General features: G+C 62.1%; 52 protein-coding genes (2 of these 52 running past the window's edge). 25 read left to right on the top strand and 27 right to left on the bottom strand.

Annotated elements, in window-relative coordinates:
- Window positions 1-377, top strand: partial view of an MlaD family protein gene (locus ACR0JC_RS13850; RefSeq protein ID WP_170341338.1) — the 3' portion only. Its footprint begins 940 nt before the window's first position; only the last 377 of its 1317 coding nucleotides appear in the window; its start codon lies off the left edge, out of view; the stop codon is at window positions 375-377.
- Window positions 374-1030 (top strand): ABC-type transport auxiliary lipoprotein family protein, encoded by a 657-nt coding sequence (locus ACR0JC_RS13845; RefSeq protein ID WP_170341335.1) that lies wholly within the window; start codon window positions 374-376, stop codon window positions 1028-1030. Before ACR0JC_RS13850 ends, ACR0JC_RS13845 begins: the two co-directional genes overlap by 4 nt.
- Window positions 1031-1047: 17 nt before the next feature.
- Here the strand turns inward: ACR0JC_RS13845 and ACR0JC_RS13840 are convergent, their stop codons facing one another.
- Genes ACR0JC_RS13840 through ACR0JC_RS13825 form a run of 4 tightly spaced genes read right to left on the bottom strand, consistent with a single transcriptional unit; the run spans window position 1048 to window position 6927 of the window.
- On the bottom strand, window positions 1048-2979 hold the full coding sequence (locus tag ACR0JC_RS13840) for a vWA domain-containing protein (protein WP_170341333.1): 1932 nt from the start codon (window positions 2977-2979) through the stop codon (window positions 1048-1050).
- A complete protein-coding gene (locus ACR0JC_RS13835) occupies window positions 2976-3521 on the bottom strand; it encodes an RNA polymerase sigma factor (RefSeq protein WP_170341331.1) in 546 nt (181 codons plus the stop codon). Before ACR0JC_RS13835 ends, ACR0JC_RS13840 begins: the two co-directional genes overlap by 4 nt.
- A 55-nt stretch (window positions 3522-3576) precedes the next feature.
- Window positions 3577-5157, bottom strand: a complete 1581-nt coding sequence (locus ACR0JC_RS13830) for an FMN-binding glutamate synthase family protein (protein WP_170341330.1) — start codon at window positions 5155-5157, stop codon at window positions 3577-3579.
- Window positions 5158-5181: 24 nt separating this feature from the next.
- Window positions 5182-6927: a thiamine pyrophosphate-dependent enzyme gene (locus ACR0JC_RS13825; RefSeq protein ID WP_170341328.1), complete on the bottom strand. Its 1746-nt coding sequence runs from the start codon at window positions 6925-6927 to the stop codon at window positions 5182-5184.
- 224 nt (window positions 6928-7151) lie between these two features.
- Between ACR0JC_RS13825 and ACR0JC_RS13820 the strand changes: the two genes are divergently transcribed.
- Together ACR0JC_RS13820 and ACR0JC_RS13815 are read left to right on the top strand one after the other, a co-directional pair.
- Window positions 7152-7523: a fluoride efflux transporter FluC gene (locus ACR0JC_RS13820; RefSeq protein WP_254429010.1), complete on the top strand. Its 372-nt coding sequence runs from the start codon at window positions 7152-7154 to the stop codon at window positions 7521-7523.
- Window positions 7520-7882: a fluoride efflux transporter FluC gene (locus ACR0JC_RS13815; RefSeq protein WP_170341325.1), complete on the top strand. Its 363-nt coding sequence runs from the start codon at window positions 7520-7522 to the stop codon at window positions 7880-7882. The genes ACR0JC_RS13820 and ACR0JC_RS13815 overlap by 4 nt, the downstream gene beginning before the upstream one ends.
- Before the next feature lie 7 nt (window positions 7883-7889).
- On the opposite strand, the gene ACR0JC_RS13810 is transcribed toward ACR0JC_RS13815, so the two are convergent.
- Genes ACR0JC_RS13810 through ACR0JC_RS13795 form a run of 4 tightly spaced genes read right to left on the bottom strand, consistent with a single transcriptional unit; the run spans window position 7890 to window position 11887 of the window.
- Window positions 7890-8216, bottom strand: coding sequence for a cytochrome o ubiquinol oxidase subunit IV (locus ACR0JC_RS13810; protein WP_244952445.1), 327 nt, complete (start codon window positions 8214-8216; stop codon window positions 7890-7892).
- Window positions 8209-8841 carry a cytochrome c oxidase subunit 3 gene (locus tag ACR0JC_RS13805; protein WP_170341323.1) on the bottom strand — a complete coding sequence of 211 codons (633 nt, stop codon included), beginning with the start codon at window positions 8839-8841 and terminating at the stop codon, window positions 8209-8211. The genes ACR0JC_RS13810 and ACR0JC_RS13805 overlap by 8 nt, the downstream gene beginning before the upstream one ends.
- Window positions 8838-10928 (bottom strand): cbb3-type cytochrome c oxidase subunit I, encoded by a 2091-nt coding sequence (locus tag ACR0JC_RS13800; protein ID WP_170341321.1) that lies wholly within the window; start codon window positions 10926-10928, stop codon window positions 8838-8840. Before ACR0JC_RS13800 ends, ACR0JC_RS13805 begins: the two co-directional genes overlap by 4 nt.
- Window positions 10925-11887: a cytochrome ubiquinol oxidase subunit II gene (locus ACR0JC_RS13795; protein ID WP_367647294.1), complete on the bottom strand. Its 963-nt coding sequence runs from the start codon at window positions 11885-11887 to the stop codon at window positions 10925-10927. Before ACR0JC_RS13795 ends, ACR0JC_RS13800 begins: the two co-directional genes overlap by 4 nt.
- Window positions 11888-12026: 139 nt before the next feature.
- Here ACR0JC_RS13795 and ACR0JC_RS13790 point away from each other — a divergent pair, with 139 nt between their 5' ends.
- The 8 genes from ACR0JC_RS13790 to ACR0JC_RS13755 all read left to right on the top strand — a co-directional run bounded on the left by ACR0JC_RS13790 (window position 12027) and on the right by ACR0JC_RS13755 (window position 23003).
- The gene (locus ACR0JC_RS13790; protein WP_170341319.1) at window positions 12027-13262 is read left to right on the top strand and encodes a lytic murein transglycosylase; all 1236 of its coding nucleotides are present in this window, start codon (window positions 12027-12029) and stop codon (window positions 13260-13262) included.
- Window positions 13263-13680: 418 nt separating this feature from the next.
- On the top strand, window positions 13681-15309 hold the full coding sequence (locus ACR0JC_RS13785) for a peptide ABC transporter substrate-binding protein (RefSeq protein ID WP_170341317.1): 1629 nt from the start codon (window positions 13681-13683) through the stop codon (window positions 15307-15309).
- Between the two features lie 68 nt (window positions 15310-15377).
- Window positions 15378-16301 carry an oligopeptide ABC transporter permease OppB gene (oppB, locus tag ACR0JC_RS13780; protein WP_093963128.1) on the top strand — a complete coding sequence of 308 codons (924 nt, stop codon included), beginning with the start codon at window positions 15378-15380 and terminating at the stop codon, window positions 16299-16301.
- Window positions 16302-16313: 12 nt separating this feature from the next.
- Window positions 16314-17243, top strand: a complete 930-nt coding sequence (locus ACR0JC_RS13775) for an ABC transporter permease subunit (protein ID WP_170341315.1) — start codon at window positions 16314-16316, stop codon at window positions 17241-17243.
- Window position 17244: 1 nt separating this feature from the next.
- Entirely contained in the window at window positions 17245-19050 is a 1806-nt protein-coding gene (locus ACR0JC_RS13770) for an ABC transporter ATP-binding protein (protein ID WP_170341312.1), read from the top strand.
- Window positions 19051-19268: 218 nt separating this feature from the next.
- Window positions 19269-20162, top strand: coding sequence for a UTP--glucose-1-phosphate uridylyltransferase GalU (gene galU / locus ACR0JC_RS13765; protein ID WP_093963131.1), 894 nt, complete (start codon window positions 19269-19271; stop codon window positions 20160-20162).
- A 72-nt stretch (window positions 20163-20234) separates the two neighbouring features.
- Window positions 20235-21671 carry a mannose-1-phosphate guanylyltransferase/mannose-6-phosphate isomerase gene (locus ACR0JC_RS13760; RefSeq protein WP_170341310.1) on the top strand — a complete coding sequence of 479 codons (1437 nt, stop codon included), beginning with the start codon at window positions 20235-20237 and terminating at the stop codon, window positions 21669-21671.
- 255 nt (window positions 21672-21926) lie between these two features.
- Window positions 21927-23003, top strand: coding sequence for a DUF2793 domain-containing protein (locus tag ACR0JC_RS13755; protein WP_170341307.1), 1077 nt, complete (start codon window positions 21927-21929; stop codon window positions 23001-23003).
- A 33-nt stretch (window positions 23004-23036) separates the two neighbouring features.
- On the opposite strand, the gene fcl is transcribed toward ACR0JC_RS13755, so the two are convergent.
- Together fcl and gmd are read right to left on the bottom strand one after the other, a co-directional pair.
- A complete protein-coding gene (fcl, locus tag ACR0JC_RS13750; RefSeq protein WP_170341305.1) occupies window positions 23037-24014 on the bottom strand; it encodes a GDP-L-fucose synthase in 978 nt (325 codons plus the stop codon).
- 10 nt (window positions 24015-24024) lie between these two features.
- Window positions 24025-25149, bottom strand: coding sequence for a GDP-mannose 4,6-dehydratase (gene gmd / locus ACR0JC_RS13745; RefSeq protein ID WP_170341303.1), 1125 nt, complete (start codon window positions 25147-25149; stop codon window positions 24025-24027).
- Between the two features lie 161 nt (window positions 25150-25310).
- On the opposite strand from gmd, the gene ACR0JC_RS13740 reads away from it, so the two are divergent.
- A complete protein-coding gene (locus ACR0JC_RS13740) occupies window positions 25311-26615 on the top strand; it encodes a UDP-glucose dehydrogenase family protein (RefSeq protein ID WP_170341301.1) in 1305 nt (434 codons plus the stop codon).
- 37 nt (window positions 26616-26652) lie between these two features.
- Here ACR0JC_RS13740 and ACR0JC_RS13735 read toward each other — a convergent pair whose 3' ends face one another.
- On the bottom strand, window positions 26653-27531 hold the full coding sequence (locus tag ACR0JC_RS13735) for a phytanoyl-CoA dioxygenase family protein (RefSeq protein WP_170341299.1): 879 nt from the start codon (window positions 27529-27531) through the stop codon (window positions 26653-26655).
- Window positions 27532-27637: 106 nt separating this feature from the next.
- Here ACR0JC_RS13735 and ACR0JC_RS13730 point away from each other — a divergent pair, with 106 nt between their 5' ends.
- Window positions 27638-28528, top strand: a complete 891-nt coding sequence (locus tag ACR0JC_RS13730; protein ID WP_170341297.1) for a LysR family transcriptional regulator — start codon at window positions 27638-27640, stop codon at window positions 28526-28528.
- On the opposite strand, the gene ACR0JC_RS13725 is transcribed toward ACR0JC_RS13730, so the two are convergent.
- From ACR0JC_RS13725 to ACR0JC_RS13710, 4 genes are all read right to left on the bottom strand, one after another.
- Complete coding sequence (locus ACR0JC_RS13725; protein ID WP_170341295.1) at window positions 28501-29580, bottom strand: helix-turn-helix domain-containing protein; 1080 nt, start codon at window positions 29578-29580, stop codon at window positions 28501-28503. The genes ACR0JC_RS13730 and ACR0JC_RS13725 overlap by 28 nt on opposite strands.
- Window positions 29581-29636: 56 nt before the next feature.
- Complete coding sequence (locus ACR0JC_RS13720) at window positions 29637-30368, bottom strand: hypothetical protein (RefSeq protein WP_170341293.1); 732 nt, start codon at window positions 30366-30368, stop codon at window positions 29637-29639.
- Complete coding sequence (locus tag ACR0JC_RS13715; protein ID WP_170341291.1) at window positions 30365-30934, bottom strand: RNA polymerase sigma factor; 570 nt, start codon at window positions 30932-30934, stop codon at window positions 30365-30367. Before ACR0JC_RS13715 ends, ACR0JC_RS13720 begins: the two co-directional genes overlap by 4 nt.
- 66 nt (window positions 30935-31000) lie before the next feature.
- Window positions 31001-31690, bottom strand: a complete 690-nt coding sequence (locus ACR0JC_RS13710) for a GntR family transcriptional regulator (protein WP_170341289.1) — start codon at window positions 31688-31690, stop codon at window positions 31001-31003.
- A 132-nt stretch (window positions 31691-31822) separates the two neighbouring features.
- Between ACR0JC_RS13710 and ACR0JC_RS13705 the strand changes: the two genes are divergently transcribed.
- On the top strand, window positions 31823-32839 hold the full coding sequence (locus ACR0JC_RS13705) for an Ldh family oxidoreductase (protein ID WP_170341287.1): 1017 nt from the start codon (window positions 31823-31825) through the stop codon (window positions 32837-32839).
- Here ACR0JC_RS13705 and ACR0JC_RS13700 read toward each other — a convergent pair.
- From ACR0JC_RS13700 to ACR0JC_RS13675, 6 genes are all read right to left on the bottom strand, one after another.
- Window positions 32836-33861 carry a trans-3-hydroxy-L-proline dehydratase gene (locus ACR0JC_RS13700; protein WP_170341275.1) on the bottom strand — a complete coding sequence of 342 codons (1026 nt, stop codon included), beginning with the start codon at window positions 33859-33861 and terminating at the stop codon, window positions 32836-32838. The genes ACR0JC_RS13705 and ACR0JC_RS13700 overlap by 4 nt on opposite strands.
- A 7-nt stretch (window positions 33862-33868) precedes the next feature.
- Window positions 33869-35107 carry an NAD(P)/FAD-dependent oxidoreductase gene (locus ACR0JC_RS13695; RefSeq protein WP_170341273.1) on the bottom strand — a complete coding sequence of 413 codons (1239 nt, stop codon included), beginning with the start codon at window positions 35105-35107 and terminating at the stop codon, window positions 33869-33871.
- Window positions 35104-36039: a 4-hydroxyproline epimerase gene (locus tag ACR0JC_RS13690; RefSeq protein WP_170341271.1), complete on the bottom strand. Its 936-nt coding sequence runs from the start codon at window positions 36037-36039 to the stop codon at window positions 35104-35106. The genes ACR0JC_RS13695 and ACR0JC_RS13690 overlap by 4 nt, the downstream gene beginning before the upstream one ends.
- A complete protein-coding gene (locus ACR0JC_RS13685) occupies window positions 36030-36989 on the bottom strand; it encodes a dihydrodipicolinate synthase family protein (RefSeq protein ID WP_170341269.1) in 960 nt (319 codons plus the stop codon). Before ACR0JC_RS13685 ends, ACR0JC_RS13690 begins: the two co-directional genes overlap by 10 nt.
- Window positions 36990-37159: 170 nt before the next feature.
- Window positions 37160-38218: an ABC transporter ATP-binding protein gene (locus ACR0JC_RS13680; protein ID WP_170341267.1), complete on the bottom strand. Its 1059-nt coding sequence runs from the start codon at window positions 38216-38218 to the stop codon at window positions 37160-37162.
- Window positions 38215-39009, bottom strand: coding sequence for an IclR family transcriptional regulator (locus tag ACR0JC_RS13675; RefSeq protein ID WP_170341264.1), 795 nt, complete (start codon window positions 39007-39009; stop codon window positions 38215-38217). Before ACR0JC_RS13675 ends, ACR0JC_RS13680 begins: the two co-directional genes overlap by 4 nt.
- A gap of 142 nt (window positions 39010-39151) precedes the next feature.
- Here ACR0JC_RS13675 and ACR0JC_RS13670 point away from each other — a divergent pair, with 142 nt between their 5' ends.
- The 10 genes from ACR0JC_RS13670 (at window position 39152) to ACR0JC_RS13625 (ending at window position 50441) form a co-directional block, all read left to right on the top strand.
- Window positions 39152-40411 carry an ABC transporter substrate-binding protein gene (locus tag ACR0JC_RS13670; protein ID WP_170341262.1) on the top strand — a complete coding sequence of 420 codons (1260 nt, stop codon included), beginning with the start codon at window positions 39152-39154 and terminating at the stop codon, window positions 40409-40411.
- A 91-nt stretch (window positions 40412-40502) separates the two neighbouring features.
- A complete protein-coding gene (locus ACR0JC_RS13665) occupies window positions 40503-41426 on the top strand; it encodes a carbohydrate ABC transporter permease (protein WP_170341260.1) in 924 nt (307 codons plus the stop codon).
- 1 nt (window position 41427) lies between these two features.
- Window positions 41428-42276 carry a carbohydrate ABC transporter permease gene (locus ACR0JC_RS13660; protein ID WP_093963150.1) on the top strand — a complete coding sequence of 283 codons (849 nt, stop codon included), beginning with the start codon at window positions 41428-41430 and terminating at the stop codon, window positions 42274-42276.
- Window positions 42277-42298: 22 nt separating this feature from the next.
- Window positions 42299-43639, top strand: a complete 1341-nt coding sequence (gene melA / locus ACR0JC_RS13655; RefSeq protein ID WP_170341258.1) for an alpha-glucosidase/alpha-galactosidase — start codon at window positions 42299-42301, stop codon at window positions 43637-43639.
- Window positions 43640-43694: 55 nt separating this feature from the next.
- On the top strand, window positions 43695-45401 hold the full coding sequence (locus ACR0JC_RS13650) for an IlvD/Edd family dehydratase (protein WP_170341254.1): 1707 nt from the start codon (window positions 43695-43697) through the stop codon (window positions 45399-45401).
- The gene (locus tag ACR0JC_RS13645) at window positions 45401-46168 is read left to right on the top strand and encodes an SDR family NAD(P)-dependent oxidoreductase (RefSeq protein ID WP_170341250.1); all 768 of its coding nucleotides are present in this window, start codon (window positions 45401-45403) and stop codon (window positions 46166-46168) included. The genes ACR0JC_RS13650 and ACR0JC_RS13645 overlap by 1 nt, the downstream gene beginning before the upstream one ends.
- A gap of 4 nt (window positions 46169-46172) precedes the next feature.
- Window positions 46173-47066 carry a 2-dehydro-3-deoxygalactonokinase gene (locus tag ACR0JC_RS13640; protein ID WP_170341248.1) on the top strand — a complete coding sequence of 298 codons (894 nt, stop codon included), beginning with the start codon at window positions 46173-46175 and terminating at the stop codon, window positions 47064-47066.
- Complete coding sequence (locus tag ACR0JC_RS13635) at window positions 47063-47668, top strand: 2-dehydro-3-deoxy-6-phosphogalactonate aldolase (protein ID WP_170341245.1); 606 nt, start codon at window positions 47063-47065, stop codon at window positions 47666-47668. Before ACR0JC_RS13640 ends, ACR0JC_RS13635 begins: the two co-directional genes overlap by 4 nt.
- The gene (locus ACR0JC_RS13630; RefSeq protein ID WP_170341242.1) at window positions 47665-48525 is read left to right on the top strand and encodes an SMP-30/gluconolactonase/LRE family protein; all 861 of its coding nucleotides are present in this window, start codon (window positions 47665-47667) and stop codon (window positions 48523-48525) included. Before ACR0JC_RS13635 ends, ACR0JC_RS13630 begins: the two co-directional genes overlap by 4 nt.
- The gene (locus ACR0JC_RS13625; RefSeq protein WP_170341240.1) at window positions 48522-50441 is read left to right on the top strand and encodes a beta-galactosidase; all 1920 of its coding nucleotides are present in this window, start codon (window positions 48522-48524) and stop codon (window positions 50439-50441) included. Before ACR0JC_RS13630 ends, ACR0JC_RS13625 begins: the two co-directional genes overlap by 4 nt.
- Before the next feature lie 42 nt (window positions 50442-50483).
- Here the strand turns inward: ACR0JC_RS13625 and ACR0JC_RS13620 are convergent, their stop codons facing one another.
- From ACR0JC_RS13620 to ACR0JC_RS13595, 6 genes are all read right to left on the bottom strand, one after another.
- Window positions 50484-51740 (bottom strand): ABC transporter permease, encoded by a 1257-nt coding sequence (locus tag ACR0JC_RS13620; protein WP_170341237.1) that lies wholly within the window; start codon window positions 51738-51740, stop codon window positions 50484-50486.
- Window positions 51737-52657: an ABC transporter permease gene (locus ACR0JC_RS13615; RefSeq protein WP_170341236.1), complete on the bottom strand. Its 921-nt coding sequence runs from the start codon at window positions 52655-52657 to the stop codon at window positions 51737-51739. Before ACR0JC_RS13615 ends, ACR0JC_RS13620 begins: the two co-directional genes overlap by 4 nt.
- Window positions 52658-52669: 12 nt before the next feature.
- Window positions 52670-53782, bottom strand: a complete 1113-nt coding sequence (locus tag ACR0JC_RS13610; protein WP_170341232.1) for an ABC transporter ATP-binding protein — start codon at window positions 53780-53782, stop codon at window positions 52670-52672.
- A 124-nt stretch (window positions 53783-53906) separates the two neighbouring features.
- Complete coding sequence (locus ACR0JC_RS13605; protein ID WP_170341229.1) at window positions 53907-55031, bottom strand: extracellular solute-binding protein; 1125 nt, start codon at window positions 55029-55031, stop codon at window positions 53907-53909.
- A 351-nt stretch (window positions 55032-55382) separates the two neighbouring features.
- On the bottom strand, window positions 55383-56465 hold the full coding sequence (locus ACR0JC_RS13600) for an ABC transporter ATP-binding protein (protein ID WP_170341225.1): 1083 nt from the start codon (window positions 56463-56465) through the stop codon (window positions 55383-55385).
- A gap of 3 nt (window positions 56466-56468) precedes the next feature.
- Window positions 56469-57225 carry the 3' portion of an alpha-glucosidase gene (locus ACR0JC_RS13595; RefSeq protein WP_170341223.1) on the bottom strand. The gene runs 899 nt beyond the window's last position, so only the last 757 of its 1656 coding nucleotides appear in the window; its start codon lies off the right edge, out of view; the stop codon is at window positions 56469-56471.

The following is a 57225-nucleotide window of genomic DNA, read 5'->3' as shown; positions in this document are numbered from 1 at the left end:
CATCCGCAGAACGCGCGTTCGACTCGGCCAATCGCGTGATGGACGAAGACGTTGCACAGGTTGTTGCCGACATCCGAAATGCCGCCACCAAAGTGGCCGAAACGGTAACGAACGTGACCGACAAGATCGACCAGATTTCAGCGGACGTTCTGAGCGCGTCGCAATCGGCATCGGACCTGTTGGGAACGATCGACGGCATCGTTCAACAAAACCGCCGGCAGGTTTCGGACTTCCTGCGGGTCGGACTGCCACAATTCGTTCGTTTCGTGGAAGAATCCCAACGCCTTGTCATCAGTCTGGACCGTCTTGTCGACAAGGTCGAGCGCGACCCCGCGCGTTTCCTTCTGGGCACCCAAGCATCGGAGTTCCGTCAATGATCAGGCCCCTTCTTCTGACCCTTGCAATCACGACGCTGGGCGGATGTGCCGGACTGGGCACGTTGAAACAGGCCTCGAAACCGAACGACCTGTATCTGCTGACCCCCAAGAGCACGTTCTCGCAGTCTTTGCCCCGGGTGCAGAAACAGATCGTCATCCAGGAACCCACTGCAACCGCTGCGGTCAATACCGACCAGATTGCCGTGCAGCCAACGCCCCTGCAGGTCCAGTATCTGCCGCGTGCCCGGTGGGTGGACCGAGCACCTTTGATCGTTCAGGCGTTGATGGTCGAAAGCTTTGAAAACAGCGGTCGCGTCGCCGCCGTGGGCCGTTCGACGGTCGGCCTGCGCGCCGACTATGTCATCGTTCCGGACCTGCGCGAGTTCCAGGGGATTGTCGTCGGAGAAACCGAAAACTCGAAAACCGTAAAGATCGAAGTGCGAATGAACATCAAGATCATCGACGAGTTCGAAGACAAGATCATCGCTTCAAGCTCGTTTCAGGAAGCCGTTGTCTCGACCAGCGACGAAACGCCGGATCTTGTTGCCGCTTTTGACACCGCCTTGGGCAAAACCATGCGCGACGCGGTTGAGTGGAGCGTGCGGAAGATCCATTCGCACGCTGCCAACAATCCGCGCCCGTCGTTGAACTGACGCGGATTGCCCGCCCTTTATTTTGACAGGGATTGCGCCAGACGCATCAGGGTCACGGCTTCGGCCCGGTACCCGAAAGGATCGGTCCCACGGGCCGTGTTGCCCATCGCGATTGCATCATCATAGCTCCAGTCGGACAGGTAAGTGCCGCCGCGCAACAACTGGCCGAAACCTGCAATCGCGACCGAAAACCTCACGTCGTCCGTCTGCCGGCCCAGCCCGTCCAAGATCGGTTGCTCGATCAACTGGCTGCGCGTGTCGCCGGGTGTTTTGTACCGCAGCTTGAAATAGCCGATTTCATCACTGTCCGAAGCGGGGGCGGTGTTTCCATACCGCAGCGGTGCATTGCGAATTGCATTGGAGCCGACCGGCGTGACTTCGTAGATCGCGGTCACGCTGTGGCCTGCACCTATGTCGCCCGCATCAACAGTGTCATTCAAAAAGTCCTCGCGGCGCAAAGCGCGAGTTTCGTACCCGATCAGGCGGTACTCGGCGATTTGGGCAGGGTTGAATTCGACCTGAATCTTGACGTCGTTGGCAATCGGAAACAGCGCACCGGTCAGTTGGTCAACCAGCACTTTGCGGGCCTCGCTCAGCGCGTCGATGTAAGCCGCCTGTCCGTTTCCGTTCTGGGCCAGGGCCTGCATCGTCGCGTCATCAAGGTTACCGCGCCCGAAACCCAGAACGCTCAGATATGTTCCGCTGTCGCGCTTGTCAGAGATAAACTCCTTGAGAGCTTCGGGATCGGACAGGCCAACGTTGAAATCCCCGTCCGTGGCCAGAATGACTCGCGTCACCTCGCCCTCGGCGGCCATGTCTGCAGCAACCTGATAGGCTTGCTGAAGCCCGGCTTGTCCCGCTGTGGATCCGCCCGCGTCCAAGTGTTCGAGCGCCCGCAGGATCTTCGCCTGATCGGCTGCAGATGTCGGCTCCAGAACCTGGCCCGCACTGCCGGCATAGGTCACGATCGACACCTGATCCTCGGGTCGCAACTCGGGCAACATCAGGCGCAGGGACTGTTTCAACAAGGGCAACTTGTTGGCGTCCTGCATCGAGCCCGAGGTGTCGATGAGAAAGACAAGATTGAGCGCCGGACGCTCCTCGATCACCGGAAGCGTTCCCTGAATGCCAATATGGACCAGTCGAGTACCGGTATTCCAGGGGCTGGGCATGACCGTGATGCTTGGCTGAAACGGTACCGCGCCATCCGGCGCCGGATAGGAATAGGGAAAGTAGTTTACCATTTCTTCAATCCGCACCGCGTCACGCGGCGGCAAGTGACCAGCCAGAAGCGAGGACCTGACGATGGCGTAAGATGCGGTATCGACATCAATCGCAAACGTCGAAACCGGTTCTTCCGTGGTGACCTTGAGTGAGTTGGTTTCGGCGTTTGCAAATTCTTCGGACGACTGCTCGGGCCGCGCTGGCGGACGAAAAGCGTCGCTCGAAACCGAAGGGGCCACTGTGCTGTCGGCGAGGCGGCCTTGCGAGAGAAGGCTGCGTTTTGCCAGAGGTTCCAGCGCTTCTTCCACAACCATCGGCGCTTCGACAACGGGTTCCTCAAGAACCATCTCGGCCGTTTCAGCGTCTGATTGTCCGGATGGTCGAACCGCCTGCGGCTGGCCGGTCACCCGGGTCTCGGTACCGAGCCTGGGGGACAGCACACCGTCCCGCGTCTGCGGCACGATCATGATCAGTGCCACGGCAGCGATGGCAGTTGTGGCGGCCAGCGTGCCGCGGGTCGAAATTGCATTCAACATGGCTTTGGTTCCTTCTGTCACGCGGGCCAACGGGCCTCGCTTGACATTGGGACGCGTACCGGGTCGGGATCCTTGGAGATCAGCAAAGTTTTTTCTGGCCAGTTCCAAATTGACGGCCCGCCGCTTTTCATCCGGTGCAGGCGTTGCGGCATCCATCAGTGTTTTCAGATCATCGAGCTCATCACTCATTGGGCAAGCTCCTCTTGTTTGATCGCGCGCAGGCGCTTTCGGGCTTCGGACAGGCGCCATGAGACCGTGCCCTCGGACACGCCCAGCACGTCGGCGGCCTGTGCATGGGTCATTTCATCATCCAGCGTCAGCGCCAGTGTCTGGCGCAGATCTTCGGGCAAGCTCTGCATGGCCCGTTGCAGCCATGACAGGGCCTCGGCCGTCTCGACGGCTTCGGCGCGCCGCATCTTTTCCACATCGCCCCAGCCGATAGCTGCCCGGTTTCGGCTGACGGTTCGACGCCGCGCATCGTGTGCCGCGTTGCAGACGACACGATACAGCCATGTCGTGAACTTTGAACTCGCTCGAAAACCGACAATTTTTGCGGGCAAGGCTGCACATATGTCCTGCGTCAGATCTTCGGCGACCTCGGCGCTGCCGGTCAGCCGAAAGGCCAGCCGGAACACGCGGTCATAATGCCGTCCAAGCAGCGTCGCGAACGCTTCCGCGTCCCCGTTGGCGGCCCCATGGGCCAATTCTTCATCCGAGGTCAGTTTGCTCATTCTGACTATTCAGACGTAGGACAGGAGCGGATCCTTGGACCATTCGAGAAAAAAATCAGAAATGGCTGGCCGACGCCTTCTGCCAATCCGCTGCAAATTCCTGCGGCACTGTGTCTTTCAACAAGGCACCTGGCTCGATAAAGGTGTAAAGTTCCGCGTATGAGCACTCGCGCTCGTTGGCAATTCGGCGGTAGATATCGGATGGGCCAAGGTCAGATACGCGCTCTTTCCCCATGGCACCCAGTATTTCGCGAAAGCTTTCCAGAGTGGCGTCATGAAAGCGGTGAACCCGTTTGCGTTTCTGCGGCACGTTGACCGCGCGGCCACGAATGGGATCCTGTGTTGCCACACCCGACGGGCAGCGGTTCGTATTGCAATGCAGGGCCTGAATGCAGCCCACGGCGAACATCATCGCCCGCGCCGCATTGCACATGTCAGCCCCCAGCGCGAATTTCTCGATCATGTCATAGCCGGTTGCCACTTTGCCTGAACAGATCACCCGGATCTTGTCCCGCAAGCCTACTCCGCGCAGACAGTTGTTCACGAAGATCAGCCCTTCGTTCAACGGTACGCCCAGACGGTTGGTAAATTCCACAGGCGCCGCGCCGGTCCCGCCCTCGGCCCCGTCTACGGTGATGAAATCGGGCAGAATGCCGGTTTCCAGCATGGCCTTGCAGATCCCCATGAACTCGGACCGGTTGCCGATGCACAGCTTGAACCCGACGGGTTTGCCCCCGGACATTTCGCGCAGGTGCTGCACGAAATGCATCAGGCCCGTTGGCCCGTCAAAGGCCGAGTGAATGGGTGGCGAAATCACATCCTGATGCACGGGTACGCCGCGAATAAGCGCGATCTCTTCATCGACCTTGGCCGCCGGCAGAACACCGCCATGGGACGGTTTCGCGCCTTGGGACAGTTTGATCTCAATCGCCTTCACGACATCCTTCTGGGCATTCTGGGCGAACTTGTCCTTGTCAAAGCCGCCCTCTGCCGTCCGACAACCGAAGTATCCGGTGCCAATCTGCCAGATGATATCGCCGCCTTCGGCAAGATGGTGCGGCGACAGCCCGCCCTCGCCCGTGTTGTGTGCGAAACCGCCATCCTTGGCCCCGCCGTTCAGGGCGCGGATTGCGTTGGCGCTGAGTGCCCCGAAGCTCATCGCTGAAACGTTCAGCCGCGATGCAAGATAGGGCTTTTCACACTGAGGACCGCCAAGCATCACACGCTCTTCGCTTTCCGGAACGTCCTTGGGCGCAAGCGAGTGATTGGCCCGGTGATATCCGACTTCGGTGATATCGTACTGGGTGCCGAAGGCCTGAGTGTCGACCTGTCCCTTTGCTCGTGAATACACCAGCGCGCGAATGATCCTATTGAAGGGCCGCCCGCTTTCGTTGGTTTCCACGAAATACTGGCGGATTTCCGGGCTGACGAACTCCAGCATATACCGGAAATGGCCCAGAACCGGATAGTTGTTCAGTACGTTGTGTTTGGTGGTCAGCATGTCGTACAGCCCGACCAACGCGTAAGGGACCAGCAAAATCAGCAGCCAGAATGCCGGAGGCCAGTACAAACCCCAGACCACGGTCAAAGGCAGAACCACATAGGTCACGACATAATATATTCGACGTACGATCATCTTGCTCTCCCTTGGGCCAATCGGTCAGAGGTTGGCCTTGAGTTCCTTGACCCAGTTGTCCCACTGCGCATGTTCACCCTTGGCCAGCAGGATGCCTTCTTTCAGTTTCGACATGCCGAAACCCCAGGCCATCTTGGTATCGATATGCGGAGGCATGACCAACTCGCCGGGCGTGACCATGGCGTCGATGATGAATGGCTTTCGGCTCTCTTTGGCCCGCGCGACGGCCTCGGGGATGTCAGCCGCATGTTCCACACGGACCCCATCCCCACCGCAAACCCTCGCGTATTCCGCAAAGTCCGGGTTCACCAGATCGGTAGCAGCGGGGTTCAGCGGATAACCCGCCACCTCCATCTCCATCTTCACGAAGCCCAGCGTCTGGTTGTTAAAGACCAGCACCTTAATGGGCCACTCGTAGCGCACGGCAGTCACGAAATCCTGCATGGACATGCCGAAACCGCCATCACCGCAGAACGCCCAAACCTCGCGCTTCGGATCCAGCGCGGCGGCTCCCAACGCCGACGGCAACCCGGACCCCAGTGACGAATGGTTGAACGACCCCACCATGCGCCGTCCGCCTTTCATCCGGGTCTGACGCGCCACCCAGACCGTGCATTCGCCGATATCCATTGCAAATATCGCGTCATCGGCAGCCTGGTTGGAGACCTGCCGCGCGAATAGCTGCGGGTGGAGTGGCTCGGTGTCGCGCTCGAGACTGGAGTCGCGGTCTTGCTGCGCCAGCCATTTCGTACACAGCTTGACCTGACGATCGGCAAACGCCCTGTCGTCCTTTGCTGCCAGCTTTGGCAAGAGCAGATCCAGCGTCGCGCCCACATCCCCCAGCAATCCCGATGCGATGGGCGCGCGGCGTCCCAGATGTTCGACGTTGCGATCGATCTGGATGATTTTCGCTTTTTCCGGCAGGAACCACTCGTATGGGAAGTCCGTCCCCAGCATCACCAGCACATCGCAGTCGCGCACTGCATGATACCCGCCGGGATTGCCGATCAACCCGGTCATCCCGACCACGTTGGGATCATCATAGTCAAAAACGTCCTTGCCCTTGAGGGAATGCGTGATCGGCGCGTTCAGCCGTTGGGACAGAGCCAGAACCTTGTCTTTGGCTTCTCTGCATCCCACGCCGGCGAAAAGAGCGACTTTCCTGCCCGCGTTGATGATCTCAGCCGCACGGTCGATTTCGGATTCGGGCGGGATCAGCGTTGATGGCGTTTTCAGGATCGGGTGCAGTTGGTGCAAGCTGGGCACCTGCTGTTCGGATATGTCGATGGGCAGTTCGATCCGCACGACCTCGCGGTTGATCAAGGCGCGTTGCACGGCGATCTGAGCCAGTCGCGGCATCTGGTCCGGCGAATTGATCACGGCCTGATAGCCGCAGACATCCTCGAACACTTTCTCAAGATTGACTTCCTGGTGGTATCCGGTCCCGCGCTCCCGATGAGCGACCTGACCTGTGATCGCCACGACCCCTGCACCCTCACGCCGGGCGTTGTACAGTCCATTGATCAGGTGAAGCGCGCCGGGACCGACGGTTCCGGCACAAATCCCGATCCCGCCGGTCAGATGCGCCTGGGCATAGGCTGCATAGGCTGCGTTTTCCTCGTGCCTGACCCCGATCCATTCGAACCGGCTATCCCCGCGCATGGCTTCAAGCAGGGGGTTGAGCGCATCGCCCGTCACGCCGAAGATCTGGCACCCTCCGGCATCCGCGAGAATATCCAGCAATACCTTGCATACGGAATTCGACGTCATGACCTGCCCTCTGGTTCCGACCCCATCGGGCCTGTCCCGATAGATCGTGGGCAGGTTGCCCTTTGATTGCAAGCCTTTGTACTGCCACCCCAAGCATCGGGCGGATTTGCGGTGGCTTGGTTGCGGCGGTTGAACCCGGGCGGCACAGCCGCTATCCAAATCCAAACCCCACAGGCGGAGAAGCGTCCTTGGCCAAAACTCAGGCGGCAGTTTCGGGGAAGCCCATGATGTACGCCGCCGTCTTTGTCGGAGGCGCGGCTGGGTCGATCCTGCGCGAACTGTTTGCGCTGGAAATTCCGGGGATGCCGTTGCTGACATCGACCTTCGGCATCAATGTCGTGGCCTGTTTCATTCTGGGATGGCTCTACGCCATACGGGGCCGGGTGCATGCCCATGTTCTGCACCTCGGGGCCGTTGGTTTCTGCGGCGGATTGTCGACGTTTTCGTCCTTTGCCGCCGAACTGGAACGGATCGCTGAAACCGACGGCTGGTCGGTCATCTTCCCGTTGGCGGCCGAAGTCATCTGCGGTTTGGGCGCGGCCATTCTGGGCGAGGCAATTGGACGCCGCCGCCGCTCAGGAGGGCCGGCCGAATGACCGATCTGTATCTGCATGCGGTGTTTGGGCTGGGCGGCGGACTGGGAGCAGTCCTTCGCCACTGGGTCGCGCGGGCCATCACCCACGACCTGCCGGTCTCAACACTAGTCGTGAACGTATTGGGCAGCCTGTTGTTGGGGCTTTGGATCGGGTACCTGGGCGGGCCCGTGGAGATGGCCGAAGAAGAAAAGCGCCTGGTTTTCGGCTTTTGCGGAGGGTTCACGACATTCTCCAGCTTTGCCTACCAGTCTCTTGAACTGCAGCGCGAGCGGACGATTGTCCTTGCGGGTGGAAACATCCTGCTCAGCCTCGGACTGTGCTGGCTGGCCCTGTGGCTGGGACTGTGGGTGATGGGCTAGCCGGACGCTACATGCCCGGCATGTGCATCCGCATTGCAAGATTGCCCAGGATCCAGACCGTTCCAAGGATGATAATCAGCAGAACCAGCGTCGAGAACAGGACCAAATCCAGATCTTCGCGGCTGCTGCGGCGACGGTCGATATGCAGGAAATAGACCAGCTGAACAATCAGCTGCGCCAGACCCAACAGCCCAATTGCAAGGTAGACACCCTTGGTCTCGATGCCGAACCAGTAGGCGATCGCAAACACGGTGAGTGTCAGCAACAGCGAGCCGCCATAGCCGATCACATACCGGCGCCGCTCGCGCCTGTGCATCTCGGACCGTTTATCCATAGGTCAGCCCTCCGAAATACACGATGGTGATGATGCCGATCCAGATCAGATCAAGGAAGTGCCAGAACAGTGCCAGCCGCACCACGCGCGAAATCACGAGGTCGGTCATCCCCATGACCCGCAGTTGAAGGCCCAGAACGACCAGCCACACACAGCCCGCCGCCACATGCAGCCCGTGCAGAGGCACCAACCCGTAGAAGGCGGACAGGAAACCGCTGCGCTGCGGGATGCCACCCTTTTCCGCCATCGACATGAAATCGCGGATTTCGAGGACCAGAAAACTCAGCCCAAGCAGCAGCGTAACCCCGAACCACAGGACGATCCGACCGCGCGGCAGGTTGTATTTCAGCGCCAGCATGGCAAGTCCAACAGTCAGGCTGCTGGTCAACAAGATCAGCGTCTGGGCAAAGATGCTGTAGAGATCGAACAACTCGTGCGGACCCGGACCACCGGCCTGCGCGTCGATCATGGTGATGTAAACGCCGAACATCAGCCCGAAATAGACCAGGTCGCTCATCAGAAAGACCCAGAAACCGAAGGTCACCACTTCGGTCGCCTTGTGGGCGCTGGCATGACGCCGCCCAAGGTTCAGACCGGGGTAACTGTGGGTTGGTGCAGGCTTCATGTCGCTGCCTCCAGATCCGGTCGGGCAAGCCCGGTGTTTTCTGGCGCACCTTCGTGATCCCGGTTCACAGGGGTCGCGTTGCGGACCAGGTCCAGCCAGGCCTCGTGCTGCCTGCGCACCTCGTCAGCAGACACCACTTCTTCGGTATCGGTCTGAAAGGTCCACAGGATGAACGACAGGATCATCATCACTGTCACCAGCGCCGCCAGCCACCAGATCCACCAGACCAGCGCAAACATCCACACACCGCTGAGCACGCAGAGCACGAAACCGATGCTGGTGTTGCGCGGCATAGTGATGTCCTCGTACCGGTCGGGGTGCGGGTAGGCCTCGCCACGCTCTTTCGCGGCGGCAAAATCGTCGCGGTCCGTGACATGCGGGATGATCGCGAAATTGTAGGGCGGCGGCGGCGCGGGGATCGACCATTCCAGCGTGCGGGCGTCCCAGGGGTCGCCAATCGGAACGCGGCTCTGTTCGCGGTTGCGGATACTGACCCACAGCTGCATGACGACCGACAACAGCGCGGCCAGAATGACCAGCGCGCCGATGACCGCAACAATCATGTAGGGGTGAAAGCTCGGGTCCTCCCAGCTGTAGGAGCGACGTGGCATACCCATCAGGCCCACGAAATACAGCGGCAGGAAGGTCAGCATGAAGCCCACCGTCCACAGCACGACCGAAACCCGCCCCCAGGCCTTATCCAGACGGAAGCCGAACGCCTTGGGAAACCAGTAGTTGTAGCCAGCGAGCAAGCCGAACAGGACACCCGGCAGCAACACGTTGTGGAAATGCGCGACCAGGAACAGCGTATTGTGCACCTGATAGTCGACGGTCGGATTGGCCAGGATCACACCGCTGAGCCCCCCGATCACGAACAGCAACAGAAAGGCCAGCCCGTACAGCATCGGCACCGAGAACCGGATGCGGCCGCGATACAGGGTGGCCATCCAGTCGTAGACCTTAACGCCCGTGGGAATGGCGATCAGCATCGTGGCGATGCCGAAGACCGCGTTGATCAGGGCGCTTTGACCCATGGTGAAGAAATGGTGCAGCCAGACGGTAAACGACAGCACCGCAATCGACATGGTCGCGATCACCAGCGAGTTGTAGCCATAGAGCCGCTTGGCCGAGAAGGTCGCGAAGACTTCGGAATAGATACCATAGGCCGGCAGAACCAGCAGATAGACCTCGGGGTGACCGAACAGCCAGAACAGGTTGGCATAGTTCATCATGTTGCCGCCCAGGTCATTGGTGAAGAAATGGAAATCAAGATACCGGTCGGCGGCCAGCAACAGCGCCGCCACCCCCAATGGCGGCATGGCGAACACGATCAGGATCGAGCTGCAGATGATCGTCCAGCAATACATCGGCAACCGCATGAATTTCATCCCCGGCGCGCGCAGCTTGTAGATCGTGACGGCAAAATTGATCCCCGTCAGGGTGGTGCCGATGCCCGACACCACGATCGCCCAGATCCAGTAATCCGGCCCCACGCCCGGATTGAAGGCCGCGCCGGTATAGGGCGGATAGGCCGTCCAGCCGCCGGTGGAAAACTCGCCCACCACCAGGCTGACCATCAGCATCATCCCCGCCGAAACCGTCAGGCCGAGGCTGATCTGGTTCATCACCGGAAAGGCCACGTCGCGCGCGCCGATCATCAGCGGGACGAGGAAATTCGCCAGTCCGAACACGAAGGGCACCGCAACGAAGAAGATCATGATCGTGCCGTGGGTGCTGAACAGCTCGGCAAAGTGTTCGGCCTCGAGGAACCCCTCGCCCGGCCCGGCCGCCTGTTGGGCACGCATCACGACGCCTTCCAGAACGCCGCGCGCCAGCATGACGATGGCAAAGACGATATACATGATGCCGATCTTCTTGTGATCTGCGCTGGTCAGCCAGTCACGCCACAGCGGCCCCCACAGGCGAAACCAGGTGAGCAGTCCCAGAACCGCGAACACCCCCACGATCACCACGCCCGCCGCGGCATTGGCCACGATTTCATTCGTGTTGGGATCCTGGATCAGTCCGGCGATGGGGAAGGCATCCCAGTTCAGACGGCCGAAGAAACCGGACTCGGCAGATGTCATTGCTTGTCCTCCTGGCCGAATTGGGCGGTTCCCGGTTGCTGATCCTGCGGCAGAGGTTGCCCGTTGTGATACCGGCCCAGGATGCTGTGGAACAGATCGCCATCATCCAGACGGAAATACAGCGCATTGTCCGGCATCTGCGCGGTGCCAAGCGCGGCCTGAACCTCGTCCCGGTCCGTCCGCATGGCCAGTATCCGATAGGTTGCCGGGTCCAGAACGATACCGTTCTGCCGAACATGGTCGACCCATGAATCGAAGTCCGGCGGCGGCATCGCGACCGTCTGGAACTTCTGCTTGGTGAAGCCGCGCCCGTTGTACTGGGTGTTTTCGCCCTGCATTTGTCCGGGGGCATCAGCCACGAGATGCAATTGGGTCGTCATGCCCGGCATCGCATAGATCTGCCCCGCCAGCGCGGGAACCATAAACGACTGCATCACCGTGTCCGTCGTCAGTGTCAGGGCGACTTGTTGTTTCGTCGGCACCCCGAACTCACCCACCGTCGCGATGCCCAGGTCGGGGTAGATGAACAGCCATTTCCAATCCAGCCCCACCACCTGCACACGCAGGGCCGGTTCATCGCCGAACGGGGCCGCGTAAGGGTCCAGCCGGTGGGTTGCTTTCCAAAGATAAAAGGACAGCAGCGCCACGATCACCACCGGCACACCCCACATCGCGGTTTCCAGCATGGGCGAGAAATCCCATTTGGGCCGATAGGCAGCCGGGCTTTGCGCGCGGCGCCGATAGCGAAGAGCGATCAAGGGAACCAGAACCAGAACCGGAATGACCGCAATCAGGATCAACGCGGTCGCGCGCACCAGGTGTGTTTTTTGGACCGCCGCAATAGGGCCATGAGGATCCATGAAACTGTCGCTGGCCAGAGCCGATTGCGCCGTGCCCAACCACAATACGACCACGATCAGCGCTGTCAGTACCGCAGGTATAGTCCTGTTTCCGCTCACGCCGGATCGCCCTCATCAAACTTCAGGTTGGTGCAACTATCGGCAGAGTCAGCAGATTTCACAAGGTTTTTCCCCGGCAGCCGGGAACCACCTCACCATCGAGTTGACTTGACCAGTGGGTCGGGTCAGTCATTGTGTCATGCGTTTACTGCTTATTCTGATTGGACTGATCGCGTTTTCCGGCGCAGCGATCGCGCAGGACCGAGCCGCGGTTGAGCGGCAGTTTCAGGACTGGTTGCAGCAACAGGTCTGGCCGTTGGCCCAGGCGCAGGGTGTATCGCTCCGCACGTTTGACAGCGCAACCGACGGAGTTCGCCTGAATTGGGAACTGCCCGATCTTGTTCCGCCGGGCTCTCCGGCACGGACGCCCAAAAAGCAAAGGCAAGCCGAGTTCGGGTCCCCCGGCCGGTATTTCAACGCAAATTCGGTTCAGGATGCCGCCGCCGGCGGTCGGCGTATGGCCAAGCGTCATGCGGAAACGCTGCGCCGGGTCGAGGAACAGACCGGCGTTCCCGCCCGGATCATCCTTGCGGTCTGGGGCCGCGAGAGCGGCTATGGGCAGGTTCCGATCCGGCATAACGCAATCCAGGTGCTGGCCACCAAGGGGTTCATGAGCACGCGCGCGGAATATTTCACCGGCGAACTGATCGCCGCGCTGCAGATCGTAGAGGCCGGTCACGTGAACGGCCGCGCGATGAAAAGCAGCTGGGCCGGCGCGTTGGGCCAGCCCCAATTCATGCCGACCAGCTTTTTGAACCACGCGACCGACGGCAATGCAGACGGCCGGGCCGACATATGGGGGTCGGCCGACGACACGATCGCATCGATCGGAAACTACCTCGCGCGGCACGGTTGGGTCAGCGGCCGCGATTGGGGGTTCGAGGTGACCGTACCTGCGTCTGTGTCCTGCGCGCTTGAGGGTCCCGACCAGGGCCGGGCAATCCGCGACTGGGTCTCCATGGGCGTCACCCGCGTCTCGGGACGCCCTTTTCCCGAACACGAGCTGCGCGGAGAGGGCTACCTGATGATGCCGGCTGGCCGGAACGGTCCGGCCTTTGTCGTAACGCCTAATTTCTACGTTCTCAAAGACTACAACATGAGCGACCTCTACGCCTTGTTCGTGGGCCATGTGGGCGATCGCATTCAGTATGGCGTGGGCGATTTCAAAGGGCGATGGGGCAAGGTGGGCGGTCTTTATCGATCGGATATCGCCGCCATGCAGCAGGCGTTGATCGCGATGGGGCACGACGTGGGCGGTGCCGACGGGCTCCCGGGATACAAAACCCGCCGGTCGATCGGCCGCTGGCAGGAAGAAACCGACCAGCCCCCCACCTGTTTCCCCGAAGCCGGGATGAAGTCGCGGCTGCGTCCCTGACCGCTGGCGATTCGCCTGATCGGGCGAAAGCGAGCGGCGAAATTCTGCCGAAACAGATCGCGCCTCGGGCTGCAATCCGGGCGGCCTGGGCACAAAAATATCGCAACGATACACGCCATCGTTACAAAATTTCAGCGACCACGCGTCACGAAGTTTCTTTCTACCTTTAGGCGATCCGGACTCATGGGAAGGCTTTAACCCTGCCCAAAATAGTGGCACGGTCTCGGCCAGCGAGAGGAAGCTCTTGCATCCACTTCACCGACTGCAATCCAGAAAGCTGCGACGCAGTGTTCCTTGCGAATTGGCACAACCCAAAATTCAAAAGAGCCGGGTCCCAGCGGATGTCGGGCAACCAGGGCCGCCGGACGCCATCCCATATGGATGCGCAGACCGCCGCCACAATAATTGGGAGAAGATCATGAACACCATCCTTCGAAACTCGGTGGCGGGCCTGCTGTGCTCGACCTTCATCACCGGAGCCGCGCTGGCCGTGGGCACCCATCCGGTCACCGGCGAGCCGCTGGCCGATGACCAGACCTTCGTCTACCGCGTGCTGGACGAGCACAGCTCGGTCGACCCGCAGGTGGTCGAGGACGTGTCGGGCGCCGAGATTGTCCGCGACCTGTTCGAAGGTCTGATGAACCAGGACGAAGACGGCAACCTGGTTCCGGGCGTGGCCACCGGCTATACCACCAACGAAACTAAGGACGTTTACACCTTCACCCTGCGCGACAACGCCAAGTGGTCGAACGGCGATCCGGTCACCGCACATGATTTCGTTTTTGCGTGGAAACGCGCCGTCGATCCGGCCCTGTCCTCGCCCTATGCCTGGTTCATGGAACTGATGTCGATCGAGAACGCCGCCGAGATCATCGCGGGCGACAAGCCGGTCGACGACCTGGGCGTCAAGGCGATCGACGACCACACGCTGGAAGTGAAACTGAGCGCCCCGCTGCCCTATTTCCCGCAGATGACCACGCACTCGACCACCTTCCCAGCCCCGCAGAAGGTCATCGAGCAGTTCGGCGATGAATGGACCAAGCCCGGCAACATCGTCTCGAACGGCGCCTATGTCCTGACCGAGCACCTGCCCAACGAACGCTCGGTGCGCGAGCGCAACCCGATGTACTGGGACAACGACAACACCATCATCGACAAGGTCGTGGCCCTGGTCATCAACGATGAAAACGTGGCCCTGACCCGCTATCTGGCCGGCGAACTGGACCGCACCGAGGTGCCCGCAGGCCAGTTTCCGCGCCTGAAGAAAGAATACCCGAACGAGGCGATCAGCTTCCCGCGCCTGTGCAACTACTACTACACGTTCAACCTGTCCGACGGCGGCCCCGAGGCCTTCAAGGACCCGAACGTGCGTCAGGCCCTGTCGCTGGCGGTTGACCGTAAGATCATCACTGAGAACATCCTGGCCGGCGGTCAGCCCGAAGCCTATACCTTCGTGCCCGAAGCCACCGCAGGGTTCACCCCGCCGGTCGTGGAAATGGCGTCGATGACGCAAGCCGAGCGCGACGAGCTGGCCAAGGAACTGCTGGCCGAGGCCGGATACGGTCCCGACAACCCGCTGAGTTTCGCGATGGTCTACAACACCTCCGAGGCGCACAAGAAAGTCGCCGTGGCCCTCAGCCAGATGTGGAAGCAGAAGCTGGGCGCGCAGGTCGAGCTGGCCAACATGGAATGGAAGATCTTCCTGGAAGAGCGCGGCAACCAGAACTTTGAACTGGCCCGCGGCGCATGGTGCGGCGACTACAACGAAGCCTCGACCTTCCTGGACCTGCTGCAGTCGGATTCCGGCTACAATGACGGCAAGTACAACAATGCCAAGGTCGACGAGCTGCTGGCTCAGGCCAAAACCTCGGACGATCCGGCCCCGCTGTACACCGAGGTTGAGCGGATCATCGCACAGGAAACCCCTGTGATCCCGATCTACCACTACGCCGGTGTCTACATGATGGACAGCGACGTGGGGAACTGGCCGGTGAACAACGTCGAGCAGAACTGGTACTCGAAGAACCTCTACAAGATCGCCGAGTAATCATCATCCTTTGATCGCGCCCTGCCCCGGACATGCTCTGGGGCAGGGCCAATAATTGGGGGCATGAAATGCTTGCCTATGTCATCCGGCGACTGCTGATCGCCGTTCCGACGATCCTGTTGCTGATCGTCGCCAGTTTCTTTCTGATGCACTTCGCGCCCGGCGGGCCCTTCACCTCGGAGCGGCCGTTGCCGCCGCAGGTTCTGGCCAATATCGAGGCGCGCTACGGGCTGGACCAGCCGCTGTGGAAACAGCTGTGGGACTATCTGTACAACATCGTGGTGCATTTCGATTTCGGCCCGTCCTTCAAGTTCAAGGACCGCGACGTGAACGACATCATCGCGCAGGGCTTTCCGATTTCGCTGACCTACGGAATGCTGTCCTTTCTCGTGGCCACGCTGGTGGGCGTCAGCTTGGGCATCGCCGCTGCGATCCGCCACAACAGCTGGATCGACTATTTCGCCGTGGGTCTGGGCATCGCCGCCCAGGCGCTGCCGAACTTCATCATGGGCCCGATCCTGATTTTGACCTTCACCCTGTGGCTGGGCTGGCTGCCGGGCGGCGGCTGGAACGGGGGTCAGTGGCAATACCTGATCATGCCCGTCATCGCACTTGCGACCTCGTACATGGGGTCGATCGCGCGGATCACTCGGTCATCGATGCTCGAGGTTCTGAATTCGAACTTCATCCGCACCGCGCGGGCCAAGGGCCTGCCGACCCGCACCGTGATCTGGCGTCACGCGCTGAAACCCACGCTGCTGCCGGTGGTGTCCTATCTGGGGCCGGTCTTCGTCTATGTGCTGACCGGTTCGGTCTTCGTTGACATCTATTTCTCGACCGGCGGGCTGGGGCAGGCCTATGTGGGTTCGGCCCTGTCACGCGACTATGCAGTGCTGCTGGGGGTCACGATCCTCTATGGCGTTCTGACCGTTCTGGTGAACCTGCTGACCGACCTGGCCTATGCCTGGTTCGATCCGAAAATCCGTTACTGAGGGGGCTGGCAAATGCTTGGAAAATCTCAGAAAGCCGCCCATCTGGCCGAAGACATCACCGATTACACGGTCATTCAGGGGCGTTCGCTTTGGCAGGACGCGCGGATGCGTTTTGTCCGCAACAAGGCCGCCATGGCCAGCGTGTTCATCCTGGGCCTGATCGTTCTGTTCACGATCATCGGGCCCTACTTTGCCGTCTGGAGCAACGAGGAAATCGACTGGAACGTCATGGGCGACGTGGCCGGCATGGGTATGCCGTCCATCGAGACCGGCCACTATTTCGGCGTCGACGATCTGGGGCGCGACCTGTACAGCCGGGTCATCCAGGCCACCACCACCTCGTTGCTGGTGGGCCTGATCGGGGCGGCCACCGCGCTGATCGTCGGCACCTGCTACGGCATCGCCGCCGGTTACATCGGCGGGCGCGTCGATGGCGTGATGATGCGCTTCGTCGACATCCTGCTGGCCATTCCGGCCACGCTGGTCATCATCCTGCTGCTGGTCGTGGCGGGGCGGTCGTTCTTCATGCTGTTCATCGCGCTGGGTGCGGTGGGCTGGCTAACAATGGCGCGGATCGTGCGCGGCCAGACCCTGACCCTGAAGAACCGCGAGTTCATCGAGGCCGCCCGTGCCGCCGGTGTCAGCGAGTTCACCATCATGTACCGCCACATCCTGCCCAACCTGCTGGGCGTTGTGATCGTCTATGCTTCGCTGCTGGTGCCCGAGATGATCCTGACGGAGAGCTTCATCTCGTTCCTGGGGCTGGGGATTTCCGAGCCCTATACCTCGTTGGGTCGTCTGATCGCCGAGGGCGCCGGAACCATGGGTTACGGCACGTTGTGGCAACTGATGTACCCTCTGGCATTTTACGTCACCATCATCATCACGATGTTCTTCATCGGCGATGGCCTGCGTGACGCATTGGATCCGAAGGACCGCTGACATGAGCCTGCTTTCCGTAAAGAACCTGAGCGTTCAGTTCGACACGCCCGACGGGGTGGTCGAGGCCGTCAAGAACATCAGCTTTGACATCGCGCCGGGCGAATGCCTGGGCATCGTCGGCGAAAGCGGGTCGGGCAAAAGCCAGACCTTCATGGCCGCGATGGGGCTGCTGCCGCCGGCGGGCCGGGCCACCGGGTCGGTGCTGCTGAACGGGCAGGAAATTCTGAACCTGCCCGTGAACAAGCTGAACCAGATCCGCGGAGATGACGTGGGCATGATTTTTCAGGACCCGCTGACCGCCCTGACCCCGCATTTGCGGGTCGGCCAGCAGATGCGCGAAGTCTTGCAGGTGCACGAAGGCCTGCAGGGTTCGGCCGCGCGGCAACGGTGCCTGGAATGGCTGGACCGCGTGCGCATACCCGAGGCCGCGCGCCGTCTGGACCAGTTCCCGCACGAGCTGTCGGGCGGGATGCGCCAGCGGGTGATGATCGCCATGTCGATGCTGTGCAATCCCAAGCTGCTGATCGCCGACGAACCGACCACCGCGCTGGACGTGACCGTTCAGGCCGACATTCTGGACCTGATGGTGCGTCTGCAAAAGGACGAAGGCACCGCCATCGCCCTGATCACGCATGACATGGGCGTCGTGGCCCGCATGTGCGACCGGGTGCAGGTCATGCGCCTGGGTGAGTTCGTCGAGGCCGGTGACACGCGCGAGATCTTTCACGCGCCCAAGCACGACTATACCCGCACCCTGATCGAGGCCATGCCCCGCATCGACGCGGGCGACGCGCCCAAGGCGGTGGAGACCGACGAGGCGCCGCTGCTGAAGGTCGATGACGTCAAGGTGCATTTCCCGATTCACGTTCCGGGCGGCATCTTTGGCCGCAAGGTGCCGTTGAAGGCGGTGAACGGGGTCAGCTTTGACATCCGCAAGGGTGAAACCCTGGGCGTGGTCGGTGAGTCGGGCTGCGGCAAGTCCACCCTCGCCCGTGCCGTGCTGCAGCTGATCGAGCCGAGCGACGGGAATGTCAGCTGGCTGGGCCATCCGATCGTCGGGCTGAAACGGGCCGAGCTGAACAAGTACCGCAAGGATCTGCAGATCGTGTTCCAGGACCCGCTGGCCAGCCTGGACCCTCGGATGACGATTTCTGCCTCGATCGCAGAACCGCTGAAAACCTATCGCCCCGACCTGACCGAGCGCGAGCGCAAGCAGATGGTCGCCGAGATGATGGAACGGGTCGGCCTGAACGCCAACATGATCAACCGCTACCCGCACGAGCTGTCGGGCGGGCAGAACCAGCGGGTGGGCATCGCACGGGCGATGATCAACAAACCCAAGCTGATCATCTGCGACGAGGCGGTCTCGGCGCTGGACGTGTCGATCCAGGCGCAGATCGTGCAGCTGCTGAAGGAACTGCAGCAGGAGTTCGGCCTGTCGATGATCTTCATCAGCCACGACCTGTCGGTGGTGCGCGCGGTGTCGAACCGGATCATGGTTCTGTATCTCGGCCGCATCGTCGAACTGGGCGATGGCGAGGTGATCTGCGCGAACCCGGTTCATCCCTACACGCAATCGCTGATCTCGGCGGTTCCGATCCCGGACCCGGATGTCGAGCGCAGCCGCCAACGACTGAAACTGCCGGGCGAGTTGCCCTCGCCCATGGATCCCAAGGCAGCGCTGCGGTTCCTGCCCAGCCGTCTGGCAGCGGGTCAGACCGACTATGTTCCCGCGCTCAGCGAGATTTCGCCCGGGCATTTCGTGGCTGAACACGATCCGCTGGAAGCGATCATGGCGAGCGCTTGATCCTGTCCCCGAAGCCGGGCAACCGGCTTCGGGGTGCTTGCCCGTTAGGGCAGAGATATTGGAAATGGGTATTTTGACTTTGCCATGACCAGATGGCACCCTTCGGTCGTTTTCGGCCTGTTTCTTCGGGCATCATTGATTGATCCGGTTTCGCAGCCTAAGAGGAAGCCCCGGATGCACCACGTCCGCCGGCTAAGTTTTTGAATTTGAGAGGTCACATGTCACGCAAGGTCACCAAGGCGATTTTCCCTGTCGCAGGATTGGGCACCCGGTTTCTTCCGGCAACGAAATCCGTTCCGAAGGAAATCATGACGCTGGTTGACCGGCCCCTCGTTCAATATGCCATCGACGAAGCCCGCGCTGCGGGTATTACCGAGTTCATCTTTGTCACATCACGCGGGAAATCGGCACTCGAAGACTATTTCGACCACAATCTCGTGCTGGAGCAGGAACTGAAGGCCAAAGGCAAGGATGATTTGTTGGAGGTTCTCGAGAACACCAACATGGAAAGCGGTGCTATCGCCTATATCCGCCAACACAAGGCTTTGGGCTTGGGACACGCCGTATGGTGCGCCCGCCGCCTGATCGGCGATGAACCCTTCGCGGTCATGCTGCCGGACGACGTTATTGCAGCCGACAAACCCTGCCTGCAGCAGATGGTCGAGGCCTATGAGGAAACCGGCGGCAACATGGTCGCCGCGATGGAGGTCGCACCCGAAAAAACCAGCTCGTACGGGATTCTGGACGCGGCCGACAGTTCCGGCAAGGTGATCCGCGCCCGCGGCATGGTCGAAAAGCCCAAGGCCGACGAGGCACCGTCGAACATGGCGGTGATCGGTCGATACATTTTGGGGCCGTCGGTGCTGTACAACCTCAATCAGATGAAGAAAGGCAGCGGCGGCGAGATCCAGCTGACCGATGCCATCGCCGAGGACATCGGCAACGGTGTCCCGGTTTTCGGATACCGTTTCGATGGTCAACGGTTCGACTGCGGATCCAAGGCGGGCTTCCTGCAGGCCACCGTGGCTTTTGCCCTGGCCCGGAATGACCTGCGCGACGATCTGAGCGCCTATCTGAATGATATTGTTGCCACAGGTCGGGCCGCCCAATAAGCGGCGGTCCTTCACCCACCCTGTGATGACTGCGATAAAACGTCAGAAAACCAGCCGAAAAGCCCATTCGTCATGACCACCATCTATCCTGTCATTCTGTGCGGCGGCTCCGGAACCCGGCTTTGGCCGCTGTCCCGAAAAAGCTATCCCAAACAGTTCGTGCCTCTGGTCGGAAGCAGCAGCCTGTTGCAGAACTGTGCGGACAGGATGCGAGGGCCCAAGGACACACCGTACGCCAAGCCCCTGATACTCACCAATGAATCGTTCCGCTTCATCGTCACCGAGCAGCTTACCGCCATTGGTGTCGACCCCGGTCCGATCCTTATTGAACCTGAAGGCCGCAACACGGCTCCGGCGGTCTTGGCGGCCGCGCTTTACCTGTCGAAGGTAGACCCGGATGCTTTGATGCTGGTGGCGCCGTCCGATCACGTCGTTCCCGACAAGTCCGCGTTCCACGCGGCGGTTTCGCAAGGTGTGACCGCCATCGAGAGGGACCGCCATCTGGTGACGTTCGGGATCACTCCGGACCGGCCGGAAACCGGATATGGATATCTGAAGCTCAGCGCTGCGCCCGACGCGACAGGTGCTGCGGTCGCATTGGACCATTTCGTTGAAAAGCCCGATCTGGATCGAGCCAAGGCCATGATCTCCGATGGCAGTTACCTGTGGAATTCCGGCATTTTCCTGTTTGCGGTGCGCGACATCATCGCTGCGTTCCAGGATCATGCACCCAACTTGTTGCCGCCGGTGCAGACTGCCGTCGAGGACGCGAAGGCCGATCTTGGCTTTCTGCGACTGGACGCATTGGCCTGGGGGAAAGTCGAAGACATATCGATCGACTACGCGGTCATGGAACGGGCCAAAAACCTGAGCGTTGTTCCCTATGCCGCCGGCTGGTCGGATGTCGGCAGCTGGTCGGCCGTCCAGGAGCTGAGCAGCCCCGACGAAAACGGCGTTGCGACCACCGGTGAGGTGACGACGATCGACTGCAACAACGTGTTGATCCGGTCCGAGTCAGCCTCCCAAGAAGTCGTGGCCATGGGGCTCGAGAACATGATCGCTGTGGCCATGCCGGATGCCGTTCTGGTGGCCAGCATGGACAAGGCACAGGATGTCAAACAGGCCGTGGCCGCCCTTAAGGCGAAAGGGGCACCGCAAGCCGAAGCTCTGCCGGTCGACCATCGCCCCTGGGGCTGGTTCGAGAGCCTGGTCGTAGGCGAACGATTCCAGGTCAAACGGATTCACGTAAACCCCGGTGCGGCCCTGAGCCTGCAATCCCACCACCACAGGTCCGAGCATTGGATCGTTGTGGAAGGTACCGCCAAGGTCACGATCGATGACAAGGTTCGTCTGGTCAGCGAAAACCAGTCTGTCTACATCCCCCTTGGCGCGGTTCACCGCATGGAAAACCCCGGTAAGGTGCCTATGGTCCTGATCGAGGTCCAGACCGGCGCCTACCTCGGAGAGGACGATATTATCCGGTACGAGGATGTCTACGCCCGCAACTGATCGTGGCTGAACACCTCGGCTCCGGTCGCCAACGGTTCACACTTTGGGCGAACAAGACAGAATCAGCTGGCCGACTTCCATACTAAAAATATCCACAGCCGCCCCGAAAGGGCGGCTTTGTTTCGTATTTGGAAATCCACAAGTAACCAAATCCTTTTTGTGCCGTTCGCACGTGAAAGCGGGGATTCATCCCATCCGCGGCAGGGTGGCGCGCAGCGAATTCCGTGAATCGATGGCCCAAGGAGGATCCCGCCCGTGTCCCAAATCACCCCCCGTTTGAATCTGCCGTTTCTGCAACCGTCACAGGCGCAAAAACACGTTACCCACAACGAAGCGCTGCGGCAGCTGGACCTGATCGTGCAGCTGAGTGTTGTGGCTCTGGATGAAACCATTCCACCTGCGGCACCAGGTCAAGGTGCCATCTACGGCTTGGGGGCCAGCCCGACAGGCGCCTGGGCGGGGAGGCCTGGGCAACTCGCGGCTTGGTTAGACAATGCTTGGGTCTTTGTCACTCCGGCAAACGGATGGCGCGTTTGGGACCAAGCCAACGCCGCGCTCAAGGTCTGGGACAACGGGGGATGGATCGATCCTCCGGTCAATACTGCAAACCTTGCCGGGGTCGGGGTCGCAACCGGATACGATCCGACCAACCGGCTTTCGGTACGAAGCCCAGCCACATTGCTGAGCCATGACGGAAGCGGCCACCAGTTGAAGATCAACAAGGCAAGCGCGACTGACACCGCCTCACTCCTGTTTCAATCCAACTGGACCGGCCACGCCGAGATGGGCCTTGCGGGCAGTACCGATTTTTCCATCAAGGTTTCACCGGACGGAGGCTCTTGGACCGAGGTGGTGCGCGTGGATGCCACATCGGGAACGATCAGTGGCGCGGCCGTTCAAGCCAACCCTGAAGATGTAGCACCCGGACGGCTGATGCGAGCCGACTACGGATATGGCCCGGGTAACCTCTTGGGTCCGGTGACGCAGTCTGGCGGGACCCCGACCGGCGCAGTGATCGAACGCGGCGCAAATGCAAACGGCGAATTCGTTCGTTTCGCGGACGGAACCCAGATCTGCACCCTCGCGGCGAGTTCGGTGGCCTGTACTGCCGGCATGGGACCACTGTTTGCAAGCGCCCAGAATACTTGGGTTTTCCCCGCGCCTTTTGCTGCGGGCAGCACTCCGACCCTAAGCGGCAGCGGTAATGCTCTGGGACGGTTCATCAGCTTCGATTTGCCGACCGAAACGCAGGTAGCGTGGCAAGTTCTGTCGGCGGTGTCCGATCCGGCGGCAATACCCCCGGCGGTCTCGGCCATCGGCCGTTGGTTCTGAGCACCGAACGCACCCGGTCTTTGGGCCGGGTGCCTATTTGGCCCGAAGGTCGTCGGCCGATTGGTCAAGGAACCAGGCATAGGTCTCGCGGATACCATCTTCCAGCTCTATGCGTGCCTTCCAGCCCATCTTGGCCAACCGGGAAACGTCCATCAGTTTGCGCATCGTACCATCTGGCTTGGTGGTGTCCTGCTGGATCCGGCCGGTATATCCGGTGATTTTGGCGATCAGTGCGGCCAGCTCGGCAATTGAAACATCCTGCCCGCAGCCCACGTTTATGTGGCTCAGCATGGGTTGCGTATTGGCCTGATACACGTCCTGCGGTAAATCCATTACGAACAGCGATGCCTCGGCCATGTCATCGACATGCAGGAATTCACGCCGCGGCTTGCCGGTTCCCCAGATCACCACCTCGTCCAGCCCGTCGCGTTTTGCTTCGTGGAAGCGGCGGATCAGTGCTGGCAGAACATGGCTGTTCTCAGGGTGGAAATTATCGCCCGGCCCATACAGGTTGGTCGGCATGATCGACCGGTAGTCGACCCCGTGCTGGCGGTTGTAGCTTTCGCACAGCTTGATCCCGGCGATCTTGGCAACCGCATAGGGTTCGTTCGTCGGCTCCAAAACACCTGTCAGCAACGCGTCTTCGCGCATCGGCTGCGCTGCCTCACGCGGGTAGATGCAGGAACTGCCCAGCTGCAGAAGACGCCGTACACCGGCCGCAAAAGCCTGATGGATCACGTTGCACTCGATCATCAGGTTTTCGTAAATGAAATCTGCAGGATACGTGTTGTTTGCGTGGATCCCCCCCACCTTGGCAGCGGCCAGGATCACGACGTCTGGGCGCTCGGCCTGCATGAAGGCGCGGACGGCCGACTGATCCGTCAGATCCAATTCGGAATGGGTTCGGGTAACCAGTTCAAGCGGCTCGCCATCGGCCTGGCGCGCCTTGAGCTGGCGCAGGATTGCTCCACCTACCATCCCACGATGTCCGGCGATGTAGATCTTACGCATTTCTGCCTCCTCAGCCGTTTTCCAGGCTGACGGGCAATTCGAACCCATGCTCTTTCAACAAGGCGTGTCGCTTGGCGGTTTTGAGGTCTTCCAGAACCATCTCTGCGCACATTTCCTGCACGGTCAGCTCCGGCTCCCATCCCAATTTGGCCTTAGCGTTCGACGGGTCGCCCAGCAGCGTCTCCACCTCGGCTGGGCGGAAATACTGCGGGTCGATCCGCATGATCACGTCGCCGGGTTTCAGCGCTGGGGCGTTGTCGCCGTCGATCGCCGTCACCGTTGCGACCTCGTCCACACCGCTGCCCGAAAACTCCAAGGTAAGCCCAAGCTCGGCCGCCGACCATTCGATGAATTGGCGCACGGAATACTGCTTGCCGGTGGCAATAACGAAATCCTCCGGCTTGTCCTGCTGCAGCATCATCCACTGCATCCGCACGTAATCCTTGGCATGGCCCCAATCGCGCAGGCTGTCGATATTCCCCATGTAAAGGCACTTCTCCAAGCCCTGGGCGATGTTGGCCAGACCACGCGTGATCTTGCGGGTGACAAAGGTTTCGCCGCGGCGCGGGCTTTCGTGATTGAACAGGATTCCGTTGCAGGCATACATCCCGTACGCCTCACGGTAATTGACCGTGATCCAATACGAATACAGCTTGGCCACCGCGTAGGGCGAGCGGGGATAGAACGGGGTCGTTTCGCGCTGCGGAGTTTCCTGGACCAGCCCGTAGAGTTCCGACGTGGACGCCTGATAGAACCGGGTCTTGTTCTCAAGTCCCAGGAACCGGATCGCCTCAAGCAGGCGCAGAGTGCCGATGGCATCGACATCCGCGGTATATTCCGGAGACTCGAAGCTGACGGCCACGTGAGATTGGGCGCCCAGGTTGTAGACTTCGTCGGGCTGAACCTCCTGGATGATGCGGGTCAGGTTCGAGGTATCGCTCAGATCGCCATAGTGCAGGCGCAGCTTCGGATCAGGCTCGTGGGGGTCCTGATAGATGTGGTCGATCCGCTGGGTGTTGAACGAGGATGCCCGACGCTTGATCCCGTGAACCTCATAGCCCTTTGCCAACAGAAATTCGGCCAGGTAAGACCCGTCCTGTCCGGTAATTCCGGTGATCAGCGCTTTTTTGGTCATCAGTTTGTTCCACCAGTTTCATGGACGCCCATTTGTCGCCCCAAAAACAGCAAGATGTCATGGAATGCAACCCGAGGCCACTGTGAGGCATTGAAACCGGCGGAAGTTTCTCCGAATGTGTGGCCGCCCGAGGTGGCATTGGTAACAAGGGAATTTGAATAATGCGTATTGCGATGATCGGCACCGGATATGTGGGTCTGGTGTCGGGTGTGTGCTTCTCGGATTTCGGCCATGACGTCATTTGCGTCGACAAAGCCGAAGCTAAGATCCAGATGCTGCAGGACGGAAAGGTTCCGATCTACGAACCGGGACTGGATGTTCTGATGGCCAAGAACGTGGCCGCTGGCCGGCTGAGCTTTACCACCGATCTGGCAAATGCGGTGAAAGGCGCGGATGCCGTCTTTATCGCTGTCGGGACACCAACCCGCCGCGGCGACGGCCATGCGGATCTGACCTATGTGATGGCAGCGGCCGAGGAAATCGCCCATGCCATGGATGGCTACACCGTGGTTGTGACAAAATCCACGGTTCCGGTCGGAACCAACCGCAAGGTTCAGGAAGTTGTCGCAGCAGCCAACCCCGAGGCCGAATTTGATGTCGCCTCGAACCCGGAATTCCTGCGCGAAGGCGCTGCAATCGACGATTTCATGCGTCCGGACCGCGTCGTTGTAGGGGTCGAGAACGACCGCGCCGCCGAGGTGATGGCCGAAATCTACCGCCCACTTTACCTGCGCGATTTTCCGATCCTGACGACGGATCTGGAAAGCGCCGAAATGATCAAATACGCGGCAAACGCCTTTCTCGCCACCAAGATCACGTTCATCAACGAAATCGCTGGCCTGTGCGAGCGGGTCGGTGGCGACGTCAAGGAAGTGGCGCGCGGCATCGGCTTGGATGGGCGCATCGGAAACAAGTTCCTGCATGCCGGCCCCGGTTACGGCGGATCGTGCTTTCCCAAGGACACCGCGGCGCTTGCGCGGATCGGACAGGAACATGCCTTCCCCATGCAGATCACCGAAACCGTCATGCGCGTGAATGACGAAGTCAAAAAACGCATGATCGAAAAGATCCGCGAAGCTTGCGACGACAGTTTCAACGGCAAGACCGTGGCGGTTCTTGGGGTGACATTCAAACCAAACACCGACGACATGCGCGATGCTCCATCACTGACCATCGTGCCCGCCCTGATCGGTGGCGGCGCCAAAGTTCGCGTGGTCGACCCTCAGGGCCGATCCGAGGGTGAGGCTCTGCTGCCGGGTGTAGAGTGGGTCGAAGACCCGTATGCCGCAGCCAAGGACGCGCACGCAGTGGTGCTGTTGACCGAATGGAACGAGTTCCGCGCGCTGAACCTGACGCAGATGGCCGCTGAGATGAAATCTCCACGCATGGTCGACCTGCGGAACATCTATTCACGCGACAAGGTCAAGAAATCTGGTTTCGAAACCTATGTCGGGGTTGGGCGCTAGGCGTCCAATCCCCTTGCCTTTGGGTTTCGAACCCGGCTCAATCATAGAGTGGAACGGTGGCCCTGGCCCCAGCTGCCAGCGCCTTGCCCAGATCGCGGCGCACCTGTTCGTACAGGGCAAGCGACTCGTCGGAAAACAGGGTGGCGGGCGGATCGACATGGATGAAGTTTCCCTGCCGGTCCTCTCCGAGGGCGACCATCGCGTAGTCGCGGTCCGCCACCAACTGCTTCGCATTCGGACTGATATAGCGGATGGCCATCCCGATGCGCCGATCGTCCGACCGGTTCGGGCCCGAGCCATGAATGGTCAGCCCGTGGTGCAGTGACATCTGTCCGGGCGCCAATTCGATATGGGTTTTGTCTTCCTCGGCCACTTCGACTGCAATCTCTTGCCCGCGCGACAGCAGGTTGGTCTCGGAATAGGTATCATTGTGCGGAAGTATTGGGTTCTTGTGGCTGCCCCGGACAAAATCCATGCAGCCGCTTTCCACGGTTGCCGGCGACAGGGCCAGCCAGGCCGTAACCTGATCCGGGGTCTCGCCCATCCCCCAATAGGTCAGGTCCTGATGCATGCCAACTGTCTGGACGGTGAGCGGTTCTTTGATGAAAAACTCGGCCGACCAGATCATGATGTCCGGACCCAAGACGCCTTCGACGGCATCCAGAATACGCGGATCCATGGCCAACCGCGCCGCCAGCGGCATGACCAGGTGTGAATTCACGCGCTTGTAGGTATTCAGCGGCAGAGGCAGATCGGCGGCCATCCAGTCGCGTTCAATCTGTTCGAGTTCCGAGCGCACCTGCGCGGCCTCGTCAGCAGACAGAATATCCAGCGGAAACAGGAAGCCGTCTTCCCAGTATTGCGCTGCTTGCGATGGCGTCAGTTTGTGCCGGGCCAAGTCTTGGATGTCGGGCATGGGTGCACCTTTTCGGATCGGTTCACGCACAGCCTAGCCGAACCGGTCTTGCGACGAGAACGCAAAGCCTTGCCTGTCAGGATAAGTTCAGCTTAGCCTGATTGCCATGTCGACCCGCATCCCCTCTCTCAACTGGCTGCGCGTTTTCGAGGCCGCGGCCCGCACCGAAAGCTTTGCCCGTGCCGCCGCCCAGCTGAACATGTCGGCCGCCGCGGTCAGCCAACAGGTCAAGGCGCTGGAAACTCGTCTGGGGACACCGTTGTTTCATCGCCATGCCCATGCCGTCACTTTGACCGAGGCCGGGCGGGCGTACCTGCCGGTCGTGCAGCAATCTCTGGTGATGCTGGAATCAGCCACTACTGGCCTGTTCGGCCAGACCCGGGACCAACGGCTGTATGTCCAATCCGTGTTGTTGTTCGCGCAAGGGGTGCTTGCGGCGGGCCTGACCCAGTTCCAAAAATCCCAACCTCAGATCAACCTGTCCCTGACGACCGGGAACCGGATCGCCGACTTCGCCAATCGCTTTACCGACCTGCAGATCGTGTTCGGCAACCCGACGCTGTTCGGCGCCGAAGGTGACATGCTGTTGACCGAGACCCTTTTTCCCGTGGCGCCACCGGACATTGCCGACCAGATCAGCACTCCGCTGGATCTGGCCCGGTTTCCGCTGATCGAGGTTTCGACCCACAGGGCCAGTTGGCCGCACGTTTTCGAAGCCCTCAGGCTGCCGGCCGGGCAGGCCCAGTATTTCTTCGCGGACAACTCGGTGATGGCGGCCGAGCTATCCGCGCAAGGGGTCGGGATCGCCCTGGCCCGCGCGCCCGCGTCTGACCGGATCATGCGGATGTCGGGCCTGGTGCCGTGTCTGCCGGAGGTGGCCGTGCCGGGCCGGGATGCCTACCACCTGATCTACCCGTCCCGGGCCACATTGAGGCCGCCCGCGCGTGCGTTCCGCGAGTGGTTGCTGGACTATAGCGCGGCAGCCCAGACCCGATAACGGCCCTGCCCGGTCACTTCGCGGATCAACCCACGTTCGGTGAACTTGTCGAGATTGCGTTGCACGGCTGCACGCGAGGCCTGCGTTAACTCCTCGGCCAATGGCGCAGAAACCATGGGCCATGCAGTCAGCACATCGATCAGGACCGGCGGCGTCCGCCCGCTGAGATCCGTGGTGGCCTCGCGTGCCCGGGCCTCCCACGCGCTGACGCGATCCAGATGCAGCAGCGCGGCCAAGGCTGCCTGCCCTGCCCCCCGAACCCAAGCGTTGAGTTTTTCCTCTGGCGTGCCGATGCCGCGCAGCGCCCCGGGGCCCGACAATGCCAAGGGCATGAACAGTGCCCCGCCCCGACCCATCGTGGCCGCATGCCGCGCAGCGATCACCGCTGCTTCGGTATCCTGTCCCATTCCCTGCGACAGCGCGCGCCACGCGTGAAAGGCAATGGCCGACTGCGTGACAGGGTGCAGGGCTTGTGCGCTGTCCATCACCTCGGCCAAGTCCGCGACCGCTTCTGGAACTTCGTCTATCCCCTGAGCCATCCGGTCCAGAAAGGCGGCCAGTCCCGATTGCCAGCCGCCGTCCGACGGCCCTGCGCCCGAAGTCAGTCGCCGAACCGCCCAACCCGCCCGAAACAATGCTTGCACATCGTCCCCGGTGGCTCCGATGCGCAATCCGGTCCACAGGGCAAGCCGATCAACACTGATCCGGTCACCGGTCCACCACCCCAGGTCGGATACGTCCATCAGGGCCAGCCGGTGGGTCCACCCCTTTGGACCACTGCGCAGCCGCTCGTCCAGCGCCCCGAAGGTCAAGGCCAGATCCGCCAATCCCTGCGCCACTTCAGCTTGGGCGGCGCGCCAGTCCCGCGGGTCGAACAAAGCGCCCCGATCGGCACGCGGACCCGGCGGCAACATGTCCTCGGGCGCCGCTGCATCTTCGGGCGGCAGAAACCAAAGGTCTTCGTCGTCCGGCGGATCGACGTCATAGATACTGCGCGGCCCGTCCAGGACATCGTCCTCGTCCGGGCCCGGGTTCGTGGCCTTGGTCGTCATGCCATGCATTGTTCGGCCAATCGCACCGGTTCACAAGAGGTTTCGCGCAAGGCGGCTCAGCCGGCGAATGTCTGGGCCAGGTAATCCAGCTGCACGGTCAAATCGTTGTCCGGCCGGTTCCCCAACAGCATGTATCCGTATCCGTCGCGCGCCCACCGGGCCGTTGCAAGCCCGCTCAGGACTTCCTGCTTCAACTCTGAATTCGGCGCGCCATCGCCCTGGCGGATCACGCACAGCGCAAAGGGATTGCCATCAGCGTCGGCAAAAACGATCTGAACCAATGGTTTGCCCTTGAAGGACAAAACCTGCGCGGCCTTCAGTTCCAGCCCCGGCAAACCTTCAAGCGAATCCCGGTTCAGCGGGCGGCCCAGTTTCTCTTCGGCCAATGAGATCTGGGCGTCGACGAGCGCCGGCGGGTATTCCAGCGTTGCAATCGAATCCGGCGTGTAAAGCGACTGGTACAGGGCCGCCTGCTCTGCCCATCCCATCGGCTGTGAGCGGGTCAGCCAAAAGGTCAGAGATACGGCCAACACGGCCGCGGCAGCCGCGACGCCCAACAGGCGCCAGGGCCCCGCCAAAGCCGGAACCCTAGGCGGCAGTTCAACTTGTGGCGCTGCGGCGGGAATGTCTCGGAACACCTCGCGAACCACCGGCGCGATCGGATCCAGATCCATCAGGCGCTGCTCCAGTTCCGGATCGTTCTCAACAGCGGCCTCGATGGCATCGCTTTCCTCAGACCCCAATGAGCCTTGCAGATAGGCCTTTAGCGTATCGTCGGAAAAGGTCATGAGTCCCTCCGTCGGTCGGACGCAGCGGCATCCTGCGGCATCGCAGCTTGCAGTTTCTTGCGGGCATTGGAAAGCCGGCTCATGATCGTACCAATCGGAACCTCCAGCAACGCGGCTGCCTCGCGATAGCTGTAGCCCTCGACAAAGACCAGCATGACCGTTTCGCGTTGCGCCTCGGGCAGTTGCATTACCTGTGTAAACACTTCCCGCGCAAAAATATTCATTTCGGCGTCGGTACCCGGCGCGATCAATTCGGCGTCCGGCGTTGCGGCCAACCCCTGGGACTTGCGCACGGTCCGCGCCCGCAGCTCGTTTAACCAGATCGACCGGCAGATCGTCATCAGCCACGAATCCAACCGATCAGTATGCGTAACCTGATGGCTGCGCTCCAACGCGCGCAGGCAAGTGGCCTGGGTCAAGTCGTCGGCAACATCCTGCGCCCCCGACAGAGCCAGCGCAAACCGCCAGACGCGTCTGGAATACGCCCCAATCGCCTGACGCACGGCCTGTTCCGAACTGTTGAGGTCATCACTGGGCACTTGGTCGATCCATGTTTCGGCACGCATCCCGCGACGCCAGAACTGGCACAGACAGAGAAGAATTGAAAACGCTTTCTTTCCGGTCGCTTGGCGTCAGCGTCCGACCGCCTCCTCGGACGCTCGCTTGGCAGCCACCAGTGCCAACAATTGGTCCTTGGTTCGTCCGATATGCGCGGACAGAAGCGCACAGGCCTGCTCGACCTGCCCATCCCGGGCAAGGCGCAGCAATTCGCGATGCTCTTTACGGGCCGGTTCGCGTTGTTGCATCACACTGAGATGCATTCGGACATAACGATCCGACTGAAGGCTCACGCGGTGCAGCAGCTCGTTGGTCAGGCTTCGGTTCGCGGCCGCGTAGAGGGCCGAGTGGTACTGATAGTTCAGCGCGCCCCACCGGCTGACGTCATTGGCGTCGTACGAGGCCTCCATCTGCTCCAGCAGGTGTTCGCAGCGCGCAAAGTCAGACCCGGTCATCTGCGGAATTGCCCAGCGGAACAGGTCGGTCTCCAACAGCGACCGCAGGTCGAAGATCTCGCCGATCTCGGACAGAGAATGGCGCGTGACCCGCGCCCCGCGGTTGTTCGTCAGCTGAACCAGACCTTCGGCATCAAGCTGTTTCAGCGCCTCGCGCACCGGCATGCGCGACACGTCATAGTCTTCGGCCAATGCCTCTTGACGGATGGTCTCGCCTTCCGCCAGATCACCGCTGAGAATGCGTTCACGCAAGTCGGACGCAATTGCATCGGGAAGGCTTTGACGGGTGATTGCGCGTTTTGCTGCCAAGGATCTGTCCGCATTTGCATTTTGGATACAAATATCCGCCCCGAGGCGCTTTTCCAACCGCCTATCGGGTTGAACAGGGCTAGGGTTCCCCGCTACCCCTTTGGCAACCGAGATCAAACCCGGGAACGGAACATGAGCGAAACGGTACGGCTGACGCCTAAAGAAATGACCGATCTGAGCCTGAAGGTTCTGTCCCATGTGGGTTATGGCCCCGACCACGCGCGGGCGATCGCGGAACTGCTGACCACCTGCCAAATGGACGATTGCCAGTCGCACGGTCTGTTTCGTCTGTTCATGTGCGCCCAGACCATGCAGGCGGGCAAGATCGACGGCCATGCGCAGCCCCAGGTCGCCGCCTCGGACAATGCCATCGTGCGCGTCGACGCACAGGGCGGCATGTCGTTGCTGGCGTTCCAGAAAGGCTTGCCGCGGCTGGTCGAGAAGACCCGCACCCACGGGATCGCGGCCATGGCGATCAAACGCTGTTTTCATTTCTCGGCCCTGTGGCCCGAGGTGGAGGCCCTGTCGGCCAAGGGGCTTGCAGCCATGGCGATGGTGCCCAGCCATTCCTGGGTGGCCCCTGCGGGGGGCACGCGCGGCAGCCTGGGCACCAACCCGCTGGCCTTCAGTTGGCCCCGCCTGGGCCAAGACCCGTTCACCTTCGATTTCGCGACCAGCGCCTTCGCCCGCGGCGAGATCGAGCTGTACAAGCGCGCGGGCAAACGCCTGCCCGAAGGCGTGGCGATCGACAAAGACGGCAACCCCACGACCGACCCGCAAGCGGCGCTGGACGGCGCGATGCTGACTTTCGGCGGCTACAAAGGCTCGGCCCTGTCGATCATGATCGAACTTCTGGCCGGCCCGCTGATCGATGACCTGACCAGCCTGGAGAGCATGGAGTTCGCCCAAGGCACGGGCGGCGCGCCTTACCACGGCGACATCATCATCGCCTTCGACCCCGACCAGTTCAGCGGCGCGCGACGACAGGCCAACGACGCGCGGGCCGAGCGCCTGTTTGCCGATATCCTCGATCAAGGCGCGCGCCTGCCGTCACAGCGCCGCTTTGCCGCCCGCGCGCGCAATACCACCCGGGGATATGCCGAGGTTTCCGCGCAACTGCACCGCGATCTGCTGGCCCTTCTGGACTAGGCACCCCAGGTGTCGCGCAGGCGGTAACCTTGCGGCCAGGGGTCGTCGGGGTCCAGCATGTGCTGGTGGATGCCGGTGATCCATCCGCGGCCCGAGATCTCGGGCAGGATGGCCGGATGGTCGCCGACATGTGTCGTGCCCAGTATACGGCCGGCAAACCGCGAGCCGATGATCGACAGCGCGTCAAAGCTCTGGCCCGGCCGCATCTGCCCCCTCGCGGCCATCAGCGCCATGCGGGCCGAAACGGCGGTACCGGTGGGCGAGCGGTCGACCTTGCCGGGCTGGATCGCCACCGCGGATCGGCCGGTCAGGCCGGTTTCTGTTTCGGCCAGCGGTCCGCAGAACGCGCAGAACGAGATGTGGTTCCAATCCGGGTTTTCGGGATGCGCAAAGCCCAGCTGCGCATTGGCAGCGTCGGTGATCGCCACCCCCAGACGGGCGATGTCGGCGGCCTCGTCCTCGGTGATGCGCAGCCCCAGCGCCGCGGCGTCGACCACGACGAAACTGTCCCCGCCATAGGCGGTGTCCACCGTCAGGGTCCCTAGCCCTGCGACTTCGAGCGGCGCGGCGAGGCGGTCGGCAAAGCTGGGCAGGTTCTGGACGTAGATCCGTACGGCCTTGCCGTTGCGGCATTCGGCCCGCACCCGCACCAGCCCGCCCGGCGCCTCGAGCGTCAGGTGGGTTTCCGGTTCGGTCATCGGCAGGATGCCCCCGTCCAGCAGCACTGTCGCCACGCATATCGCGTTCGAGCCGGACATGGGCGGCGTGTCCTCGGGCTCCATTATGATGAAGGCGGCGTCGGCATCAGGATGTTTGGGCGGCACCAGCAGGTTGACATGGCGGAACACCCCGCCGCGCGGCTCGTTCAGCACGAAGTTGCGCAGGGTCTGGTCGCGGGCGATGAAGCTGCGTTGCGCCCAGATCGTGTCGCCGGGCGGCGGGGCGACACCGCCGACGATCACATCCCCCACTTCACCCTCGGCATGGGCCGAGATCACGTGGATGGTCTTGCTGCTGCGCATCCCCCGCTCAGAACCGGGTGGCGGCGAAGGGATCGACCGGGATGGCCGGATCGGTGCCGTCGACCAGCGCTCCCACCAGCTCGGCGGTGCCGGCCGACTGGGTCAGGCCCAGATGGCCGTGCCCGAAGGCGTAGATCAGGTTCGGCGATTTCGAAGACCGTCCGATCACCGGAATGCTGTCGGGCAGCGAGGGGCGGAACCCCATCCACTGCGTCCCGCCTTCGGTCTTCAACCCCGGTAGGAACTGGCGCGCCTTGTTCAGCAAGGTATCGGCGCGTTTGAAATTGGGTGGCAGGTCAAGCCCGCCCAGTTCGACCGCGCCGCCGATGCGCACACCGCCGTTGATCTTGGTGGCCACGAAAGCATGCCGCGAGAAGGCAAGGTGCAGCCGCAGGTCGAACGCGCCCGGCGGCAGGGTCGTGTTGTAGCCCCGCTCGGTCTCGAGCGGGATCCGGTCGCCCACCGTGCGGGTCAGGTGGTGCGACCACGCCCCGGCGGCCACGACCACCTTGCTGGCATCCGCCGCACCCTGGTCGAAGCGCACCCAGACGCCCGTGTCCGACAGCTCCAGCGCGCGTACGGGGCGCGTTTCGATCACCCCGCCACGGTCGCGAAACACCTGTGCCAGATGCTCGACCCAGCGTTTGGGATCGACGGTATTCCACCAGTGTGGCGTGAACCCGGCATGGGAAAAACGCGGGCTGAGCCCGGGCTGAATCTCGGCGATCGCTTCGGGGCTTTCCAGCAGATCGAAGGCGATGCCATGCCGGCGACGCAACTCCCACGTGGGCAAGGCGGCGCGGAACTCGGCCGCGCTTTCGTACAACTGCAACTGCCCGTCGCGCTGCATCATCGCCTCGCCACCCGTATCGGCGATCTGCCGTTCGGTCGCGGCCTGGCACAGGCGCATCAGGTTGGCCTGCGCGGCGACCAGCGCCTGGTACCGGCTGGGGCGGCTGGCCCGCCAGAACCGCCACATCCACGGCGCGATCTGCAGGGCATAGGCGGGCGGGATCGACAGCGGCCCCAACGGATCGAGCAGCCATTTCGGGGCCTTTTTCATGATCCCCGGCGTGGCCAGAGGTTCGACCTCGGGGAAGGCGAACGCCCCGGCATTTCCCGCCGAACTGCCCGCGGCCACGCCTTCGCGGTCCAGTATCTGAACCGTGTAACCCCGACGCTGCAATTCCAGCGCCGCGCTGATACCAACGACGCCGGCACCTATGACGATGACATCTTTCTTCATGTGATCTCTATACCCGAACGGAATGGATCGGCGGGATCAAAAATCAAGCGGCTTTCGGCCATCACGAAAGCCTGACCGGTGATCGAGGGGATCACCCCGCCGTTCGGACCCGGCTGATAGGACAGCCGATAGGGGCTGCCGATGACGCTAGCCTGCACGATTTCTTCACCCGGCGCCAAGCGCCCATCGGCCGCCAGACAGGCCAACCGCGCCGAACTGCCCGTGCCGCAGGGCGAGCGGTCATAGGCGTCATCGGGGCACAGAACGAAGTTTCGGCTGTGGACGCCGGAGGCCGGCGCGGTCTCCTGAAAAATCACATGATCGATCGGCTCGCCCGCTTCGCCGCCCACGCCCTGCGCGACCGAGGCCTGCCGAATGGCGACGCCCAGATCGGTCAGTTGCCGGATGTTCGCGGGCTCGACCGGCACCGGGCTGGGATCGACGATAAAGAACCAATTGCCGCCATAGGCCACATCACCTGTAACCGGCCCGAAATCCGGAACCTCGATCGTCACGGCCTGATGCACCCGCCGGCTTTCGATGTTGGTTACTGTCACTGTGTTGGGATCGTGCAGCTCCACCTTGACCACACCCGCTGGGGTTTCGATCCGGTGGATGCCAACACCGATCCGCCCAAGATGGGCCAGCGTCACGGTCAACCCAATCGTGCCATGCCCGCACATGCCAAGCACCGCATCCACGTCGAAGAAGATCACCCCGGTCACGCAGGACGGATCGACCGGGGGCACCAGCAGCGCCCCCACCATCGCTGGCTGACCGCGCGGCTCCAGCATGACCGAGCGCCAGAACGGGCGGTGCTGAGTCGCCAAAAGCCCTGCGCGTTCGGACAGAGGACCGCTGACCAGATCGGGCGCGCCGTCCAGAATCACGCGCGTCGGCTCTCCGCCGGTATGGCTGTCGATCACATGCACGCGGCAATCACCCCGCCTTGCCTTGACCAGTCTGCAAACCAGGCGCGAAACAAGCTGTACTGCTGTTCGCAATAGTGGCGCTGCGCATCGGTCAGCGCGTCAGTTTCGTTGAAGTGCAAGCGGTATTCATCCTCGCCGTTCAGCACCAGGAGGTGCTTGTAATACAGAACCAGATCGGGGCCTTCGTCGAAACTGGACAGCACGTCGATGGCCTCTGTCAACTCCTGTGCGCGCTGGCGGGCCTCGGCGTTGCCAGAAGCCGCTTTTTTCGACAAAGCAGTAAGCAGCAGAACCTCTTTGGGCAGTACATTACCGATGCCAGTGATCGCGCCGGTTGCGCCGCAATTGACGATGCCATGGTAGACCGCCGTATCGACCCCCACCATCAGCGTCACCTGGTCATCACGGCTGGTGATGTTCTCAGCCGCATAGCGCAGATCGTCCTTGCCACCGAATTCCTTGAAGCCCATCAGATTGGAGTGCTCGGCCCGCAGCGCAAAGAAGAGGTCGGCGCGGGTGGCGAACCCGTAATACGGACTGTTGTAGATGACCGCCGGAATATCTGGTGCCGCCGACAGGATGGCCTTGAAATGGTTGCGCTGCGCCGTGACCGAACTGCCGCGCGACAGGACCCGCGGGATAACCATCAGCCCCGCTGCACCCACCTTTTGCGCATGCGCCGCGTGTGCCACGGCGGATTGCGTATTGACCGCCCCGGTGCCCACCACCACGGGCAGGCCGGCGCCGATCAACCGCTCGACCCCTTCCATCCGCTGTTCGTCGGTCAGCAGTGGCCAGTCGCCCATCGACCCGCAGTAGACGACCGCGGACATGCCCGCCTCGATCATCTGCTGCCCCTTTCGCACCAAGGCGTCAAAGTCGGGCTGACGGTCGGGCGTACAAGGGGTCATGAGCGCGGGCATGGTGCCGGTAAAGACGTCGGGTGACATGTGGCCGATCCTTTCCAAGTTGCCCGCGTCCATCGCCGGGCGGTCAGATTTCCTGTCTCAACCCCGCAGTATCGGATTTTGTATCCAAAATCCATCTAATTCGCCTGACCAAAGAAAAACGCGCCAGGCAGAGGGCCCGGCGCGTTTACATTTTCCAATTGAACAACGGTTCAGCGCAACCGCATCCCGCTTTCCGGGTCAAACAGCATGGCGCGTTCGGGCCGAACCGAGATTCCGATCCGTTCTCCCGTTTTGCTGCGCTGGTCCTCCCGCTCTTCGACGATCAGCTTGTCGCCGTTGGGCGTCAGCAAGTAACTGTAGGAGACACCGCCGAGCGCTTCGGTCAGATCGACGGTACAGCTGTCGCCGGACCGATCCACGGCAATATGTTCCGGGCGAATTCCCAGGATCACCTTCTTGGCATCGGTCGGCACGCCGTTGGTGACGGGGATCGAGTCCGTCAGAGCCGGGTGGCGCACCGTTCCTTCGACGACATCGCACTCCAGAAAGTTCATTGCGGGCGAGCCGATGAACCCCGCCACGAACCGGTTGTCGGGGTCGCGATACAGATCCATCGGAGCGCCGACCTGCTCGATCCGGCCATCGCGCAGCACGACGATCTTGTCGGCCATCGTCATCGCTTCGACCTGGTCGTGGGTGACGTAGATCATCGTCGCGCCGATCTCCTGGTGCAGACGGGCGATCTCAACCCGCATTTCCACGCGCAGTTCGGCATCGAGGTTCGACAGCGGCTCGTCGAACAGAAAAACCTCGGGGCCGCGGACGATAGCCCGACCGATGGCGACCCGCTGACGCTGCCCCCCCGACAGGGCCTTGGGCTTGCGCTTGAGATACGGCCCCAGCTTGAGGATTTCCGACGCTTCGGCGACCTTCTTGTCGATCTCGGCCTTGGGCACGCCGTTCATGCGCAGTCCAAAGCCCATGTTCTCGGCCACGGACATGTGCGGATACAGGGCGTAGGTCTGGAACACCATCGCGACGCCGCGCTTGGCCGGATCCATGTGGGTCACGTCACGCTGACCGATGCGGATTTCGCCCTCGGTGGTTTCTTCCAGCCCGGCGATCATCCGCAACAGGGTGGATTTGCCACAGCCCGACGGCCCGACAAAAACGCAGAACTCGCCGTCCTCGATTTCCAGATCAATGCCGTGAATGACCTGGGTCTGGCCATAACGCTTGATTGCGCCCTTCAGGGTAACGCCTGTCATGATGCTTGCATCCTGTCCTTGCGGCCCTCGGGGAACCGCCATGCTTCGGCTTCGGACCCGATCTGGTCGGCCGAACGCCGCACCCGAGGGACCCATTTCTTCAACTGGTCAAAATCCATGCGCTGGGTCGATCCGGTGATCGAGATCGCCCCCAGTACCCGCCCGCCCGATGTTAGGATCGGACAGGCCACGCAGATGATGCCGGGCTCGTGCTCTTCATCATCCATAGCGAACCCCCGTTCGCGGATCCGGGCCAGATCCGCCCGCAGCACCGCCTCCGAGGTCAGCGTCTTGTCGGTAAAGCGGTGAAAGCTTTGCTGCGAGATCGCCTTGTCCAACCGGTCGTCATCCAGAAAGGCGAGCATCGCCTTTCCCACACCGGTGCAATAAGCCGGGCCAACTTTTCCGGCCTCGGAATACATCTCGACCGGGTTCTTGGCATTGCGCTTGTCGACGTACAGAACTTGGCTCGAATCCAGCTGCGCGAGGTGCACCGTCTCGCCGGTTTCCAGGCTGAGCGCATCCAAGATCGGCCGCGCGATCGGCGCGAGCGAGCTTTGCGTCCAGGCCGAATGCGCCAGCCGCACCAGCCGCAGCCCCGGCGAATAGGTCTGCCGGTCAGGGTCGTAAGACAACATGCCCTGATTGGTCAGCGACTGTAGAAACCGGTACAGCGACGCCTTGGGAAAGCTGCTGCTTTCCAGCAATTCGGCAAACCGCACAGGCCGGCCGAACGCCGCGACCTGTTCCAGCACGTCACATGCTTTGCCGATGGTTCCGTCACCTGCCACGGGTCTGATTTCTCCTCCACTTCCCCTTGCGGACGGGCCGCGAGGGTATTGACAAGCCTAGCCGATTCGATGTGTAGTTTTCAATATATAAAACTTGGTTTCACTATTTGGAACCACTGAATGGAAGCTAAGGGAGGAAACCATGCATTCCATGTTCAAGCGCACTGCGGCGGCTCTGGCGGCCAGTGTGGCACTTGCAGCGCCCGTTTCGGCAGAACTGACCGGCGAGCTGCGAATCTTCCTCGACACATCGAATCCGGCGCCGCGTGCGACGATGGAAGCGATGATCGAGCGGTTCGCGGCTCAGCACCCGGGTTTGGAGATCGAGACCACGGTCATCGACCGCGAGGCGTACAAGACCCAGATCCGCAACTTCCTGACGGCGGATACGCCCGACGTTGCGACCTGGTACGCGGCCAACCGCATGAAGCCTTATGTCGAGGCCGGACTGTTCGAAGATGTTTCGGACCTGTGGGCCGAGCCGGAAATCGCCGAAAACCTGGCCTCGACCAAGGGCGCGATGACCATCGACGGCAAGCAGTGGGGCGTGCCCTACACCTACTATCAGTGGGGCGTCTACTACCGCAAAGACATCTTTGACGAGCTGGGCCTGTCCGAGCCGACCACCTGGGAAGAAGAGCTGGCCAACTGCCAGAAGATCGTCGACTCGGGTCGCGCCTGCTATACCATCGGCACCAAGTTCCTGTGGACGGCTGGCGGCTGGTTCGACTACCTGAACATGCGCACAAACGGCTTCGACTTCCACCAGCAACTGGCCAATGGCGAAGTCAGCTGGGAAGACGACCGGGTCAAGCAGACCTTCGCCAACTGGAAGCAGCTGATCGACATGGGCGCGTTCATCGACAACCACCAGACCTACAGCTGGCAAGAGGCCCTGCCCTTCATGGTTCAGGGTGATGCAGCGGCATATCTGATGGGCAACTTCGCGGTGGCTCCGCTGCGCGAGGCCGGTCTGACCGACGACCAGCTGGACTTCTACCAGTTCGTCGCGATCAACCCTGATGTCGAGCTGGCCGAAGATGCACCGACCGACACGTTCCACATCCCGGCGAACGCGTCGAACAAAGAAGCCGCGCGCGAGTTCCTGCGTTTTGTCGTTTCGGCTGACGAGCAGACCGAAATCAACAACGGCAAGAACCTCGGACAACTGCCCGTCAACACCAAATCCTCGGTGGATGACGACAAGTTCCTGCAGGAAGGCTTCAAGATGCTGTCGACCAACAGCCCTGGCGGCGTCGCCCAGTTCTGGGACCGCGACGCGCCGGCGGAAATGGCCAAAGTGTCGATGGAAGGCTTCCAGGAATTCATGGTCAAGCCGGACAACCTGGACAGCATCCTAGCCAAGCTGGAACGCGCACGTCAACGCATCTACGACAACTGATCGGGTAGTGGCCGGGGCAACCCCGGCCACGCCGTAGCCAAACGCAGGACGGGCACGATCCCGTCCTGCCCATTCCAAACCGGGATTGACCATGACCGCTGTCGACGTCACCGAACACGAAAGCTGGTTCCACAGAAATCAGCAACGTATCGCACCCTGGCTGTTTCTGGCTCCGGGCGTGCTGTTCTTCATGGTCTACGTGATCATCCCCGTATTCCAGTCCTTCAACCTGTCGCTTTACGAATGGGACGGGCTGGGCGCAGCCGAATATGTCGGTATGCGCAACTATGAAGACCTGTATTGGGAGTGGGTCGACCGTGACGCCTTCTATGTCTCGCTGAAGAACAATCTGATCTGGCTGATCATGTACCTGCTGGCGATCCCGGCTGGTCTGTTCATCGCACTGTTCCTCAACCAGACGGTCTGGGGAATCCGGTTGTACAAATCCTTGTTCTTCTTTCCCTTCGTCATCAGCCAGGTCGTTGTCGGGCTGGTCTTCACCTGGTTCTACGACCCCACATTCGGGCTGCTGAACGAGCTTTTGGGCTTAGTCGGGCTGGGCCCTGTGAACGTCCTGGGTGATGAACGCTTCGTAACCTACGGCATCATTTTCGCGGGCCTCTGGCCGCAGACCGCCTATTGCATGATCCTGTATCTGACCGGCCTGAACGCCGTGGACCCCGAACAGATCGAGGCCGGCCGGCTGGACGGCGCCAAGGGCGGGCGGATGCTGTGGCACATCATCCTGCCGCAACTGCGCCCGGCAACCTTCATCGCCTTCGTGGTGACCATCATCGGCGCGCTGCGCTCGTTCGACCTGATCTCGATCATGACGCAGGGCGGGCCGTTCGGATCAAGCCGCGTGCTAGCCTATTACATGTTCGAGGTCGCCCTGTCGGAATACGGGTTCCGCATGGGCTATGGCGCGGCCATCGCCGTAATCCTGTTCCTGATCATGCTGTGCTTCATCGCATACTTCCTGTGGTCGATGTACCGCGAAGAAAAGGGGCACTGAGATGTTTCCCAAACCGATCGAAAAACAACCCCGCGCGGCCCAGATTTCCTATCAGGCGATGCTGCCGGTCGCCCTTCTGCTTTGGCTCGGCCCGCTGCTGGCGGTGGCCCTGTTTTCCATCAAGCCCGAGGCGGATTTCACCAACGCCAACTACTGGGGTCTGCCCTCCAGCTTTGAAGGCGCCAGGAACTATGGTCAGGTGTTCTTCAACTCGGACATGCCGCGCTATCTGCTGAACTCGTTCCTGATCACGGTTCCCACGGTGATCGGCGCGGTGGCGCTCAGCTGCATGACCGGATTTGCGCTGGGGATCTACAAGTTCAAGTCGAACCTGTGGATCTTCTTCATGTTCGTGGCCGGCAACTTCGTACCCTTCCAGATCCTGATGGTGCCGGTGCGCGACCTGACGCTGGACTTGGGGCTCTACAACACGAAAACCGGCCTGGTGCTGTTCCACATCGCGTTCCAGACGGGGTTCTGCACGCTGTTCATGCGCAACTTCATCCGCGCCCTGCCCTTTGAGTTGATCGAGGCCGCCCGGGTCGAGGGCATCAGCGAATGGCGCATCTTCTGGTACGTCGTCCTGCCGCTGATGAAGCCCGCGATCGCCGCGCTCAGCGTGCTGATCTTCACCTTCATCTGGAACGACTATTTCTGGGCTGTCGTGCTGACCCAGGGGGCCGAGAGCCAACCCGTCACCGCCGGGATCACCAGCTTCAACGCGCAGTTCCGCGCAGCGTATCACTTGATGAGTGCCGGCTCGATCGTCGCGGCCCTGCCGCCGGTGGCCATGTTCTTTCTGATGCAGAAACACTTCATCGCGGGTCTGACCCTCGGTGCCGTAAAATAACGCCTAGTCAAGGTTTACAGTCATGACCAAGATCACCTTCATCGGTGCAGGTTCCACGATTTTCATGCAGAACATCGTGGGCGATGCCCTGCTGACCCCGTCGCTGGCCGACAGCCATTTTGCCCTGATGGACATCGACCCCGAGCGTCTGGCCGAAAGCGAAACCGTCGCGCGCGCGATGATCCGCTCGGTCGGGACCGGCGCGACCGTCTCGACCCATACCGACCGCCGCGCGGCGCTGGACGGGGCCGATTTCGTCATCACCGCCTTCCAGGTCGGCGGCTACAAGCCCTGCACCGTCACCGATTTCGAGATCCCCAAGCAATATGGCCTGCGCCAGACCATCGCCGACACGCTGGGCGTGGGCGGCATCATGCGCGGCCTGCGCACCGTGCCCGTCCTGTGGGATGTGGCCCGCGACATGGCGCAGCTGTGCCCGAATGCCACGCTGCTGCAATACGTCAACCCGATGGCCATCAACACCTGGGCGCTGGCCGAACGGTTCCCGGCACTGAAGCATGTGGGTCTGTGCCACTCGGTCCAGAACACGGTCGAGGAACTGGCCCATGACCTGGACCTGCCCAAGGATGAAATCCGCTATCGCGTAGCGGGCGTGAACCACGTGGCGTTTTTCCTGCGGCTGGAACATCAGGGCCGCGACCTGTATCCGGCGCTGCGCCGAGGCTATCACGCGGGCCAGTTGCCCAAAGCGCCGCTGCTGATGCCGCGCTGCCCGAACAAGGTGCGGTACGAGGTGATGGATCACCTGGGCTATTTCTGCACCGAAAGCTCGGAACACCTGGCCGAATATGTCCCGTGGTTCATCAAGGACGGGCGTCAGGACCTGATCGACCAGTTCCAGATCCCACTGGACGAATACCCCACCCGCTGCGAGGAACAGGTCGCGAACTGGAAGGAACAGGCCAAGACCTTGACCGACGGGCGCGACATCGAAGTGATCCGCAGCCACGAATTCGCCGCCGACCTTATGAACGCAATCGTCACCGACACGCCCTATGTCGCCTATGGCAACCTGCCCAATACCGGGCAGATCCCGCAGCTGCCGCTGGGCGCGGCGGTCGAAACGCCCTGTCTGGTCGACAGCAACGGCGTGCAGCCCTCGGTCGTGACCGGCATCCCGCCGCAGCTGGTCGCCCTGATGCGCAGCCAGATCAACGTGCAGGAACTGACCGTGCGCGCCCTGGTCGAGGAAAACCCCGAACACATCTACCACGCCGCCATGATGGACCCGCACACCGCCGCCGAACTGGACCTGCGCCAGATCCGCAGCCTGGTAAGTGACCTGCTGACCGCCCATGCCGACTGGCTGCCGGATTGGTGCCGTCCGGCCCGCGCGGCCTGATCATCCGGCAAACACACAAGAAAACCACGACCCAATACGAAAAAGAAACAAAGACATGAAGAAACGCCGCTCACAGCACTGGTACGGCAAGCTCGACAAGGACGGGTTCATCCATCGGTCGTGGATGAAGAACCAGGGCTTTCCCGATCATGCGTTCGACGGACGCCCGATCATCGGCATCTGCAACACATGGTCGGAACTGACGCCGTGCAACTCGGGCCTGCGCGACCTCGCCGAAGGCGTCAAGCGCGGCGTGTGGGAGGCCGGAGGCTTTCCGGTCGAATTCCCGGTGATGTCGCTGGGCGAAACCCAGATGAAGCCCACCGCCATGCTGTTCCGCAACCTGCTGGCCATGGATGTCGAGGAATCGATCCGCGCCTATGGCATCGACGGCGTGGTGCTGCTGGGCGGCTGCGACAAGACCACGCCCGGCCAGCTGATGGGCGCGGCCTCGGTCGATCTGCCCACCATCGTGGTCAGCTCGGGGCCGATGCTGAACGGCAAGTATCGCGGTCAGGATATCGGCTCGGGCACCGATGTTTGGAAATTCTCGGAAGCCGTACGCGCCGGCGAGATGACCTTGCAGGATTTCATGAACGCCGAATCCGGCATGAGCCGGTCCAAGGGCGTGTGCATGACCATGGGTACGGCCTCGACCATGGCGTCGCTGGTCGAGGCGATGGGCATGAGCCTGCCCACAAACGCCGCCCTGCCCGCCGTCGATGCCCGCCGGATGGCGCTGGCGCACATGACCGGCAAACGCATCGTCGAAATGGTGGACGAGGACCTCAAACCCTCGGACATCCTGACCAAGGCGGCGTTTGAGAACGCCATTCTGGCCAATGCCGCGGTGGGTGGGTCCACCAACGCCGTGGTGCACCTGCTGGCGCTGGCCGGCCGGGTGGGCGTGGACCTGACCCTGCAGGATTTCGAGATCGGCTCGGACATTCCGCTGCTGGTCAACTGCATGCCCTCGGGCAAATACCTGATGGAAGATTTCTGCTATGCCGGCGGGATGCCGGTGGTCCTGTCCGAGCTGAAATCGCATCTGCGCCCGGCCCGCACCGTTCTGAACAAGGACATCTCGGCCCACTATGAGGGCGCGGAATGCTTCAACCGTGACGTGATCCACGCCTTTGACGATCCGGTGAAACCGGCCGCCGGGTTGCGCGTTCTGCGCGGCAACCTGGCGCCGAACGGGGCCATCGTGAAACCCTCGGCCGCCACAGACAGCCTGCTGGAGACGGAAGGTGAGGCCTATGTCTTCGACAGCATCGAGGACCTGAAGGCCAATATCGACCGCGACGACCTGCCTGTGACGCCCGAGACCATACTGGTGCTCAAAGGCTGCGGGCCCAAGGGCTATCCGGGCATGCCCGAGGTCGGCAACATGCCGATCCCCGCCAAACTGGTGAAACAGGGCGTACGTGACATGATCCGCATTTCCGACGCACGCATGTCGGGCACCGCCTTCGGCACCGTGATCCTGCATGTCAGCCCCGAGGCGCAGGCGGGCGGTCCTCTGGCGCTGGTGAAAACCGGTGATCGCATCCGCGTCTCGGCCAGCAAGGGCGAGCTGGAACTGCTGGTCGACGAACAGGAACTGGCCGCCCGCCGCGCGGATTGGCAGCCCGACGACCCGCATTACACCCGCGGCTATGCCAAACTGTATATCGACCATGTCCTTCAGGCCGACCGCGGCGCTGACCTTGATTTCCTGGTGGGCAAGGACACCCGCCTTGTGACCAGAGAGAGCCATTGATGACCCAGCCAGCAACCTTCCATGACCTCGACGGCGCGTCCGTCTTCATCACCGGCGGCGGGTCGGGCGTGGGCGCGGCCCTGACAGACGGGTTCCTGGCCCAGGGCGCAAAGGTCGCCTTCATCGGCCGGTCCGACGCCAGCGCATTCGTCGAAGAGATGCGCGCCAAACACGGCCGCGCGCCCTTGTTCCTGCAGGGCGACATGACCGACACCGCGCTGCTGCACGAAACAATGACCAAGGCTGCCGAGGCCCACGGTCCGCTGAACGTGCTGGTCAACAATGCCGCAAACGACAAGCGCCACAGCCTCGAGGAAACCACGACCGAGTTCTGGGATTGGATGATCGAGGTCAACCTCAAGGCCTATTACTTTGCCTGCCAGCAGGCCGCGCGCCAGATGGCCGAGACCGGCGGGTCGATCATCAACTTCAGCTCGATCAGCTACATGATGGGCAATGCGGGCTATCCGATCTATACGACGGCCAACGCCGGAATCACCGGCATGACCCGCTCGCTCGCGCGCGAGCTGGGGTCGAAGAACATCCGCGTCAACGCGCTGGCGCCCGGCTGGGTGCTGACGCAGAAACAACTGGACATGTGGGCCACGCCCGAGGATCTGGCCGCGCATATGGATCGACAGTGCCTGAAGGAACATCTGAGCCCGGACGACATGATCGCGCCGACGCTGTTCCTGGCATCGACGGCCAGCCGCGCCATGACCGGGCAATGCATGGTCGTCGATGGCGGCGTGGTCACAACGGGGTGAGGACATGAACACCGAGTGGATCGCAGTAGACTGGGGCACCTCGCATCTGCGCGCCTGGGCGATGCAGGGCGACACGGTGCTGGACCACGCCCAATGCGACCGGGGCATGGCGACACTGGGCCGGGATCAGTTCCAGAACGCGTTGCTGACGCTGGTCCAGGGCTGGCTGGGCGCGGCGCCCGTGGATGTGATCGCCTGCGGCATGGTCGGTGCCCGGCAGGGCTGGGTCGAGGCGCCCTATGTGGCTGTTCCGGCCAAGCCGATTTCGACCGTTCCGGTGCGCGTGCCCGGCACCGATCCACGCATCCGCGCCTTCGTGGTACCGGGCCTCAAACAGTACGACCCCGCCGACGTGATGCGCGGCGAGGAAACCCAGATCGCCGGCTACCTGTCCACGCGCCCGCATTGGGATGGCGTGATCTGCCTGCCCGGCACCCACACCAAATGGGTGCAGGTCAGCGCCGGCGAGGTCGTCAGCTTCCGCACCTTCATGACCGGTGAGCTGTTCGATCTGCTGGGACAGCACTCGGTGCTGAAACACTCGGTCGGTGAAGGTTGGGACGACGACGCCTTTGCCACGGCCGTCGCGGACACGCTGTCAAAGCCCGAGCAACTGGCCGGGCGGCTGTTCGGGCTGCGCGCGGCCGACCTGCTGCACGGGCAGGATCCGGCCACCGCCCGCGCCCGCCTGTCGGGCGCTCTGATCGGTGCCGAACTGGCCGCCACCCGCCCCTATTGGCTGGGTCAGCAACTGGCCATCATCGGCGCCGAAGCCCTGTCGCACATCTATGCCACGGCGCTGCAGCAACAGGGCGCGTTCGTCGAAACCGCCGACGCGACCCAGGCCACGCTGGCCGGTCTGCTGCAGGCCCGCACCCTCACGAGGCAAACCGCATGAGCCGCCCCATCATCGCCATTCTGCGCGGGCTTGACCCGACGCAGGCCGAGGCCGTCGGCCAGGCCATTCTGGACGCCGGCATTGACCGGATCGAAGTACCGCTGAACTCGCCCGACCCGCTGGACAGCATCGGCCGTCTGGCCCGTTCGATCGGCGACCGCGCGCTGGTCGGGGCCGGAACCGTCCTGACCGTGGACGAGGTCGAACAGGTGGCCGCCGTGGGTGGCAAGCTGATCGTATCGCCCAATTGCGATGCCGAGGTGATCGCGCGCACGGTGGATCTGGGCCTGCAGAGCTGGCCCGGGGTCTATACCCCGACCGAGGCCTTCGTCGCCCTGCGCGCCGGAGCCACCGGGCTGAAACTGTTTCCCGGGGTGATGGCCGGACCGGTGGGGCTGGCTGCCATGCGCCCGATCCTGCCCAAGGGCACGCAGGTCTATGCCGTGGGCGGCGCGGGGCCCGAAAATTTCGGCGACTGGCTCAAGGCCGGGGCCGACGGGTTCGGCATCGGCTCGGCCTTGTTCAAACCCGGAATGTCCGTGGCCCAGATCGCCGAGAACGCCCGCCGGATCGTCGCCGCCTATGACGAGGCCACGCGATGAGCCATGTCTTTGACGACCGACCGTGCGCGTTGGGCGAAGGCCCGCTGTGGCACCCCGAACGGCAACAGCTGTTCTGGTTCGACATCATCAACAAGCGCCTGATGACCCGCGACGCGGGTGGCCCGCAAAGCTGGGATTTTGCCGAGCACGTCTCGGCCGCAGGCTGGATCGACCGCGACACGCTGCTGATCGCGTCGGAAACCGGCCTGTGGCGGTTCGGGCTTGAGACCGGTCACAAGGACCGCATCGTCGCGCTCGAGGCCGACAACCCGGTGACCCGCTCGAATGACGGGCGGGCTGATCCGTGGGGCGGGTTCTGGATCGGCACAATGGGCAAGCGCGCGGAACGGGGCGCGGGGGCGATCTATCGTTTTTGGCGGGGTGAGCTGCGGCAGCTGGTGCCGGACGTGACCATCTCGAACGCGATCAGTTTCGCGCCTGACCGGTCTTGCGCCTATTTTTGCGACACGGCCACCGGGCAGGTGCGGCGCTGGGGCCTGAACCCGGAAACCGGCTGGCCCGAGGGCGACAGCGCGGTGTTTCTGGACCTGCGCGCCGAGGGGCTGAACCCCGATGGCGCGGTCGTCGATGCCGCGGGCAACCTATGGCTCGCGCAATGGGGCGCGGCGCGGGTCGCGGTCTATGACGCCGGCGGAACCTTTCTGCGCGCGGTGAACTTCCCGGCGGCCCATACCTCGTGCCCCGCTTTCGGCGGGCCGGATCTGACGACGCTGTTCTGCACCTCGGCCCGTGAAGGGCTGGATGCGGACACCATCGCATCGCACCCCACCAACGGAATGACCTTTGCCGCCGAAAACGCGGGCCAAGGTCAGGCGGAACACAGAGTCATCCTATGAACCCCGAACTTGGCGTTTGCTATTACCCCGAACATTGGCCCCAGTCGATGTGGGCCGAAGATGCCGCGCGCATAGTCGAGGCCGGCCTGCGCTGGGTCCGGATCGGCGAATTCGGATGGAGCCGGATGGAGCCGGAACCGGGCCGGCTGACATTCGACTGGCTGGATCAGGCCATCGAGACCCTTGGTGCGGCTGGGCTGAAGGTGGTGCTGGGAACCCCAACCGCCACGCCGCCGCGCTGGATGCTGGACCGGCACCCGGACATGCTGGCGGTGGATGAAAACGGGCAGCCGCGCAAGTTCGGCTCGCGCCGTCACTATTGTTTCAGCCATCCCGGATACGTCGATGAGTGCGTCCGCATCGCCCGGATCATGGGCGAACGTTATGGCCGCAACCCGCATGTGGCCGGCTGGCAGATCGACAATGAATATGGTTGCCACGACACCACCGTCAGCTACGGCGAGCCTGCCCGGCAGGCCTTCCGCCGTTGGCTGGCCGAACGCTATGGCTCGGTCGCGGCGCTGAACGCGGCCTGGGGCAACGTGTTCTGGTCGATGGAATACGGCGACTTCGATCAGATCGACCTGCCCAACCTGACCGTGACCGAACCCAACCCGGCGCATGTGCTGGCCTTCCGCCGGTTTAGCTCGGATCAGGTGGTGGCCTTCAACCGGGCCCAGGTTCAGGCGCTGCGGCCCCTGACCGACGCGCCGCTGCTGCACAACTACATGGGCCGGATTCTGGATTTCGACCATTTCGAAGTGGGCGCCGATCTGGATATCGCCACCTGGGACAGCTACCCGATCGGGTTCCTGTCCGACCGGCTCGAGGCCGACGCGGCGCACAAGGCGACCTTTCTGCAGCAGGGCGACCCGGACATGCAGGCCTTTCACCACGATCTGTACCGCGCCGTCGGACGCGGCCGCTGGTGGGTGATGGAACAGCAGCCCGGACCGGTGAACTGGGCGCCCTACAACCCGGCCCCTCTGCCGGGCATGGTGCGGCTTTGGTCGCTCGAGGCCGTGGCCCACGGGGCCGAGGTGGTCAGCTATTTCCGCTGGCGGCAGGCGCCTTTTGCGCAGGAACAGATGCACGCGGGCTTGCTGACACCGAACAACCAACCCGCCCCCGGTCTGGCCGAGGCGCAGCAGACGGCCGCGGATCTGGCCGCGCTGGGACCGGTGGAACCGGTGCAGGCGCGGGTGGCCATCCTGTTCGACTACCCGTCGGACTGGGCCTGGGCGACCCAGCCTCAGGGCGCTGGGTTCAACTATTTTCGGCTGGTGTTTTCCGCTTATCGCGCCCTGCGCCGCGCCGGGCTGTCGGTCGATGTCGTGCCGGCCTCGGGCTTGGACGACGCCGACTATGATCTGATCCTCGCCCCCGGACTGGCCACGCTGGACGACGCGCTGGCCGACCGCCTGCGGGCGGCCGCGAAACTGACGGTTCTGGGCCCGCGTACCGGGGCAATCACTGCTGATTTCCAGATCCCGGCCCAAGGCCGCCCTGGCCTGCAAGCGCTGGACTGCGACGTGGCGCTGGTGGAATCCCTGCCGCCCGAGATCACCCGCCCGGTTCAGGGCGGCGGAGCGGCGCAACACTGGGTCGAGTGGCTGACAGGCGACGCGCCCGATCTGTTGACCTTTGCGGACGGAACCCCGGCGCTGAAGGGCAGTGACCAGCTTTGGTATCTGGCCGGCTTCCCGGACGAAGACCTGTGGGACCGGATCGTTGGAATGGCCGCGCAGAAGGTCGGGCTGACCCTGCACCCTATGCCGCCCGGCCTGCGGCGGCGCGAAACCGCGACCCATGACTTCCTGATCAACTACAACGCCACACCGGTGGATTGGAACGGCCACAGCATCGCTGCCTGCGGGGTCGCCATCCTGAAGCGCAATCCGCCCGGCCAGGAATGAACCTGAACCGGGCGGATGTGGTGCTCTGGTAGGCGCTTTTTCCTACTCGTCGGTCTTCAGACTGTTTGGATCGAAGACGTTGCCGAACCCACTGTTGCCCGAAGGCTGATTGTCAGGCTCGGCTGAGCTTTCGTCGTCCTGACCACCCAATGTGTTCGGAGCGAACACATTGCCAAAACCGCTGTTGTTCGACGGTTTGGGCGTGGATTGCTGCGCGTCGCCTTGCTCGGCTTCGCGCTGCTTGCGCTGCTCCTCGCGTTGCTTGCGCAATTCCTGAATGCGCTGTTCGGCTTCCAGACGCTTTTCTTCCTTGACGTCCGCGATGCACTGGGCCGGGTTGTAGGCCATGGCCGTCCCGACGACAGTGATCGTTGCCACGGCAAACATGACCAGCAGCACGGCCGCCATGTTCCCCGAGAAAAAGCTGGGCAACTTGATCTTGCCCGCCAGCTCCTCGACCGTGGCTTCCTTGCGCGCGGCAGCGACCAGTTCCTGACGCTTCAACTTGGCTTCGTTCAACAGGGCGAAGAACACGGTCAGCGCCACGATGATAAAGGCCAGCGCCGAAATCGCAGGTGTAATGCCGTAGCGCACCTTCTGAGCCAGTTCGATTGTCAGTGTCGGGTATTCGCCGAACGTGAAGGTGGTGGTGTTGTAGTTCTCGAACGAGGCAAGAAACGCAAGCACCGCCGCCGAAGCAATCGCCGGGCGCATGAACGGGAGCAGGATCTTGCGAAACGCCTGTGCATGCGTTGCGCCAAGGTCCAGTGCCGCCTCGGTCAGCGCCAGGTCATATCGCTGCAGCCGGGCCACCAGAACCAACATGCAATAGCTGGCGATGAAGGTGGATTGGCCAATCACGGTCAGGAAAATACCGTTCGACAAAAAGCTGTCGGCGCCCAGCCCCAGCATCCGGTTGATCCGGTCCCAGAAGACCAGCGTCGAGATACCCAGAACAACGCCCGGGATCAGGATCGGAGCGATGATGATCGTATAGTAGGTGGCGCGCAGCTTGGGCCAGATCTGGGTCAACATCAGCGCTCCGGCCAAGCCCATCGCCACCGACAGAACCACGGTTCCCGCGCCGATGATCAACGAGTTCTTGATGCCGTTCAGGATGCGTTGGTCCTGAAACAACTCGCCAAACCACTGGAAGGTCAGGCATTCCCACGGGCTCATGCGCGGGAAACCGGACGAGTTGAAGGCGGTGATCGACATGATCACCAGGGGACCCAGCAGGTAGGCGAAGAAGATCGCCAGATAGACCCAGATGCTGATACGGAGGAAGGACATGTTCATTTCCCGATATCCCCCATGTTCACCTTGAACAGGCGCATCATTGCCAGCACGAACAGGATACAGGTGACCAGCAGAACGATGGCGTAGGCTGCGCCTTGTGGCCAGTCGTTGTTGTCATTGAACTGCTGATAGATCAGTTGCGTGAACCACAGACTGGACGGCCCACCCAGGATTTGAGGTGCGGCCAGCGCACCGGCCGACAGCATGAACACCATCGTACAGCCAGAACTGATGCCAGGCTTGGCATAGGGAATGACCACCCTCCAGTGGATCCGCCACCACGGAGCGCCCAAGTCGCGCGCCGCTTCGATCTGGTTTCCATCCAGGCTTTCGATGACGTTGTACATCGGGAAGATCATCAGCAGGATGTACGCGTAGCCGAGGCCCGCATAGAGCGCGATGTCGTTGCGAATGAAATCGAACGGCGTGTCCCAGATCCCCAATCCGACGAACAGCGTGTTCAAAACACCCGTCTCTCCGAAGATGATACGCAGCGCAAAGGCACGCAGGATCTCGTTGATCCAATAGGGGATGATCAGCATGATCGCGAAGATACGGATGTGATTGCCCTTGGACTGACCCAGGTAATAGGCAATCGGATAGCAAATGATCAGGTTGAAGATCGTCACGCAGACCGCGGCGATCAACGTCCGGAAGAAAACGCGCAGATCAACGGCGTTGTAGGACTGGCTACCGCCTTCCGGCCCGTAGATCAGGTATTTGTAGTTCTCCAGCGTGTACACGTCCTTGGGGCCGCCGATTTCCGGGGGCGGCAGGTTGGGACGGAAGGAAAAGTCCAGCATCGACAGCTGCGGCAGGATGATCAGGCCGATCGTCCAGAACAGGACAAGTCCCAAAATCGCGAGCCCCATGCCGAAACCGTTGTGGTTGAAGAAGTCCCTGAGGAAGCCAGGCATCGTCGGGCCTCCTTATTCCGCAGCCAGCTCACCCGCCGGAACGACAACCGCGTTGCGGGTTTCGTATTCCAGCGTGATGTTCTGCCCGGTGTGATCTTTAAACGACTGCCCGTGGTTCGGGATCGAGACCTTGATCTCCTTGCCGCCCTCTCCTTCGGTGAAGATGTTGAAGACGTTGCCTTCGAATTCCTCGTGGGTTACCCGCGCCGTGACGAAGTGATCGCCGCTCGTCCCCTCGGGTGCAATCGAGAACGCCTCGGGTCGGATGAACATCATGGCGTCGTCACCTTCGGCCAACTTGCCCTGATTGGCGGTCGATATCCGCGCCACCAGATCGCCGGACCGGTTGGTCGAGATCAGGGCCTCTTCGCCCATCACTCTTTTGACCTTGCCGCGGAAGACGTTGTTTTCGCCCACGAACGAGGCGGCAAAAGCGGTTGTCGGGTCGTTGTAGATGGTCTTGCCATCGGCGATCTGGTCGATCACGCCAGCGCGCATCACGGCGATGTTGTCCGACATGGTCAGGGCCTCACCCTGGTCATGGGTGATGTAGATGAAGGTGATGCCCACACGCTGCTGGATCTCGCGCAGTTCGGTGCGCATGTGCTGGCGCAGCTTGAGGTCCAGCGCCGACAGCGGTTCGTCCAGCAGCAGCACGTCCGGTTCGGCGCACAGGGCGCGCGCGATGGCGACACGCTGGCGCTGGCCGCCCGACAATTCGCTGGGCAGCTTGTCGCCCTGACCCGGCAGCGCGATCATGTCCAGCAGCTCATCCGCGCGTTTGCGGCGCTCGGCGGCGCTGGCGCCCTTGATCTCCATCGAAAAGGTAATGTTCTCCCAGACCTTCATCAGCGGAAACAGCGCAAGGTTCTGGAAGATCAACGCGGTCGGGCGCTTGTTCGGCCCGATGCCCTTCATGTTCTTTCCACCGATCAGCACATTGCCTTCGCTGGGCTCCAGGAACCCGGACACCGCGCGCAGGATCGTGGTCTTGCCGCAGCCCGAAGGCCCAAGGAACGAAAAGAAATCGCCCCCGTTGATGTTCACGTTCGCATCTCGCACAGCGACAAAATCGCCAAAGCGGATCCACAGGTTTTCCAGATCGACTCCGATCCCTGCACTCATTTTTGGTATCTCCCTGTGATGCAGCTTCAGGCCGCACCGCATCGTTGTCCGTCACGCGGGGCAAACGCGTGCGGGGTCCAAAGGCCCCCCGCGCGACAACGCGAGGGGCGCGATCTCAAGGCGATCAGGCGCTCTTGAACTTGTTGACGAACTCGGTCCGGGTCTCGGCGTACCAAGGTGCTTCGGCAGGCCACGGGTTCAGGTTGGCCAGCGAGTCGCCCGGATAGGCCTCGGCAAAGTTCTTCTTGTAGGTGTCGCCCGAATACTGGTCGGCACCCAGAACCGGCGAGTTGTAGCCGTGGCTGTCGATCGCGACACCGGCCGGTTTGGCCTGATAGGCGAAGTCGATGAAGGCGTAGACTTGGTCGATATTGGTTGCACCGGTCGGCATCGACATGCCGTCGACCCAAGCCATCGCACCCTCGACCGGAGCCTGGTAGTGCACCGGTTCGCCCGCGGATTTCAGTGCCAGCGGCGGGCCATCCCAAGTCTGTCCGACGACAACCCCTTCGTTCAGCAGGCCGTTCTTCTGGGTGTCGGCGTCGTTCCAGATCAGTTTGATCCGGTCCTTGCGGGCGATGCACCAGTCGGTGATTTGACCCCAGACCTTGCGCATGGTGTCTTCGTCGCCATATGCGGCCCAAACCGAGCCGGGCTCCATCTCGCCGATGCGCTCCATGTACAGGCCTGCGCCCAGCATCATCGAATGCGCGCGACCCATGGTCTTGCCGGCGTTTTCTTCCGACCAGACGTCACCATAGGACGGAGCGTCGCCTTCGGGCAGCCACAGGTCGGTCCGATAGGCTATGCCTTCGGTACCCCAGATATGCGGCAGCCAATGCGCGCCGCTGTCACCGAAGTTCCAGGCATCGGTGCCGATCTTGGCCATCGCCGGGTTGACCTTGTCGATCGGAACCCTGTTCATGTCGAACGGCTGCAGAAGCTCCAGCGGCTCCCACTGCAGCGACCGGTTGTTGGTCGGCGAAACGATGTCAAAGCCCTGGCCCTTGGTGGCCTTCATCTTGTTGATGATCTCTTCGTTCGAACCGATACCGGTGTAGTTCACCTTGATCCCGGTCAGGGTTTCGAACTCTTCGATGAAGCTGGGCGGCAGGTAATCCGACCACATCAGGATGTTGACTTCGCCCGAAGATGCCAGGGCGCTTTTGCTGTACAGAGGTGCCGCCAGCGCTGCGGCGCCGGCCCCTTTCAACACCGTACGACGGCTGAAGTTTGACGATTTGGTCATTCGTGTTTCTCCCGTGTTTGGACTGAGTTTTGTTTTTTATCCGTGCGTCACGTTAGAGTTTTGCGGTCGCCCCGTCAGTCCAAAAAGTGACAGTTTGCGAAATTCTTAGGTCCAGTTCCCTTGGAAGACTAAGCCCGGAGCCCGCCCAAACAGGGCGCGACTCTGCTGGAATTCGCGCGAGGATCATATATCAAAAGGGCCGACGATACCTAGCGGCGCATCGGAACTGGCCTCATGTCACACAGGAAGATCACGCGAATTTTTTGCGCATCCGCCTAATCTATGCGCATCATTTCAGCCGCAAAAAACGATTTGCGACAAATTCAGACCAGAATCACGACGAGGTCCGAGCTATTTGCGCATTGACCGACCGTCATGGAACAGGTGGATCTTCTCCGGCGCGGCAGTCACCGAAACCGTCTGGCCACGCAAGCCACGATGGATGCCCGGCAGTTTGCCGATCACCGACTCGGCGCCGGGGGCTTTCGCGAAATAGAGCAACGTCACCTCGCCCAATGCTTCGGTAAAGTCCACGGTCCCGGTCAGGATGGGGTCACCTTCCGCGACCACCAGATCCTCGGGCCGGACGCCCACATTGACCTTCTTGCCGGCGTCGGCGTCCCGTGTCGGGATGGCCGACACCGCCGTGCCGCCGGAATCCAGCGCGACGGTCGTGGTGGCGCCGGTGCCGGTGATCGTGCCCGGCAGCAGGTTCATGGCGGGCGAGCCGATGAACTGGGCCACGAATTCGTTGTCGGGCGTCTCGTACAGCTCCAGCGGCGTGCCGACCTGCGCGATGCCCTTGTTGGCCAGAACCACGATCCGGCTGGCCAGGGTCATTGCCTCGACCTGGTCGTGAGTGACATAGATCATCGTGCTGTCAGGCATCGCCTCTTTCAGGCGCGCGATCTCGATCCGCGTGGCCACCCGCAGGGCGGCATCCAGGTTCGACAGTGGCTCGTCGAACAGATAGACCTTGGGGTCGCGCACGATGGCCCGGCCGATGGCGACCCGCTGACGCTGACCGCCCGACAGGGCCTTGGGCAGCCGGTCCAGAAACGGTTCAAGCTGCAGGATCTGCGCCGCGCGGTTCACCGCCGCGTCGATCTGATCGGCGGGCATCTTGGCGATTTTCAGAGCAAAGGCCATGTTCTCGCGCACGGTCATATGCGGATACAGCGCGTAGCTTTGGAACACCATGGCGATGCCGCGCTGTGCCGGGGGCACGTCGTTCATCACCTGCCCCTCGATCTCCAGCGTCCCGCCCGAAATGCGTTCCAGCCCCGCGATCATCCGCAGCAGGGTGGACTTGCCGCAGCCCGAGGGGCCGACGAACACGATCAATTCGCCGCGCTCGATCTCGAGGTTGATGTCCTTCAGGACATCGACATTGCCATAGGTCTTGGCGACATCGGTCAGCTTGAGCTCGGACATGGGTTACCCTTTCTCTCGGACCATCAGGCGGAATTGCGAGGGCGCCAGCGTAGCGCAGCCCTGCGCCTCAACTGCGCCCAGATCCTGACCGATGCAGCGCCAGTTGCCGTCTGGCAGGTCGATTTCCGCGGCGCCATCGCCCAGGTTGAAGGCGCAGAACACTTGCTGGCTGTCATCCTCACGCAGGAAGCTGAGGATCGGGCCGGTTTCGCGCATGTCGGCCTGGGTGCCATACATCAGCGCCGGATATTCATGGCGCAAAGCGATAGCACGGCGATAGTGGTTCAGCACCGACTGCGGGTCGGCGTCCATCCGGTCCACGGCGCGCTCGGCCTGCGCGGTGCTGACGGGCAGCCAGGGCGCACCGGTGGTAAAGCCCGACTGTTCGTACTGCGCAGCCCAGACCATGGGCGTGCGGCAGCCGTCGCGGCCCTTGTATTCAGGCCAGAACTCGATGCCATAGGGGTCCTGCAGGTGCTCAAAGGGCACGTCGGCCTCGGGCAGGCCCAGCTCTTCGCCCTGATACAGGCAGGCCGAGCCGCGCAGGCACATCATCAGAACCGCGTGCTGCCGGATGCCGGCCTCGTCCAGATCCCAGCGCGAGGCGTGGCGCTGTACGTCGTGGTTGGAGAACGCCCAGCACGGCCAGGCGTCGCCGGCCTTGGACAGAAGCTGGTCGAACACGTGCTTGGTGTATTCGGCCGTCAGGCGGCGTTTTTCCAGAAATTCAAAGGCATAGCACATGTGCATGCGCTTGTCG

The sequence above is a fragment of the Ruegeria sp. CH5 genome, assembly GCF_056537025.1.
This window is presented reverse-complemented; position numbering and strand designations above follow the sequence as displayed.

Excerpts from the sequence above, each read along its gene's own strand:
- ACR0JC_RS13845 (WP_170341335.1), top strand. The coding sequence starts at position 374 with ATGATCAGGCCCCTTCTTCTGACCCTTGCAATCACGACGCTGGGCGGA.
- ACR0JC_RS13840 (WP_170341333.1), bottom strand. The coding sequence starts at position 2,979 with ATGAGTGATGAGCTCGATGATCTGAAAACACTGATGGATGCCGCAACG.
- ACR0JC_RS13835 (WP_170341331.1), bottom strand. The coding sequence starts at position 3,521 with ATGAGCAAACTGACCTCGGATGAAGAATTGGCCCATGGGGCCGCCAAC.
- ACR0JC_RS13830 (WP_170341330.1), bottom strand. The coding sequence starts at position 5,157 with ATGATCGTACGTCGAATATATTATGTCGTGACCTATGTGGTTCTGCCT.
- ACR0JC_RS13825 (WP_170341328.1), bottom strand. The coding sequence starts at position 6,927 with ATGACGTCGAATTCCGTATGCAAGGTATTGCTGGATATTCTCGCGGAT.
- ACR0JC_RS13820 (WP_254429010.1), top strand. The coding sequence starts at position 7,152 with ATGATGTACGCCGCCGTCTTTGTCGGAGGCGCGGCTGGGTCGATCCTG.
- ACR0JC_RS13815 (WP_170341325.1), top strand. The coding sequence starts at position 7,520 with ATGACCGATCTGTATCTGCATGCGGTGTTTGGGCTGGGCGGCGGACTG.
- ACR0JC_RS13810 (WP_244952445.1), bottom strand. The coding sequence starts at position 8,216 with ATGGATAAACGGTCCGAGATGCACAGGCGCGAGCGGCGCCGGTATGTG.
- ACR0JC_RS13805 (WP_170341323.1), bottom strand. The coding sequence starts at position 8,841 with ATGAAGCCTGCACCAACCCACAGTTACCCCGGTCTGAACCTTGGGCGG.
- ACR0JC_RS13800 (WP_170341321.1), bottom strand. The coding sequence starts at position 10,928 with ATGACATCTGCCGAGTCCGGTTTCTTCGGCCGTCTGAACTGGGATGCC.
- ACR0JC_RS13790 (WP_170341319.1), top strand. The coding sequence starts at position 12,027 with ATGCGTTTACTGCTTATTCTGATTGGACTGATCGCGTTTTCCGGCGCA.
- ACR0JC_RS13785 (WP_170341317.1), top strand. The coding sequence starts at position 13,681 with ATGAACACCATCCTTCGAAACTCGGTGGCGGGCCTGCTGTGCTCGACC.
- oppB (WP_093963128.1), top strand. The coding sequence starts at position 15,378 with ATGCTTGCCTATGTCATCCGGCGACTGCTGATCGCCGTTCCGACGATC.
- ACR0JC_RS13775 (WP_170341315.1), top strand. The coding sequence starts at position 16,314 with ATGCTTGGAAAATCTCAGAAAGCCGCCCATCTGGCCGAAGACATCACC.
- ACR0JC_RS13770 (WP_170341312.1), top strand. The coding sequence starts at position 17,245 with ATGAGCCTGCTTTCCGTAAAGAACCTGAGCGTTCAGTTCGACACGCCC.
- galU (WP_093963131.1), top strand. The coding sequence starts at position 19,269 with ATGTCACGCAAGGTCACCAAGGCGATTTTCCCTGTCGCAGGATTGGGC.
- ACR0JC_RS13760 (WP_170341310.1), top strand. The coding sequence starts at position 20,235 with ATGACCACCATCTATCCTGTCATTCTGTGCGGCGGCTCCGGAACCCGG.
- fcl (WP_170341305.1), bottom strand. The coding sequence starts at position 24,014 with ATGCGTAAGATCTACATCGCCGGACATCGTGGGATGGTAGGTGGAGCA.
- gmd (WP_170341303.1), bottom strand. The coding sequence starts at position 25,149 with ATGACCAAAAAAGCGCTGATCACCGGAATTACCGGACAGGACGGGTCT.
- ACR0JC_RS13740 (WP_170341301.1), top strand. The coding sequence starts at position 25,311 with ATGCGTATTGCGATGATCGGCACCGGATATGTGGGTCTGGTGTCGGGT.
- ACR0JC_RS13735 (WP_170341299.1), bottom strand. The coding sequence starts at position 27,531 with ATGCCCGACATCCAAGACTTGGCCCGGCACAAACTGACGCCATCGCAA.
- ACR0JC_RS13730 (WP_170341297.1), top strand. The coding sequence starts at position 27,638 with ATGTCGACCCGCATCCCCTCTCTCAACTGGCTGCGCGTTTTCGAGGCC.
- ACR0JC_RS13725 (WP_170341295.1), bottom strand. The coding sequence starts at position 29,580 with ATGACGACCAAGGCCACGAACCCGGGCCCGGACGAGGACGATGTCCTG.
- ACR0JC_RS13720 (WP_170341293.1), bottom strand. The coding sequence starts at position 30,368 with ATGACCTTTTCCGACGATACGCTAAAGGCCTATCTGCAAGGCTCATTG.
- ACR0JC_RS13715 (WP_170341291.1), bottom strand. The coding sequence starts at position 30,934 with ATGCGTGCCGAAACATGGATCGACCAAGTGCCCAGTGATGACCTCAAC.
- ACR0JC_RS13705 (WP_170341287.1), top strand. The coding sequence starts at position 31,823 with ATGAGCGAAACGGTACGGCTGACGCCTAAAGAAATGACCGATCTGAGC.
- ACR0JC_RS13700 (WP_170341275.1), bottom strand. The coding sequence starts at position 33,861 with ATGCGCAGCAGCAAGACCATCCACGTGATCTCGGCCCATGCCGAGGGT.
- ACR0JC_RS13695 (WP_170341273.1), bottom strand. The coding sequence starts at position 35,107 with ATGAAGAAAGATGTCATCGTCATAGGTGCCGGCGTCGTTGGTATCAGC.
- ACR0JC_RS13685 (WP_170341269.1), bottom strand. The coding sequence starts at position 36,989 with ATGTCACCCGACGTCTTTACCGGCACCATGCCCGCGCTCATGACCCCT.
- ACR0JC_RS13680 (WP_170341267.1), bottom strand. The coding sequence starts at position 38,218 with ATGACAGGCGTTACCCTGAAGGGCGCAATCAAGCGTTATGGCCAGACC.
- ACR0JC_RS13670 (WP_170341262.1), top strand. The coding sequence starts at position 39,152 with ATGCATTCCATGTTCAAGCGCACTGCGGCGGCTCTGGCGGCCAGTGTG.
- ACR0JC_RS13665 (WP_170341260.1), top strand. The coding sequence starts at position 40,503 with ATGACCGCTGTCGACGTCACCGAACACGAAAGCTGGTTCCACAGAAAT.
- ACR0JC_RS13660 (WP_093963150.1), top strand. The coding sequence starts at position 41,428 with ATGTTTCCCAAACCGATCGAAAAACAACCCCGCGCGGCCCAGATTTCC.
- melA (WP_170341258.1), top strand. The coding sequence starts at position 42,299 with ATGACCAAGATCACCTTCATCGGTGCAGGTTCCACGATTTTCATGCAG.
- ACR0JC_RS13650 (WP_170341254.1), top strand. The coding sequence starts at position 43,695 with ATGAAGAAACGCCGCTCACAGCACTGGTACGGCAAGCTCGACAAGGAC.
- ACR0JC_RS13645 (WP_170341250.1), top strand. The coding sequence starts at position 45,401 with ATGACCCAGCCAGCAACCTTCCATGACCTCGACGGCGCGTCCGTCTTC.
- ACR0JC_RS13640 (WP_170341248.1), top strand. The coding sequence starts at position 46,173 with ATGAACACCGAGTGGATCGCAGTAGACTGGGGCACCTCGCATCTGCGC.
- ACR0JC_RS13635 (WP_170341245.1), top strand. The coding sequence starts at position 47,063 with ATGAGCCGCCCCATCATCGCCATTCTGCGCGGGCTTGACCCGACGCAG.
- ACR0JC_RS13630 (WP_170341242.1), top strand. The coding sequence starts at position 47,665 with ATGAGCCATGTCTTTGACGACCGACCGTGCGCGTTGGGCGAAGGCCCG.
- ACR0JC_RS13625 (WP_170341240.1), top strand. The coding sequence starts at position 48,522 with ATGAACCCCGAACTTGGCGTTTGCTATTACCCCGAACATTGGCCCCAG.
- ACR0JC_RS13620 (WP_170341237.1), bottom strand. The coding sequence starts at position 51,740 with ATGAACATGTCCTTCCTCCGTATCAGCATCTGGGTCTATCTGGCGATC.
- ACR0JC_RS13615 (WP_170341236.1), bottom strand. The coding sequence starts at position 52,657 with ATGCCTGGCTTCCTCAGGGACTTCTTCAACCACAACGGTTTCGGCATG.
- ACR0JC_RS13610 (WP_170341232.1), bottom strand. The coding sequence starts at position 53,782 with ATGAGTGCAGGGATCGGAGTCGATCTGGAAAACCTGTGGATCCGCTTT.
- ACR0JC_RS13605 (WP_170341229.1), bottom strand. The coding sequence starts at position 55,031 with ATGACCAAATCGTCAAACTTCAGCCGTCGTACGGTGTTGAAAGGGGCC.
- ACR0JC_RS13600 (WP_170341225.1), bottom strand. The coding sequence starts at position 56,465 with ATGTCCGAGCTCAAGCTGACCGATGTCGCCAAGACCTATGGCAATGTC.